The sequence below is a fragment of the bacterium genome, from assembly GCA_016702305.1.
GTDB lineage: Bacteria > Electryoneota > RPQS01 > RPQS01 > RPQS01 > JABWCQ01.
In genome coordinates, this window is sequence record JADJEH010000002.1 from 749,730 (window position 1) to 807,400 (window position 57,671).

Here is a 57,671-nt window from a genome sequence, read left to right on the forward strand (position 1 = left end):
GGCGCGGAGATCTACGAAGCGACGTTGACATTGCTTGCGCTCGACCGGCGCGGGATTACCTATCAGTGTTTGGCTCCGGACGTGCTGCAGATGCACGTCGTCAACCACAAGACCGGCGAGGCCACCGGCGAGACGCGCAACGTATTGACCGAAGCGGCTCGCATCGCCCGGGGAAAGATCGAACCGCTGGCTGAATCGTGGTTGGAGCGACTCGACGCGGTGATATTTCCGGGTGGATTTGGTGCGGCCAAGAACTACTGTGACTTCGCCGTCAAAGGTGAAGGTTGTTCAATCCATCCGCTGGTCGAGTCGTTTATGCGCAAAGCCGCGCAGGCGAAGCTGCCAATAGGCGTGATTTGCATCGCGCCGGTTGTTCTGGCGCGGGCGCTGAAGGGCACCGATGTTCATCCACAATTGACCGTCGGCGCTCCATCAGGAGCATCGCAAGCTGTGGATAACTTCGGAAGTCAACACATTCCGTGCGAGGTGACGAATTGCGTGGTGGATCATGAACGACGCATCGTGTCCACTCCGGCGTTTATGTATCAAGCTCGCATCAGTGAAGTTGCTCAAGGTATTGACAAGCTGGTGGAGCAAATTGCCGCAATGGTGACGATTGAGCGCACCGTTGCCGTGGGTTAATCGCAACATGCCTCGCGTTGAGATTCATGTTGAGAGATAGCGACCCGCCGCTCCAAATGCAAAGCAAGTGATTCCAGTTCTCTGCCAAGACCCGTCCGAAATGGACGGGTCTTTTGTTTTAGACGTCAAACCTCTCTAAGAACGTGTGCAGGTAGGCTTGGCATTTGCTATATTGGATTGCGTGAACATGATCCTGATGCGCGAATGACGACGATCCGAAACACTACGCTGATTCTAACTCCTGACTCCGAAACGCGGCAAGCTGTGTCGGAGGGCTTGCTCACGTCCGGTTGGACCACACTCGCGGCGGCGAATCTCGCTGCTGCAATTCGCAATCCGGCGACGGGCGAGGCACAGGTATGGTTAGTATCGTTGGACATCGTGCTGACCGACGAATTCGCGCAGTGGCACCACACGACGTATCCGCACATTCCGGTGATCGGTCTGACTGGAAACGATACCGAGCGCCCGAAGTTTGACGCGCTGAACTCTGTGTTTGCGGTCGTAAATCCGCACACGCAGCCGCTGTGGCAGTTAGATCTGTTGCTCAATCGCGCCGCCGAATCGAGGCGAACATCGCTGTCCGCGGACGACAAATTAGCTTCGTCATATCGCAGCCTGTTCGCGTCGACAACCTCACTTCACTCGTCTGAAACACTTGGCGCTCTGCTTGAGTCGTGTTGCCGGGAAGTGGCGCGTGGAACCGGATTCAATCGGGCGGTGTTGGTGCTGGCCGATGACAAGAATCGCATTCAATCGGCGCGCGCGTACTTCAACCACCCGAGCTTGGTGCTGGAACTTGCTGACTACTTCGGTCAGCCGTTGATGCCTGTGATACCGGATCAGACCGTCACGAGATGGGGCCGCGGTTTTGGCGTCGGCTCCGCTCACGAAGCGGCGCCCACCCGCCACATCATCCTTCCTTTGGAAGGCAAAGACGGCGCCGTTCTGGGTTTCCTGACGCTCGATCAGCCCGCTGCGGAAGTTGAGAACTTAGCCGGTTTGAGCGAACCGATTGCTCTGCTCCTCAATTTCGTCGCCGTAATCCTCGAATTGCAACAACTGCGCAGCGATCGCCAGCACCACGCATTCCACGACGATCGCAGCGGTTCAGAGCGGCAGGTCGAACAGCGATTGGCACAGGACCGCTTCACGCGACTAGTCGGCCTGACTGATGATATCGTCTACCTGACCGACGCCAAAGGTCGAATAGTCTATTTGAATGAGACGTTCAGCACGATCCTCGGATTTGCGCGAGAAAACTACGTGGGTCTGCCGCTGCCGCAGGTACTCAGCGATCTGGCGGCGGAGAGTGCGGCCACCACGGCGCTCGTGCAGTCAATCGAATCGCGTGACGATGATCGAATTCGCCACGAGCTTGAGCTCTTTACCAAGAGTGGTTATCGTCGTCCATTCATGCTGTCGCATCAGTGGATTCGTCAGGCGCATGAGATTGTCGCGGGACAGGGGATTCTGCGGGACATCAGCGAACGACGCGAGCTGTTGGCTGAGCTCACTCGCGCCGAACGGTTAGGCATCGCCGGAAGATATGCCAGCGGTGTTGCGCATGAGATTAACAACCCGCTGCAAGCGATTGCCTCGCACCTGTCCGGACTCGGCGCGTCCCTCGCGGCCGACAAACACGCCCAAGCCAGCATTGGCGTCGTGGCGGATTCCGTGGACCGTATTCGGCAATTGACGCGCAGCCTCATGGATATGCAGCGGCCTGATCAGATGGCGCTGGTGAAATCGAATGTGCATGACGTGGTTGAGCGCGCGCTCGCCTTACACGCACCGCAGTTTCGCAACGCGGGAGTGGACATCCAGCGAGAATTCGCGACGAACCTACCGCACGTTCCGATGCGCCCGGCGGAGATCGAGCAGGTTTGCATCAACCTGATCACGAATGCCCTGCAAGCGATGCCGGATGGCGGCAGGCTTACGATTTCGTCGCGTTTGGAAGGCGGGACGGTGTCCGTTGAGTTCCGCGATAGCGGTAAGGGCATTGCGCCGGAGATTCTGCCGCGGCTGTTTGCGCCGTTTGCGACCTACCGCGAGCAGGGCGGCGGCCTGGGTTTGGGACTATATCTGTCCCGGGAGATCATGCTGCAGCACGGCGGTGATTTGCGCGCGTCCACACCGCCGGGGGGCGGCGCCCAATTCGCACTGCTATTGCCCGCAGGCACACAATAATAAAAAGCGGCGCCTCCTCGGAAGCGCCGCTTTAGTTTTGCTGCAAACTGCCTTACAATGGAACGTGTAATAGAGTCGAGCTCGTCACGATGTGCAACGACGCCAATTCAATCCCGACCTCGCGTGATATCCGCTTGAGCCGGTCGCCGGTCGCCAAGTCAAAGGCGGAGGGATTCGTTTGTCCCGAAGGATGATTGTGTAAGAGTGAGTAGACGCGGGCGCCCAGAAGAAAAGCGGGACGCAACGCGGCATATGGTAAGACGTCAAGCGATGACACCGTGCCAGACACTAACAACTCCGAATGCAAAAGCTGTTGTTCATCGGTCCAATACAGTCCATACAACTGCTCGAACGGCGACGTCCGCACTTTACTCGCCACGTGGTCAATCGTCAGCGCCTGCGGCATCGCGTGCGCGGTAGACAGGCGTTGCAATGCCAACGCCGCCGCGAGCTTATGTGCTGGAGCTCGACTGATAGACAGATGATGGCGAATCGCGTCGGCACTGCTTAGGGTCGCAATCCCTTCCCATCGCGCGCGCCGCAGATATTCCGCGCACCGCAGGCGGTCCAATTCGCTCACTTCTATCGGTGCAAACAAATCCTCCAAGGCCTTGGTCAAATCCGCGTCGTCCATGGTTCAGCTAATCGGCGAACCCGACGGCGCATCAGAGGGAGTTGGCAGAATGGCGAGGTCTTTCCCCCATTTGACCGCGAGCAACATGCCTTCAGACACTTCGCCGCGCAGCTTTGCCGGTTTCAGATTCGCGACGACAACGATTTGCTTGCCGACCATTTCTTCCGGCGTGTAGAACTCGGCGATTCCCGCAACAATCTGACGAGCCTGATCACCAATGCGCACTTGCAGTTTCAGCAGCTTGTCTGATCCGGCAATCCGTTCCGCTGCGACGACTTCCGCCGTGCGCAGGTCAATCTTGCGAAAGTCGTCTATGGTAATGAGCGAATCGTCAGGCGCCGGAGCTGCGGTCGCCGCCGCAGCCGGTACCGACGGTGCTTCGCCATGTACATACTCAGCCAGTGCCACTCGCACCTCCTTTTCATCCAAGCGGGGAAACAGCGCGTCGCCTTTGCGCATGCGCGCACCGACCCGAACCTGCCCCCACCGGGCATGTTCTTCCAACTTCAACATGCGCACCGGTTCGCCGATGCGCGAGAGCAGATCCACGGCCTTTCCGGGCATCACGGGATAGAGGAGCACGGCGGCAATGCGCAGCGCCTCGATGCAATTCGTGAGGACTGTCGCCGCCTGATCTCGATCTGTCTTGACCAGCGACCACGGTGCTGAGTTCTCGAAATAGCGATTCGTCGCGCGCACAAGCTGCAGCGTTTCTTCGATCAACGTGTGCCACTTCATGTCCGCCGCCCAAGCTGGTGCGTTGGCGCAGAGGGACTGCGCCATGTCCTTCAGCTCGGCGTCGGGTGTGGTCGCGGCCGGAATCGCGCCGTCAAAATGATCGCCGATCAGTTTGGCAACTCGTGAAAAGAGATTCCCGAAGTCATTCGCCAAGTCGCTATTCACGCGTTTCAGCATCGCTTCGACTGAAAAAGAGGCGTCGAGTCCTACTACCATTTCACGCAAGAGGAAGTAGCGCACCGCGTCAACCCCGAACACTTTGATCAGCGGCTCGACGGCAATCGGCTTGCCGGACGATTTCGAGATTTTCGCGTCGCGGAAATTCCAGTAGCCATGTACGGTCAGATGCTTGAACACGGGCAAACCGGCGGCATGCAGCATGATCGGCCAGTAGATGCCGTGCGGCTTAACAATGTCCTTTCCAATCAAATGCTCGCAGGCTTCCCACCGCGCATGCCACGATTCCTCCCGGCCGTAATCAATGCCACTCAGATAATTGAGCAGAGCGTCAAACCAAACATACGTAACATAGTTCCGGTCGAACGGCAGTTCGATTCCCCAGCTCAATCGTTCTTTCGGTCGCGAAATGCATAGGTCTTCGAGCGGTTCACGCAAGTATCCCAGAACTTCGTTCCGATAGCGTTCAGGCCGCACGACGTCAGGATGCTGCTCGATATAGTCGCGCCACCAGTCCTGGTACTTGCTCATGCGAAAGAAGTAGTTCGACTCTTTCACTTTATCCGGAATCGTACCATGATCCGGACACTTGCCGTCCACGAGCTCTTTTTCCGTGCGGAAGCGCTCGCAGCCCGTGCAATAGAGCCCTTCATACTCGCCGAAATAGGTGTCACCTTGATCGTGGAGCTTCTGCAAAATACTCTCGACCACGGCGCGGTGATCCGGGTCGGTCGTGCGGATGAACCGATCGGGCATCACATAAAGCTGCGGCCACAAGATGCGGAATCGGCCGCTGATTTCATCCACAAAGGCCTGCGGCGTCAGATTCTTCGCCGCGGCAGCTTTGGCGATCTTATCACCGTGCTCGTCCGTCCCGGTCAGAAAATATGCGTCTTCACCGAGCAGACGCCGAAACCGCGCCGCCGTGTCCGCCAGAATCGTGGTATAAGCTGTGCCGATGTGCGGGTCTGAGTTGACGTAGTAGATCGGCGTCGTAACGTAGTAGTGCTTCATAGTGTCGTTTATTCGTCGTCGCCCGCGTCACTGCCGCCGCCGCTTTCACTGCTTGCCGCTCCGCCTTCACCGGCGTGCCTGCGACGGCCTCCGCGCCGCCGTTTCTTACGTGCCGGTTGCCCTTCTGTGCCGGGTGCTGGCGCGGCCTGCTGCGTAGGCTCACTCTGTGGACGCGGTTGACGAGGGGGTTGCTGCGGCTGGGGCGGACGAGCTTGCGGCTGCTGTGGCGGACGCGCCTGCTGTTGTTGTGCTTGCGGCGGGCGGGGTGGACGCTCCTGCGCCGGCGGGCCTGACTGTGCCGCCGCCTCGCCAGTTGGCGCGCCATCGGCGGGCCGTTTTTTCTTCTTCTTGCGTTTGCGCTTGGACGGTGAATCCATAGTGACCGAAACATCGGTGGAGACGTCAAGCGACTGTTCATCGTCGTCCTCAAAGTCCACCCGGAAACCGCCCTCTGCTCGCAGTGTAATTCGATTGCCCCGCAGTCCGTCGGAAGTCGGCGCAGGGGTCGCCGTCGCTGACTGGGCTTGCGGCAGTTCGGGCGAGCCGCCTTTTTTCCCGCACGTGCAGATACATTCGTTCTTCGGCATCTGCGGCCGCCAATTGGTCAGTTCGACAAACTGCTCCTTGGTATAGCGGTCGAGGGTTCCGTTGCCGTAACGCACCTGAATCTGCTCGCGCACGACGTCAAGCTTGTCCACTTCACCCATGCCCTTATCTTCGTCCTTGATCGGATGTCCGACTTTAGGACACTCGCGCTGGAAATCCCGGTAGATATCCAACTCATAGCGCAAGCAGCATTTCAGTCGTCCGCACACGCCGGACAGCTTGGACGGATTCAGCGGCAGAAACTGATCGCGCGGCATCTGCGTGGTAATCGGCTTGAACTCGGTCAAAAACGTCGCGCAGCACAGCGCGCGCCCGCACACGCCGTAGCCGGAGATTTTCTTCGTCTCATCACGTGCTCCGATCTGCCGCAAGTCTATTCGCGTCCGAAACCGTGTTGCCAAATCGCGCACGAGATCGCGGAAGTCCACACGGCCCTCCGCGGTGAAAAAGAACGTCATCTTGCGGCCGTCCCACTGCAACTCAACGTCCACGAGTTTCATATCGAGATTGTGCCGCAGTATCTCAACTCGCGCGACCCGCTTGGCTTCGGCTTCACGCTCGCGGTTCGCTCGCAGCTTGTCAACGTCAGCTGTCTTGGCCTTGCGCACGACGACAAGTCCGGGTTTCTCGCCAGGCGGGTCCCCGGTCCGAAGTCCGACGAAAGCGACCTTGCCTAAATCCTGTCCGCGGTCTGTTGAGACCACGGCCAAGTCGCCGCGTTGAAACGGATATTGCAAAGGATTCGCAGCATACTCAGTGCGGCGACCTTTAAATTCTAATTCGAGTAGTTCGTTCATATAGGGGAATTAGGCGCGCGCCCGCTGTCCGAGCGCGCGGTGCAATTCGATCGCCAGCGCAGTCAGCACCAGCGCGGGAGTGTAGCCGGCCGAACGTGATCCGGCGGCGCGATCCACGGCGGCCATGGCTTGAACAAAATTTGCCTGTGGATAGGCGGCCGTCAACTTGGCGATCCGTTCGCGCTGCGACGGGAAGTTCAATTCAGCGGATACAACATTGGTCGCCTTCGCCGCCGCGTCCGACAAGAACAAGGCCATCAGTTCAAAGAAAGCCTCGTCAAGAAACGCGGTGTCTTCCAGCAGCTTAGTCACTTTTTCGTTGACCTTGTCCGGCGCGAGCATTGCCGCCGCCGCCAGAAACTCCACCGCCGCCTGTTCCAGCACGGCCGCTTCCATTTCCGCGAACGCCAGCGCCCGCCGCACGCTTCCGCCGGCCAAAGCGGCGGCCAGCTCGGCGGCACGAGCCTCAACTCCGGAGTCCATCAGCGCACTCCGCAGTTCTACGGTTGAGTAGGCGGACAATTTCACCGACTGGCAGCGCGAACGCACAGTCGGCAGAACCGTTTCGAGTTGTGATGCCGTCAAGATAATCGTCGCACTGGTCGGCGGTTCTTCGATAACCTTGAGCAGCGCGTTCTGCGCCTCCCGCAGCATCTTGTCTGCATTCAGCAGCACGAACACCGATTGCCGCGCCTGATACGGTTTGCGGTAAGCCATGTGCAGCAACTCGCGCGCATCGGCCACGCGAATCTTGGATCCCGTGGCGAGCTTTCTTCGTGCGGCTTTGCTGTCGGCTGCCGTCAACTCCGCAAGATCCGCCGGAGCATACGGATCACGTGCCAACCTTTCACGCAGTAGATTGAGCTCTTTGGGATACGTTTCACTGGCCGGAGTGTCCGAATCCTTCGGCGCGCCTGACGGCGCCACGATATGCAGGTCGGGATGGTGCAGCGTGCGCAAAGCTATGCACTGCGCGCACTGGTCGCAATACCGGTCGCCCGGCTGATCACACAGTAACAACCGCGCGAATTCGAGGGCTACAGCACTCTTGCCGATCCCCTCCGGCCCGCTGATAAGATACGCGTGAGCTGACCGTCGTTGGCGCACGGACGCGGCCAGCCGCTGTCGGGCATCGGCGTGCCCCAGCCAGATCACGGTCTTCAGTTCTTTGCGGGCGCGAGCCATCCGAGCGGATCCTGCTTTTCTTTTCCGGACCAAACTTCAAAATGCATCGTATATTCGGAACGGACACTGTCAAACTCAGAGCGCCCCAACAGGTCACCGGGCCGGACCGCTTGGCCCTCGACGACCCTAACATCACTCAAACGCGCATAGACCGTGTGATGATCTCCGGAATGCTGCACGATGCATACGGTGCCGTAGCCCCGGAGCCAGCTAATCGTCGCCACCACTCCGTCCGCGACGGCGTGCACTGGCTGCGCTGACTTGTTCACGAGATCAATCCCCGGGTTCTCTGTTTCGGTATTGAACACCATGTTGCGCCGTGTCCCAAACGACCTGGACACGGAACCTTGCGCAGGCCAAGGCAGCAACCCCTTCAGCATCAAGAACGACCCTGAGGCGGGTGCGCTCGGAATGGAACGGGTATCCGCTGCAAAGCTCTCTGGATTTCGACGGGTCAACGCCGGCGCAACGGCGGGCTCAGGAGCCGCTGAAATTGCCGCGATGACTAATGTCTCGATGGTCACCAAGTCGGTACTGGAGCGGGCCAGGGCCGCTTCGGCTGACAACCGCAACCGGTGCAAGGCCCGGTAGCGCTGTTCGGCGCGGGCCAAGTCTAAGTCTCCTGCGGTACCCCAATGCTCCAGCCAGCGCCGCTCACGGGTTTCGGCCAACGCCGTCCGGGCCAGCAAGGCGGTCAGGGGTTGCCGTTCTGCCTCAAGAATCCCATATTGACTGTCAAGCGTATTGAGCAAAGCAGCCAAGCTGTCGGGCGCGGCGAGGAGACTGTCAGCGGAATCCGCAGACACCTGTGGCGAAAACACCGTCAGCGCACTCATTGCCGCGATGTAAGCAATTAAATTACAAAGTCTTATCAATTTAGCCACGATATGAATAGGCTAAATGATATGATAACAGTTCATTCTGCAAGTCGCAACAACCTAACACTGTTCGTCTAACATATTCCGGAGGAGGCCCCATGATTTGGTTACTTGTCCTTTGCTTCCCCGCGCTGGCTATAGCACAGTTCGGTTTGCCACCAGACCGGCCACTTCACGAGTTGTGCGGTCATAGCACGCAAGGCGCCGGCCGCCAGCAGTTCGCCGCGCTGGACGCTGAGAGTCTGCACACGTACGATCAACTGCACCTGGAGTTGGACCTGCGCGTTGAGCACGCCGATGTGCCGCTGGTGGGTTATGCGACCATCACGCTGGTCGCGCGCGAATCGTTGCCCACGATCCCGTTTAACGCCGAGGGCCTCGCCGTGACGGATGTGTGGGTGAACAACCTTGCCGTCTCGTTTGTGCACATTTTCGGATACGCTCCATGTGCAGCGCACCGTCGCGCTCGCGGAGACGGTGGCTGTTCGTATCGCCTTTTCCGCCGAGCCTAACCCTGACTGGAACGACGTTGGCTACCAGACGGGCTGGGAGCAGGCCTATACCTTCAGCGAGCCATATGGAGCGCGGCGCTGGTACCCGTGCTGGGACCAGCCGAGTGATAAATTCAGTACTCTGCAAACGCGTGTGAATATGCCGGAGCATTGGTCGCTGGCCGCCAACGGAGCGCTCGTCAGCACCGATTATCCCGAGGCAGGTCGCAAGCGCCAGACCTACGAACATGATCGCCCGATCTCACCCTATCTTGTCTCCATCGCGGCGGGACTGTTTGCCAAGACAGAATTCACGCAGGACAATGTGTTCTACCGCTACTACGTTTGGCCGTGGGATTCGCTGCCGGCTGCCTACGACTGGGAACGCACGCCGCAAATGACGGCTGCCTTCGTCGAGCGATTTGGTCCATACCCGTTTGCGCAATACGGCATGGCGGCGACTGATATCTTCGGCGGCTGGGGCGCCATGGAGCATCAGACCTTCACAACCTACGGTTTCAATCTGGTAGACAGCCTGCGCACGTTCGAAGGTATCGTCGCCCACGAACTCGCTCACATGTGGTTTGGCGATCATCTGAGTCCGGTGGACTTTCGCAATATGTGGCTGAATGAAGGGTTTGCGACATACGGCAATCTTTTGTGGGTTGAGCATCTCGGCGGCGAGAACGAGCTGCAGCGCTCGCTTGACGAATTGCGCGGTATTATCGTGGACGAGGCACGCAATCATCCGCCGCTCTATCCGGTCTACGATCCGCCGCCGGACCGGCTCTTCGGCGTGAACCAGTACTATAAGGGTGCGTGGGTTCTGCACATGCTGCGGGGCTATTTCGGACTGCCATCAGATTCCACGTTCTTCCCGATGATGCAGGCCTATGTGGACTCGTTTGCGGGCGGCACGGTCAGCACGGAGGACTTTTACAGGATCGTCAGCATGCACTATCCCGAAGATGATCTGCGGTGGTTCTTCGATCAATGGGTTTATGGTGTTGGCCACCCGGTGATTGAAGTGGCGTTTACCGAGACCGGACCGCACCAAATCACGGCCACTGCACGGCAAGTTCAGCCATGGCCAGAGCGCTTCCGAACCTCTTTGAGCGTTGTGATCACTACGGATTCTGGTCCCTTTCACACCAGCATGCCGATCGCACCTCAAGACGTGAGTGAATTCGTCTTCGACTTGCCGGATTTGCATTCCGTTGAGCTCGCCGATTTTCAAGCGGAGCTTGTGGAAGCCTCTGCACTTCCGGTCATGAACGATCCGGCCACGCCGCTTTCTTTCTCAATCGGCGCGGCCTATCCGAATCCCTTCAACCCGAGCGTAACCATCCCGTTGGAATTGTCCCAACACAACACGGTTACGTTGAGTCTGTTTGATCTAACAGGTCGGCAGATCGCCCAAGTCTTTTCGGGGGAACTCGATCCGGGAACCCACGACATCCAATTTGAAGCTCCCGCATCGTTAGCCGCGGGCATGTATCTTCTGCGCGCGCGCAGCGGTGCATCGTCGAGAACTCAGAAACTGCTTCTTCTCAAATAGTGAAACTGCAAGTCGTTACCGTTGGCAAATTGCGTGAAGCCTACTTCAAGGCCGCCTGCGATGAATACGCTGGCCGCATCCGTCACTTTTTACCCTTCGATGAGTTCGAAGTACCCAGCGCAACCAGTGAAGGTGGTAACGGTACGGGCAAGGGTGCCTTGATCAGCGAGGCCGATGCCCTGCTGAAGCAGGTGCCCGCAGGTTCCAAGCTCGTTGCGCTGGACATCAAAGGTAAGCAACTGTCGTCCGAAGCCCTCTCGCAATTCTTACAGGACGAAATGCTTGCCAGCACCCATCGCTTGAGCTTCATAATCGGCGGAGCGTGGGGGTTGGCTCCAAGTTTGTTAGATAATGCGGCGCTTCGCCTGAGTTTTTCGCCGATGACCTTTCCGCATGAGTTGGCGCGTGTTCTTTTGTACGAGCAGCTCTATCGGGCTCTAAGCCTCTGGAAAGGGCTTCCTTATCACAAGTAAAATAGTTAGTTACGGTGCATCTTGCAGGTTGGCTGGGGATTTCGTAGCTTCTTGGATTACCCACGCACAAACTTCTCTATGCTGACCCCAGACCAGATTCGCGACGCGCTCAAGACGATCAAATTTCCCGGCCTGACCCGGGACATCGTGTCCTTTGGTATTGTCAAGGACATACAAGTCCAGGACGGCACGGTGCAGGTGCACATTACCGTGGCCGCGCGCGACGAAGACACTCCGGGTAAGATTGAGGAAGCTGTAGCCAGCGCGGTCCGCGACCTGCCCGGTGTTTCTGAGGTTCAGGTGCACATGAAGTGGACGCAGCCCGCCTCGGCGCCGCAGCAGCCTCATTCGCGGCCTGCGCCGACTGGTCCTATTCTGCCGGACGTGCGCGTCAAGATCGCTGTGGCATCGGGCAAAGGCGGGGTAGGGAAGAGCACCGTTGCGGCAGGTTTGGCGCTGATGCTTCAGGATCTCGGCTTCACGGTGGGACTGGCCGATTTCGATATCTATGGTCCCTCTGTCCCGACGCTGTTTGGCATCCACGACCGCCCGCGCGTGATTGATAACATGATTCTGCCGCTTGAACGCAACGGCATGAAACTCATGTCCATGGGATTTCTCGTTGAACCCGAGACGCCGATGATCTGGCGCGGCCCCATGGTGCATCAGGCCGCCGAGCAGTTTCTGCGCGACGTGGCTTGGGGCGCATTGGATATTCTCATCGTAGACCTGCCGCCCGGAACGGGTGACGCGCAGATGACTCTCAGTCAACGCATACAATTGGACGGCGCAGTCATCGTCTCGACTCCGCAGGACTTGGCGTTGATTGACGCACGCAAGGGTGTAGCGATGTTTCAGAAGCTCAATGTGCCGATCCTCGGCATCGTAGAGAATATGGCCAGCTTCACGTGCCCGCATTGCGGCGGTGAATCGCACATCTTTGGAGTTGGCGGCGCGGAACGCGAAGCGGAACGGCTGGGGTGCGCTCTGCTCGGTCGTTTGCCGCTCGTGCCGCAATTGGTCATCGCGGCTGACGCGGGCGACCCGATGCTGGCAATCGAAACGAACCCCGTGCTGAACTCTGTTTTTCGCGCGATGGCCCAAGCGGTCGCGCAACGCGTCGGCCTGTAATTCATAACACGATTGAGCGGGACAGCCGCCTGCTTTCGCGGCGGCAGGGTCTGCACTGAACCTCCCGCTAAATTCGCTTCCGACCTTTGATCTGCTGTTTCTCCCTTTCATATTTGTTGGACAATTTGTATGTATCTACCGTTAGCACAATCGCTCCGCGCACGTATTCCCGCGCTGTCCCCTGCCGTCCACACGACTCTGCAAGTCGTTTTCGGCAGCCTGTTCATTGCACTTTTCGCCCAGATATCGATTCCGATTCCCTATAGCCCAGTCCCGGTGACCGGGCAGACGTTTGCCGTCTTGGCCGTGGCCATGGCCTTGGGCTCGCGCAATGGTGCGCTGGCCGTCCTGACGTACATTCTCGAAGGCGCAGCGGGCCTGCCGTTCTTCGCCGGCGGAGTGGGCGGCGCACTCTACTTACTGGGCCCCACCGGCGGCTACCTGTTCGGCTTCGTGCTCTGCGCCCTCGTCTGCGGCAAGTTGGCGGAATTGGGTTATGATCGTTCGTATGGCCGCATGCTAATCGCCATGACCCTCGGTCACTTGATCATCTTCATTCCGGGCATCCTGTGGCTCAGCCGCTTCGTTCCGGCCGGACAGGCCCTCGCGCTGGGCTTCGTGCCGTTTATTCCGGGTACGGTCTTGAAGACGCTCGCGGCTGCGGCGTTGTTCCCGCCCATTCGCAAAAAGATATAGCTAAGATGCCCACCGAAGAACAAGTTTACAATGCATTGGCCGCGGTCTACGACCCGGAGCTGCACCTGCCGATCACCGATCTCGGACTGGTCTACGGCGTCGAGATCGAGGGTGGCCGCGTGGACACCAAGGTGACCTTGACTTCAATGGGCTGTCCCTTGGCTGGAACAATTCTCGACATGTGCCGCGAAGCAATTCTGCGCCTCGACGGCGTGAACGAAGTGAATGTCGAGATCGTCTGGGATCCGCCGTGGAGCGTGGATATGATGAGCGACGAGGCGCGCATGCGGCTCGGCATGTTCTGATCCGCGACTCTACTCGCCACGTTTCTTACCTTTAATCTGGCACTGCGAGGCCGATAAGGTTTCCCGAATAGGAATCCATCGGCCGCCCGATGGATTTCTCTTTTTCAACATAGTCTCAATTATGCAAACTAAAATCAAGGCCAAGCTGGTGGATGCGGCCGGATTTTCGCGCACGATCACGCGTATCGCGCATGAAATCATCGAGCGGAATCGCGGCACGGAACAGCTCGGTTTAGTCGGCATGCAGACGCGCGGCGTCTATATTGCCCGACGTGTCGCCGCCAAAATCCGCGAGATCGAGAACCGCGATGTTCCGGTCGGTGTGCTTGACGCGACGCTCTATCGCGACGACTACCGCACCGCGCTGCGCCAACCGCATGTTCAGCAAACGGAAATCGGATTCGACCTGTACGATATCAACGTCGTGCTGGTAGACGACGTGCTCTACACGGGCCGCACCGTCCGGGCGGCGCTTGAAGCGATTATGGACCATGGCCGGCCCAAACGGGTGCAGCTCGCCGTCATGGTGGATCGCGGCCATCGTGAGCTGCCGATTAAGCCTGACTTTATCGGCAAGAACGTGCCGACCAGTATCAATGAAGAAGTCCAGGTGCACATGACGGAAGTGGATCAGGAAGACGCGATCTACCTGGTGGAGGTGGAAAAGTGAGTTTGCTATCGCAAAAACACATGCTCGGCCTGGCCGACTACAGCGCGGCTGAGATTCAGACGATCCTCGACACGTCGCTGCAAATGCGCGACATTCTCAATCGTCCGGTCAAGAAAGTTCCCACCTTACGCGGTGTGACCGTGGTGAATCTCTTCTTGGAAAACTCAACACGCACGCGCACGAGTTTTGAATTGGCCGAGAAGCGGCTCTCGGCGGACACGTTGAATTTCTCGGCTTCCGGCAGCGCGTTGTCCAAAGGCGAGACGATGCTGGACACGGCGCTGAATATTGAGGCCATGAAAGTTGATGTGGTGGTCATGCGCCACAAGTCGCCCGGCAGTCCGCACTTCCTCGCGCGCCATCTTGAGTCCATCATCATTAATGCGGGCGACGGCCGCCACGAGCATCCGACGCAGGGTCTGCTTGACATGCTGACACTGCGCGACAAATACGGATCGCTCAAGGGGCTGCGCGTCGCGCTGGTCGGCGATATTTTGCATTCGCGTGTGGCCATGTCCAACATCATCGGCCTGAAAAAAATGGGCGCCGAGGTGATCGTCTGCGGTCCGTCCACGCTGATCCCGCGCGGAATCGAGAGCATGGGCGTCGAGATTACGCATAGCCTTGACGACGCGATTCGGCGCGCGGACGCATTGAATATCCTGCGCATTCAGTTGGAACGCCAGACAGCCGGACTCTTCCCGTCGCTGCGCGAGTATCACAAATACTTCGGTGTAACGCGTGCGCGGTTGGAACAGGCCAGTGCTCCGCTGACGATTCTCCATCCGGGACCGATGAATCGCGGCGTCGAAATCACGTCCGATGTGGCCGACAGCGAGCATTCCGTCATTCTTCAGCAGGTGACCAACGGCGTGGCCGTGCGCATGGCCGTGTTGTATCTATTGGCCGGCGGTCGCGCCGAACCTTCAGCTTAGTCGCGAGAATAACCATGACCAGCAAATACTCACGTTTTGATAAGCCCGCGCGGGCCGAGAACATCTTCTTGCAGGGCGCGCGAGTCGTTGATCCGCGCCACGGTACGGATCAAGTAATGAACCTGCATATTCGCGACGGCGTGCTGCAGCCGACCACGAACGATGCGCCAACCGGGGCCGAGATCATTGACCTGCGCGGTCATTGGATCACGCCGGGCTGGTTCGATCTGCATGTGCATCTCCGTGAACCGGGCAAAGAAGTCGCAGAGACGATCGCCACCGGGTGTATGGCCGCCATGAACGGCGGTTTTACCGGAATCGCCTGCATGCCGAATACGAATCCGCCGCTTGACAACGCTGCATCAGTGAATTGGGTCCGCGACCAAGCCCGTCCCTTTCCCGTGGACGTGCACATCATTGCCGCCGTCACGCGCGGCCGGGCGGGCAAGGAGCTCGTGGACATGACCGAAATCGTCGAAGCTGGCGTGCGGGCCTTCAGCGACGACGGATCGCCCGTCAAGAGCAGCGCCGTGCTCGCCAACGCCGTGCAGTACGCCAACATGCTTGGCGCACGCATCTTCGAGCATGCCGAAGACACCTATCTTGCCGAAGGCGGCTCAATGAACGAGAGCGAGTGGTCCACGCGCCTGGGAATCAGCGGCATGCCGACGATCGCCGAAGCGATTGACGTGGCGCGCTGCGTGTTGATTTCCGAGTTCACGGGTGGCGCAATTCACATCTGCCATGTATCGGCGCGTGAATCGGTCGAGCTGATTCGCGAGGCTAAGCGCAAGGGCATCAAGATCACCGGTGAAGTCTGTCCGCACCACTTGTTGCTGACCGATGAAGCGTGCAAGACATTTGATACGAACTTCAAGATGAACCCGCCGTTGCGCGGCGAAGCCGATCGGCAGGCCTGCTGGGACGCGTTCCTAGACGGCACCTTAGAAGTCTATTGCACCGACCACGCCCCGCACTCATGGGAAGACAAGACGCAGGAGTTTGACGTCGCACCGTTCGGGATTGTTGGCCTTGAAACGTCGCTCAGCCTGGCCCTCACGCATTTCCTGTCGAAGGGCATGAGCCTGCCAACGCTTTTGGACCGCGCCGTTTACTCGCCGCGCGAAATTCTTTCGCAGCCGCAGCCCCGCGTCGCGGTCGGTGAGCCGGCCAACTTGACGATCATTGACCCCGCGCACCGCTGGACCGTCAAACCTGACGAGTTTAAGTCATTGTCCCACAATACTCCCTATGGCGGGTGGGAACTGACCGGGCGTGCGCGCGGCGTCGTCCATCGCGGCATGGCCCTGATTCAGACGTTCTAACCGAACCGGAACAATCACCCGGAACGATGCGTTTCAGGATAGTACGAGGGTGATACTTTTGTTCAAATTTGCAGGAGATGGAATGAACCTGGCTTTGGTATTATTTTTGGTGTTAGGCGCGGTGCTGTCCAGCGGCTGCGGGGCCAAAGTCGCCGAGGGAACGATTGTCACCGTCCTGTATTCATCGGAAACGCGGGGCAAGATTGAGGGCTGTGGCTGCAAGAAGAACGGCGGCGGCATTACTAAGCGAGCCGCCAAAGTCCGCGAAGCCCGCACGGCGGATGCATCAGTCGTCTATTGCGACGCCGGGAATTTCCTGACCGGGACGCCCGAAGTGGACAACACTCATGGCGAATTGTCGGTAGCGGCGCATAATCACATGGGCACAAACGTCGTCAACATCAGCGAACGTGAATTGGCTCTGGGCATGGACGCGTTCACCGCAGCGCGCAAGACGGCAGATTTCAAGTTTGTTTCCTCCAATGTCCGCTCGAGCGGCAGCCTGGTAGCGGATGAGTACACGATTGAGAACGTCAAGGGCGCCCGCGTTGCTTATGTCGGCTTGTGTGGATCAAAGGAGACCATGCGAATTGACTCGACCAAGCTCCCTGCAGGCGTGACCGTGGATGACCCGCTGACGACGGCTCGTCGTGTCCTGCCGGACTTGCATGACAAAGCCGACCTGATTCTTGTGCTGTCCACCTGCGGGGATCAAACGGACAGTATTATCGCCAAGGAGTTTCCTTTCGTGAACGCGGTTATTGGTGGACGCAGCTTCCGCGCCAACGAAGACGCACCGTGGTTGATTGGTGAAACGCGCGTCGTCCGCGCCCAGCGCGACGGCCGCACGCTTGGCCGGTTGGATTTCGTTTTCGGGAAGGATGCTGTGGTGACCAAAGTGGAAGCCAAACGCATCAATATGGAGACAACGGATCCGTCCGACGATGGTATGCTGGCTCTAATTCGCGAGAAGATTCCCGCGTTCGTGGACAATCCGCAGGACGGAGTGCGTATCAAGCCTACCACTGCGGGCGTGACGGGCTGATCGGAATAGCAACGATAAATAGAAGCGGCGGCTCCACTGGAGCCGCCGCTTTTTCTTTGCCGTCAAAGGTCATCGCTTAAGGCAATTTTCCCGCTGCGCGCATGATCACTTCCCACTCGTCTTGCGGCAGTTCACGCGCGTGCTCAATCAGCAGATCAGGAATGCCTTCGACAAAGGAGTATGCACGGCGCGTCGCACGGTCGGTCGAGACCAAAGCGTCACCATGCTCAATCAAAGTTGACTTTGACAGCGGACACACGAGGATCGCGAGGAGTTCGGAGTCAATGCTCGTCATCGGCTCAGGCCACCGTGATGCTCTGGTCCAGATAAACATCCTGAATTGCGTTGAGAAGTTCAACGCCATCCTTAAACGGTTTCTGGAATGCCTTGCGGCCGCTAATCAAACCCATGCCTCCGGCCCGCTTGTTAATCACGGCAGTCTTTACCGCGTCGGCGAGGTCGTTATTCCCGGCGGCGCCGCCTGAGTTGATCAAGCCGCAGCGGCCCATGTAGCAATTCACAACCTGCCAGCGCGTCCAATCAATCGGATGCTCCTTGACCAACTCGCCGTACACACGCTTATGCGTCTTGCCGAAGTTGACGGCGTTGTAGCCGCCGTTATTTTCCGGCATCTTCTGCTTGATGATGTCCGCTTCAATCGTTACGCCGAGGTGATTGGCCTGCCCGGTTAAGTCCGCGGAAAGGTGATAGTCTACTTCCTTTTTGAACGCCGGGTTGCGCGTGTAGCACCACAGGACGGTGAACAGTCCGAGCTTGTGTGCCGCTTCAAACATCTTGCGTACTTCCTGAATCTGGCGGCCACTCTCGTCCGACCCGAAGTAGATCGTCGCTCCGACACCCGCCGCGCCCAGGTCATACGCTTGCTGTACCGTGGCGAATTCGATCTGGTCGAATTTGTTCGGGTAGCTCAGGAATTCGTTGTGATTGAGCTTGACGATGAAAGGAATTTTGTGCGCGTACTTGCGGCTCATGATCCCCAAGACGCCGAGGGTCGAAGCCACGCCGTTGCAGCCGCCTTCAACCGCGAGCCTGATGATGCCTTCGGGATCGAAGAACAGCGGATTCGGCGCAAACGACGCGGCGGCGCTGTGCTCAATACCTTGATCCACCGGGAACAGTGACACATAACCGGTTCCCGCCAGGCGGCCCGTATTATACATACGTTGCAGGCTGTTGATGACCGCCATCGGGCGATCAGATTGCGTCCAAACGCGATCCAGAAAATCCGGGCCCGGTAGATGCAAACTATCCTTCTTGACACCGTCCACGGAATACGTTAAGAGTGATTGGGCTTCGCTGCCCAGCAACTCCTCAATGCGAGTCGCCATAGAGTACCTTTCCCATTATCTTATGAAGTGAATAACTATGGAGCCCCGGCCTGCGACACGGCAGTCGAGCAGGTCAGGACAATGCTGTAAATGCGATAAACTGACAGGTCGTGCAGGTCGTCCCATTCGGCGGCGCCGGCGGGGAGTGGCAGGCTCGCTTCGAGAGTGAACTGCGTATCCTGCCCACCGTCAGGATTGCCATCATTTTCCGGATCGTCACAACTATAGATGTCGTAGAGTCCGGGATAGGTAGCCATCCACGACAGTCGAGTGCCGCCCGTGATAATCGCGACGGTTAGATGATCCGGCGGCGCGCAGCGTGCCGGAGTCAAACGACAGGGCGGGGGATACAGCGCGACCGGGTGCAGCCAGTCAGCGTCGGTGAAGTTGGTCATGGCAATCTTCCCGCCCGCCGTGTCCTCAATCGCGGCCACACCATAGCCCTGCAAGCTGTTGCTGTCAGGCGTGCACCATGCGACTGGCACGAAGCCCGGCCCTGGTTGCGGCCCATCATAGCCGGGATCCAGATCCTCGTAACACTGAACGAAGTCATTCGGTGAGCCTTGGTGGACGACCAACAGATGGTTGGAGAGGTGAGCATAGTCCGCACCGGCGCACGACAAGGACTGATTCGGGCTTTGCTGCGGCAGCACGTGTGGTCCTTGAATGACCGAAGGTTGGAGCGGATTGCTCAAATTGAGCTCGAAGGCCCGCGAGTGCCCGGTGTTGGATGAATCGCGCACAAACACCCACATGTGATTATGCGTCGGGTCGAAGGCCGCGCCCGACCACCGCAAAATCGTAAGTCCAGGCAAAGCCGTCCACGATTGGATCACGCCACCACCACTCGACAGCCTGTACAGGCGGCCTGTACCCGTGAAAAAGTCGGTCGTCGTGCCGCACCAGAACTCGCCTCCGTTACGTGGATCGTAGGCCAGCATGCGGCAGGCCGAGTTCTCCTGAGACTGCCAGGTAATCGGCGGCAGCGAGTCGCATGTTTGCGCGTCGTACCGCAGAATATACTGCGTGTTGCTCGTTCCAGGATAATAACTCTGATAGAATACGTTGCCCGCGCCGTCGCCTTCGCCGTCCAGATAACGGTTGCCCAGACCTCCGGGGCCGCGCAGATCAGCGTCGCAGGTTTCGTGATTGCAATCGGCGATACACACGAAATCAAGATCAAAGCTCAGCGGCTGGCCGTCCCAACTCTCCACGACGACAAAATACTCTCCGTTCGTCAGGTCGCTGGCAAACAGGGAATCCCGTCCAAAGGCCACGCATTGCCGCGGGTCGCATGTTTCCAGCAGAAAGAGTGCAACATGATCCAACGTGTCCGTCGTCGCGCGAATGGCCACGTTGCCTTGATTCGGAATCTGCATGCGGAAGATCAGTTCTGCGCCGGGAAAGCTCAAGTCACTGCAACAATACCGGCGGGCTGACCCTGATCCCGGCGCAATCACCAGATTCTCCAGCCGCACGCCCGCTTCGGCGCACGGCACATCCGCGGACATCTCACAGTCCAGCATTTGCGGCTGAGCCTGGCATGTCTGCGCGCTTTGTCCGCCACAGCTTGCGCAAAGACCGGTAAGTCGCACGTCCGCCCAGCCGACATCATCCGTTCGCACAGCAGACAACGCTCCGGCCGCCCCGGTCCATTGCTCACATGGCAACGGTGGATTGGGGTCCACACTTGCCGCAGAAAAGAGAAAGCTCGGTAAAGTCGCACCGCCGGTTACAGAATCAACGACGATGCCCAGCCAGAACGGCTCGCTCAAACAACAGCTCACTGACGAAATATCCGCATGCACATCCAATACTGTCTGGAACGCCGTCCCTCGGCGCACGCTCAAGGGAATCGAGCAGACCGGTTCAGCGGGCGGACAACACACGTCGCCAAACCCGGCGCATGCGAATAAGGCCCTTAGATAAGCCGAATCGCTGGCCGCGCCGAGCGCTTCAAAATATAGTTTGAAATCAAGTCCCTGCGGCTGCAGCGGCAGGAGCAATTCGCCCGGATCGAACCACTGATAGACGATATTGGTGTTCGGATCGAAGTAGGCTTGCAAACCGTAGAAGTTGGTAAGATCGCACACTCCCGCGCACGGCGGCACAATCACGCTATCACCCAAATCGCAAGCATAGTGAATGTCTATCGGAGGGCCGGAATAGTCGCCCCACACCGAAGTCCAATCTTCCAGAGAATCGGCCATTACGAACACTTCGCAGAGTTGAATTTCAGCGTCAACATCATCGCCCAGAAGCGTCACCCAGCTTCCTTGGCGCGTTCCTTGACTAACGATACCAACAAAGGTACCAATTGAATCAGTCAAGGCGCCTTCGAAAACAATGTCAGCGAGGAGTATCTGATCCAGCGAATCCGTGGAATCGGGCGGAAAGACAACCGAGGCGGTGCGGAAATCGCGCAGAAAACCGAGCCTCGTACATGGGTTAATTCCATCGGCTGGGCAGCGAAATTCTATCGTTAAATCCAGCGTGTCCCCCGTGCTGCCATCCGGGCGCTGGAAGCGAACTCGAATACTATCAATGCGAATCGGTTCATCAGGGGCGCACGTACCGCAGGTGCCTCTTAACCAGCAGTGTATCGCCCAGCCCGATGAAAGTCCGTGATACCGTGAATTGCCGCCTTCCAAATCAAAACCATAGTTGTGATTGCAAGGCGTCTCGTCGAGCGTGTTCCATTCGGTTCGTTCGCCTATATTCTGAGCATCAATCACGATAGGAATAACCGAAGGCAGCGGTACTCGTGCGGAAGGAGTCTCTAGCGTAATGTTGCGAGGAGACTCGATCGTGGCCGCAAATGCCAGCGTGACTGAAAACAACAAGACGAGCAGCTTCTTCACATCGTGCCTCCCGCCTTTGTACGATCCGCATGAAACATCGGGTCGAGTAATCTCGTCACCGGTTTACCGGCCAGCAGATGCCGTTCAAATATCTCGTCGCAGTCCTCCGCGTTCACAAACGAATACCACACTGCATCGGGATAAACGACCACCGATGCACCCCTGGCGCAATTCGCTAAGCAACCCGAGCTATTGATCCGGATCTTGGAGTTCAGGCCTGCCGCTTTGACCTTGTCACGTAAAAGCTGTAGTATATCGGCGCCACCTTTTGAGGCGCAACAGCCCTTCGGGTCGTCCTCGGGACGCCGGTTCTCGCAGACAAAGACATGATAGATGTAGCGGGACATAGTGAAGAGGCTTTTGATCCTGAAAGATACAATAACTTGGCGGAATTTCAAACGTTTAGCCCCCGCGGCGGCGATTCCAAAGGGAACGGTCCGGGTCGGCAATGCGTTATGATATAGACATTTATGGACATGCTTGTCACGATGAACCTGCCTTTAATTCAATTGGAGCAACTATCATGCGCACACGAATCCTCCTCGGCCTTCTATTGACCTGCACCCTTGCCTCCGCATCCCTTGCCAAGAACCGGGACAATTTCGGAATCGGCCCCTACATCGGCGAGCCCACCGGTCTCAACGCCCAGTTCTTCTGGGACAAGTCCTCCGCGCTCGACATCGGTGCGGCTTGGTCTTGGGACGAGTGGTTCCTTCTGTCCGCCGATTTTCAAATGTATGATTACATTATGGATATGCCGCGCGAGTGGAAATGGTACTACGGCGGCGGCGCCTATATGACCTTCGCCAACGACGAACACGATGACAACACGATCGGCGTGCGCGTGCCCCTTGGTCTGAAATACCATTTCCCCTATTCCATTGTAGATGTTTCGGCGGAATTCGCGCCCGGTGTCGAGCTGGCTCCCAAGACAAGGCTGTCCCTTCAGGGCGGCGTCGGCGTCACTTTCTGGCTCTGGTAAATTTGCCTTAGCGGGGAATATTCTCTAAATTCTGGTTTGCATGAAACACGAGGCAAACGCATGACACCGCTGGAAAAATTGCTGGCTGCCCGCCGCCGCTGGGAGGCCGACTTCTCGGGCAAAGGTGGACCGGGTAACGGCCGGAAGTTCGTGACGACTTCGAGCATGGAGATACCTCCTCTGTCATGGACGGAGGATCCGTCACAGGCTGAGCAGTACATGTCCAAGCTCGGTTTTCCGGGTCAGTATCCCTATACTCGCGGCGTCCATGCCAGCATGTACCGTGGTAAGTGGTGGACCATGCGCCAATTTAGCGGATTTGCCACTCCAGAAGAGACCAACCAGCGTTACCGCTACATTCTCGAACAGGGCGGCGACGGCCTATCGGTGGCTTTTGATCTGCCGACCTTAATGGGTCGGGACCCGGACTCGGAGTGGTCGCTCGGTGAGGTTGGAAAGTGCGGTGTTTCGGTGGCTTCGCTGGAAGATGCGGAGATTCTGTTTAAGGACATCCCGTTAGGCCAGATCACGACATCCATGACGATCAACGCCCCGGCCGCGATCATCTGGGCCTTTTATATCGCGGCCGCCGAGAAGCAGGGCTGGAAACGGTCGGAGCTGGGCGGAACGCTGCAGAACGATATTCTGAAAGAGTATATCGCTCAGAAGGAATTCATCTACCCGCCAAAGCCATCGTTGAAACTGGTGGTGGATACCATTGAATTCGCGACGCGCGAAATGCCGAAATTCAACCCGGTCTCGATTTCCGGCTACCACATCCGCGAGGCTGGTTCGACGGCCATCCAGGAATTGGCGTTTACGTTGGCGGACGGATTTACGTATGTTGAAGCCGCGTTGGAGCGCGGGCTCGCGGTGGACGAGTTCGCCCCGCGGCTGTCGCACTTTTTCAACTCCCATCTGGACTTCTTCGAAGAGATTGGGAAATTTCGCGCCGCCCGCCGAATTTGGGCCCAGCGGATGAAGGAAAAGTACGGTGCACAGAACGAACGTTCGCTCCTTTGCCGTTTCCATACTCAAACTGCGGGTTGCAGTTTGCAAGCGCAACAACCGGAAGTTAACCTGATTCGTACCGCCACCGAGGCCCTGGCGGCCGTGTTGGGCGGCACTCAGAGCCTGCACACGAACTCCATGGACGAGACGCTCGCGCTTCCGAGCGAAAAGGCCGTGACCTTAGCCATGCGGACGCAGCAGGTTCTCAAGCACGAGGTCCTCGCCGGTGCGCCGATAGACCCGTTAGGCGGCAGCTACTTCGTGGAGTGGATGACCGACAAAATGGAAGACGGTGCCAACCAGTATTTTGATCGCATTGACGCCATGGGCGGTGTCGTTGCGGCCATCGAAGGTGGCTTTTTCCAGCGGGAATTGGCCCGGGCCGCGCAAGTCTATCAATCAGAATTCGACAAAGGCGAACGCGTCCTCGTCGGGGTCAACCGCTATGTGCATGCCGACGAGCAGATTGATATTCCGATCCTTGATATTTCGGAGGAACAGTGTCGCACGCAGCAGGTAAACAAGCTGAATGCCCTCCGCCGCCGGCGGGATGGCCGGGCGGTGCAAGAGTGCCTCGACAATATCAAACTCGCGGCCGACAAGGACCTGAACCTGATGCCGCACCTGATCGCGGGTGCGCATGCCTATTGCACCCTGGGCGAAATGGTGGACACGCTGAAAGAAGTTTATTCCGAGTACGAAGAGCCCGTAGCATTCTGATCCACGGGCAAAACGCGGTTCTTATGGGGCAGGCTGGCACAGCCTGCCCTATCTTTTTGCGCTGGAACTGAGTTTGCAGGTTCCCTTGAAAAAGGTACCTCATTCGTGCTTCGAATTGTCTTATCAACCGCTATAGCGTGCTGTCTTGTCATCACAAGCTGCATACCGCCAGGCAAGTCGGCCCTGCGAATCGCGATCGCGCATTCGCCGGGCTCGTCCGTGCTGTATCTGGCGCAGGAGCTTGGCATGTTTGAGAAGTACGGTGTGGACGTCGAACTGGCAGAACTGAATACATGCTGCGAATCGTGGGAGTGTTTTGACGAAGGGAATTGCGATGCAGCGGTCGTGTCATTCGAGGAGTTTATGTCCCGGCACAGTCCGACCGATGGTTCCGGGGTATTGATGCTCTTAGCGGTTCCCGACACCTCCAATAGCGCTGCCCGAGACAGTTGCCCAAAAGCCGCGAACTGCTCCGGCGAGGAGATTCTGATCGGGAATCGTTCAAAACTGATGCTGCGTCGCGACGAATGGCAGCGGGTTCTATTGGCGTATGAACACGCCCGGCTCTTAGCTGTCTCCGACATGTCGAGCTGTGTTGAGATTGTCGCTGAGCGGGAACATAGCGCCCCGCAAGACGTCATCAGTAACATCGCAGCGTGGTCTCTCTTCAGCATCATGGCACAGGATTCCCTCCTGAGCCGGGACGGTCCCTATTCGCACATGAATGCCCATTGGCAGGGCCGGCTCTTCTTGACTTCAGCAGTCTCCACTCGTCTGGCCGCGGACTTAATGCCGAATGCCGGATCTCCAGGAGACCATGCTCGGTGATTAGGCGTGTCTTTCACCAAATCGAACGCTCATTGGCGCTCAAGCTCGGTTTCCCAATTGTCGTCGCCGGATTCATCCTAGCGCTTACGGGTGCCCTTGGCGTGCGTCAGCTCTTTCAAAGACAGTTGAATGACCAGTTGTTGTCGCGTGCGGACGTGATCATTGCCTCGCTGCGTGCCGGTACGCGCGCCGTGGACGATGCCGGACTCGTGAATTTCGTGAACCTCCTAAGTTCACAGCGCGAAGTCAGCCGCATTGTTGTTGTGGATCACGACACTGAGACCATCATCGCATGCAACCGCAACGCCTTGATTCGCAAGACACTGGCGCAAGCTGGACAAAGCGACGAGACGCTTGAGCATCTCGCGGCCATGGTCCGAGCCGGGATTGCCTACGATATGCGCTTCTATAGCGATGGGCGATTCGGCATGGTCAAACGAGTAGGCCTCGCTTCCGAATTGCGCGAGCGGCCGGACTATGTGCTCGTCGTGCTCAATACGATGTCAGCGCGGCAGGCGGTCTTCGAAGACACTGCGCGCATGCTGCTCTTCCTGCTGGGCACGCTGATCGTGCTGGTCGTCACGGCCTATTCGTTGGTGAACCTGCACATCCTGAAACCTGTTTCGGCGATTCGCTCGGCAATGAATCAGCGCGCCGCCGGACAGCAGAACGTCATCTCAACCGTACAGTCTTCGGATGAGATCGGCGAGCTGTCCGTCTCGCTCAACCACATGCTCAGGGCGCTTGAGGAAAGCGAAGGCCGCAACCGCACGATTATCGAGGCCGCTCCGATCGCAATTTGTGTTGTGGATGAATGGTCTGGCGGGCTTCTTTACACGAATCGGAATTTTCAGGACTACTTTGGCCTGACGGACGCCGATCCGAATTGCGGGGTAATTTGGGACCTGCTGATTGAAGCCGGAGACCGCTACCTGCTCGAGCGAGCGGTGCGAACTGCAAACGCAATCGAGGCCTGGGAGGTTGGCGTTCGGCGGCGCGGCAGGGTCAATCAATGGTCGAGTTTGACCACCCGCGAAATTCTCTGGCAGGCCCATCCTGCCGTCCTATGCGGCTTCGTGGATATCACCGAACAGCGGGATCACAAAGAGCAAATCGAGAAGTCGCATCAAGAACTTGAGCATATCAACAGCCAGCTCGAACAAGCGATAGTCCGCGCTAACCAGCTTGCCAAAGAGGCTGAGGCCGCCAGCGTTGCCAAGAGCAACTTCCTGGCGAATATGTCGCACGAGATTCGTACTCCGATGAATGGAATCGTCGGTTTTACACGGCTGCTCTCCGAGCACCCGCTGTCCGCTGAACAACGCGAGTACGCCCGCGCCGCACAGGACTGCGCAGACTCCCTGCTGACGTTGATCAATGACATTCTCGATTTGTCCAAGATCGAGGCGAAGCAGATGAAGCTCGAACAGGTGGACGTGAGCATCCGTGATCTGGTGGAAAGCGTTGTCATGCTTTTCTCATTGCAAGCGTCGGCGAAGGGTCTCGAAATCGGATACTACGTTGAGCCTGACGTTCCTGAACTTATCAAGGGCGATCCTACGCGCTTGCGGCAAGTGCTTTCAAATTTAATCGGCAATGCGCTCAAGTTCACGCAAGAGGGTTACATCTTCGTGCACGTAAGCGCGACCGTAATAAACGAGCAGGTCAATCTTTCGTGCGAGGTGTGCGACACGGGCATCGGTATCGAAGCGGACCGGTTGGAGTTGATTTTCGAGAATTTCACACAAGCTGACGCCTCGATATCGCGGCAGTTCGGCGGCACAGGTCTCGGACTGTCGATCAGCAGCAGTTTGGCCAAGATCATGGGCGGCGACATTACTGTCACAAGCCGCGTGGGCGAGGGCAGCATATTCACCTTGGCGACGGTTCACGAAATGCGCGTCGAAGCGTTGCCCGTGCCCCCGCAACCGTCCGACACAAAGTGGGTTATCCTCGAACCTCGTCCGTGGTTTGCGCGCTACGACCGGCTTCTGGTAGGTGCGGAGGTTCCGGTCGTAAGTGACTGGCAGCGGGCCTTCGATGCGCTCGTTGAGACAGGGCAGCATGGCGGGCTGTTGATCGGCAGCGGCGTAGCGGACGAGGACCTGCGGCAGTTGACGGATGCGGTTTCCCGGCACCCGGTCGCGCGGCGGGCGCGCGTCGTTATTCTCGCGTCTCATGGTCGCCGCGCGCAACTCGCCACTGAAGGGAATTCGCTTCTATCATCGGCCATCGAAGTGCCTAACCGCCTCTCTATATTGCGCGACGCCATGCGATTCCCGTTGACGCCTACGGCACCTGACTCAATGCCTTCCGACGCAGGGGTAGCGACGTCTGCAGCCATTGCCGACGCACTGCATCTGCGCGTGCTGGTGGCCGAAGATAATCCCGTGAATCAGAAACTTGCTCAGCGGATCCTCGAACGAATGGGTTGCGAGGTCGTGATCGCCAACAACGGCGCCGAGGCGGTGCGGCGGCATACGGAGGCCATTTTTGACGTGATTCTCATGGATATCCAAATGCCCATTCTTGACGGACTAACCGCTTCCAAGGCGATCCGCGCTCAGGCCGTCCGTCCCGGAATCCCGATCATTGCTCTGACGGCCAATGCACTGCCCGGCGACCGTGAGTCCTGCTATTCTGCTGGGATGACGGGATACCTTACCAAACCTTTCAGACCAGAAGAGATTCGCGCCGCGCTTCAGTCCGCGCTGCCAGCGCCTACGACCGCATAGCGGAGCATTTGCAGGAACGCCGGGCAACCCTTGCTATTTCGGGTGCAATTGCTTACGATTGAGAAGGAAGCCAAACTTACGAATGCACGTGAAAAACCTAAATATATTCAGTTGGATAGCGCTCGCCGTTCTCGCCACTGTGGCGTCTGATGCGACGGCCGGACTCTATTCGATTAAGCCTCGCCCGCAGCAGATGGGTACTGTTGCCGTATCGCCACTGCTGGTGGACGGCGCCCTGTACCTGGTCATGCCCGACAATCCGACTCCGTCCGAGGCCAATGTGCGGGATGAGTTCGTCGCGCAGCTTACCATGGTCATGGGTTTGCCACCGGTGGTCGTGGCAGCATCGAATTGGAGCGGGGAAGAGGTCTCCTTGTGGATTGGCACCGCGGACCGCTTTCAACGTCTCACAGATTCGCTGTCCGCGTCACAATTGCCGGGGCTGGGTGTGCTCACTCATCAGGAAGAGTACCAGCTTCTTGTGGGCAGCAACGTCATCTACTTGGCAGGCTTTGACCAGCTTGGACTGCAATGGGGCTTGCTGAGCCTGTTGGAGTTGATCGCCGAGGTGAACGGCGTCTTCACGTTCGAGCGCGTCTACATACGCGATTGGCCGGATTTTCCTAAGCGTATTTGCACAATCAACTCGTCCGTCCGAATTCAAGATCAATACGACTACGCGGACTCGCTGGCCGATATGGCCTACGCGTACAAGATGGACGAAATCGAGTGGAATGACCCCGACGGCGGCAATCCTGTCCGCAGCAATTTCGCGATGACGGCGTCGTTAGCACTACGAGCGAAGTTCATTCGCCGGGCGCAGTTCCTGACCATGGGCGTGGATCGCACGGCGCTACGTGTGCAGGACTTGAGCTGGCAGGAGGGCGTGCCCATATTGAATGAGGCGATGACCGTTGGCAGCAGCGGTTTCACGACGAACGCCTATAACTCCAGCGTCCCGAACGGTGGATTCGAGACCTGGGCGGCCAACGTTCCGACGGGGTGGGCCATGCATCCGCCAGAAAGCTATTCCACGATTTCACGTGACAACGTCAACCGCCATTCCGGTGTCGCCTCCGTGAAGTGGGCAAATCTGGACGCCGGTTATGATTGGGATCGCACGATTCACAACCGCATGTTCTTTGGTGACCACCGGCTGTTCAAGTTGAAGTTCTGGGTCAAAACGCAGAACTTTACCGGCAGGCTGCGCTTCCTCGTGCTTGGCGACGAGCCGGTGAACAACCATTTTGAGAATCAACGTATTTCGCTGACCGGCACCGCGAGTTGGACTCTGATCGAACGTGAGTTTTCGACATTCAATCTCGATACAGCGTCCCTCTGGCTCGGGCCGGATGTGGGCTGCTCCGGGAATCTTTGGATAGACGACGTATCCATCGAGCCGCGTGGACTGGTCAACATGGTGCGCCGTGCCGACACGCCGTTGCAGGTGTACAAGCAGCCCGGCAACGTGCTGATGAATGAAGGTCTGGACTACACCGTGACGGATCAGGTTAGCCCTCCGTATCCGGGCTACATCCGGACGCCGCTGCTGCAGCGTGTGAGTGGTGGTCAGCTTCCAGTGGGAAGCGCGGTGACGGTGAACTACTATACGGCCATCATCTATCAGACGGGCCGCGAGACCGTCTGCTTCAGCCTGCTCGAGCCGATTGAGTATTACCAATCACAGATTCGCAATCTCGATTCAGCGCTTGCGCCTGACGGCTTTAAGATTCACATCAACGAAGTCAGTCTGGCGAACTATGATCCGTTATGCAACAGCCGCGGCATGAGTCCCGGGCAGTTGTGCGGCTGGCACTGCGATCAGCTCTACGACGTGATTCAATCTCGGCGGCCCGGGGCACCGGTGCGCATTTACGGCGACGCCTTCGACATCTGGGTGGACGACAATCGCTGTCATCCTATTACAACTTCACCCTGGACAGTCGGCTCACTCCAGCAGCTCGCGCCGCAAATGGAGATGATGGCGATGAGCGACTATAGTCGCAACCTTGATTCGACCTTCGCATTCTTCAACGCCAATGGTCACAATGCCGTGATGGCCTATTACGGCAGCGCAAATTTCGCTGATGCGATTGAGGGCGCGATTGCCGCACGTCACTCGCCAAATTGTCAGGGCTTCCAATTCTACGACTGGGACATCACGGTCTTCGACAAACTGCTCGACTTCTCAGCACTCGGCTGGAACTTTGGCCCCTTCTTTGTCCATGACCCGTTGAATTTCACGGCCCGGCCCGATAGCATGCGTCTGCAAGTCGAGTGTTGGGCAGATTCGTTCCGCATTAGCCAGGCGACCTCGATCACCGCGCGTTCCCTGTCGTACCGCTATCTCCCGGGGGGCGCGTGGACGACGATCACGCCCGCAGCGATTGGTTTGAACCGCTACCGCTCCGCGTTGGCGATCCCGGCGAACGCCACCAGCATTGAGTACTACTTCAGCGCCACCGACCACCGCGGTCAGGTCGGTAAGCTGCCGCCCGATGCCCCGGCTCGCGTCTTCAGCGTCGCCCTGCCTCCGGCAGCGGGCAATGATGGTGTTTCGCCCGGTCAATATGACGGCGCCATTGTGCCTCGCGTGGACGGACAGGTGATTGAATGGGACCGCCTAAAAGGTGCGCAGGGCTACGAGGTTCACTGGAGCCCGACGGGTGATCTGGCCCGGCGCCGCCAGACAATAGTTGGAACTGTGCCCGGCGACCAGTGCCAATTCGTCTTCGACCCTCGGTTGTACCAGACCATGGATCCATGTTATTTGCTTGTATATCCAATATTTAATCCGGGAAAACCCGCTCGCAAATAGACATTAAGCCGCACCCTCTCCGCCACTCCTTCCCTCCCGAGGTCGCAAGACCATCGACTTGTCGTCTCGGCTTGCATCATCGCTTCCAAGACGCTATCTTTAAGATTCAAAGAAAACTCGATTTAGACACGAAACTCGGGCAAACGAGCCGCATGACGACCGGCCGACTCGGCACATTTCTCGGCAGCTTGCGGGGCCAAATCCTCTTGTTCCTGTGCGGCATCGCGCTGGTCGCACCGTGGGGCAATTTTCCGCTCAACGACGATTGGAGCTATGCCCGTGTCGTGGACGGTCTGGTCAATCGCGGCGTCATAGACGTTGCGCAGGGTTGGGCCTCGATGACTCTCATGAGCGTTGTGGCCTGGGGCACAGTTTTCACGAGAGCCTTCGGCTTTTCTCACGTCGTGCTGCGCCTTTCGACCGTCATGGCCGCGCTCATTTCCATCTGGCTCATGTCGCGGCTATTGACGCAGCGTGGCGGAACGCGCGACGAGGTGAATACGGCGACGGCGCTCATGCTCGCCAATCCGGTGTTCTTCTGCCTGAGTCTGACGTTCATGACCGATGTGCCCTTTCTCATGTTCGCGCTGCTTGCGACGCTGCTCTGTGTGAACGCGCTGGTGTCGGATCGGGCGGCGGATTATGTGCTGTTCCTTGTCGCGCTGCTGGTTGCCATGATGGCGCGGCAGTTTGCCGTCTTGATCGCGGCAGCATTCGGCGCGGCTTACATCTTCACGCGCAGCTTCACGGTGCGAAATCTGCTCCGGGCCGGTCTGCCCTTTCTACTCTGCGTGGCGCTCTATGCCCTGCATCAACAGGTGCTTTTTCCGGTCTTTGGATTCCCCAATCTGCGCAGCGTCTATGTGGATCAAGCCGCCGGTCGCTTTTCCGACCCGATACATCTGATTGTCCTGTACTTTGCCCGCAGTGCCGTCGGCCTTCTGCTAACGTTGGGGCTGTACCTCTCTCCGTTTTTGATCCTGCGGGTGCGATCGTTTCGTGACGTCGTAGGTTTTACGCGAACGGGTCAGGCAATAACCTTGGCATGGATGGGACTCGTTGTCGCAGTGCTTGTCCAAGGACAGCGCCTGATGCCGCTTGTGCGCAACGTCGTCTATGATTTCGGAGTAGGACCGCCGCGCCTGATGGACGTTCTGCCGGGTGGAACACAAGTGTACGCGGATGCTCCGGCGCTGATGTGGGTGGTCGTCACCCTGTTTTCCTGCGTGGCAAGCTGTGTTTTGCTGCATCAGATCATCGGCGCGGTCGTCACGGTCTATCGCAACTGGCGGCAGCGTGCGGACGCCGCGCCGATTCAGTTATTCGCCCTGTTCTACTGCGCCGCCTATCTGGTCGTGATTGTCGTCGTGAGCTTCTTCGACCGTTTCTTAATCGCGCTGATGCCGATCCTTCTGCTGCTGCTGATCTCGACCGGCGCTCCGTCGGTTCAATCAAGTCGTTGGCAAATCGGCGGCGCAGTCGCCCTTGCGGTCGTGCTCTTCGTGTTCTCGGTGGCGGGCACACACGATTACCACGCCTGGAACCGGGCGCGCTGGACGGCGCTCGACCGCCTGAGCGAGAGTATGCAGATTTCACCGATGCAAATTGACGGTGGCATCGAATTCAATGGTACGCATACCTATGCCACTGACTATCAGCGCAGCCCGGACAAGAGTTGGTGGTGGGTTATAGACGACCGCTACGCTGTGACCTTCGGACCGGTTGACGGCTACGACGTCATCGGCGAAGAGCCGTTTCGGACGTGGCTGCCTTGGTGCAATAGCAGTTCAATCAAAATGGTTGCAAAGAGAAATTAAGCAAGATGAGTAAAAAGCAATACAAACGCGTCGTCAAGACCTGGGACGACTTCTGGGCCGAGTTCTGGCGCATCCGTCTCGTCGGCAGTGACGAAGCCTCTGATTTGAAGAGTCAGCAGGTTGTCGAATTCTGCTGGAAAGTTCTGGGCATCAAGCGCGGCCAGCGCGTGCTCGATCTCGGCTGCGGCGGCGGCTATCAGGCGCGGTATCTCGCCGAACGCGGCGCCAAAGTGCATGGTATTGACATCACGCCTGTTTTGATTCGTCATGCGGCGAAGCACATGAAGAAGCATGACCAGCCCGGAACGTTTGAAGTCGGCGATATGCGGACATTCTCCGTAACGGAACCATTTGATCACGTCGTTGTGCTTGGTATGAGTTTCGGTTTCGGCACGGACGCCGAAAACGCCGAAACGCTGCGTCGCATCTACGCCGCCCTCAAGCCCGGCGGCAAGCTGCTGTTGACCGGCCAGCACCCCTATGCGCTGTCCAACCACCTCGGACCCGAATGGCTCGAATGCGATGAAGGTTTGCTCCTTCACCGTGCGGAGTTTGATCCCGAGACCAGCCGTCTCGGCGGATCATGGGAACTCGCGACTCCGGAAGGCGAGATTATCATGGAAGGCGAGAATCCCGAGAAGGACGGCGTGCGGTGCTACACGGTGCCTGAATTGAACACCCTCCTGACGACAACGGGTTTCAAAGAGATCGAATCCTACGGTGCATGGTATTTGCCGCCGCAGCCGATGCATTGGTTCTCTATGGAACTGATCATGTCGGCCCGCAAACCGAAATAACGGTCGCCGACTCACTGTTACCATGGCGCACGCCACCACACGTTCTCTGATCACCCGGCTCGGACCGCTCACGCTCGAGCGGCCCGTGTTGCTTGCGCCGTTGGCCGGGTGGACCGACACAGCGATGCGCCGCATTTCGCGGCGCTACGGTGCGGGCATGGTGTTCTCGGAAATGCTCTCTGGCGAAGGCGTGCGCCGCAAGAATGAAAAAACCCGCAAGATGGCGGGTTTTCACGCTGAGGAGCGTCCGTATTTCATTCAGTATTTCGCGACCTCGCCCGAACAAGCGGCCGATGCCGCGTCGCGCTTGCGTGATTTGAATCCTGACGGCTTGGATCTGAACTTCGGCTGTCCCGTTAAGAAGATCATCTTGAATCAAGGCGGCGCCGCCCTGTTGAAAGATGTCGGATTGTTGGCGCGCATCGTGGAAGCTGCTGTCAAAGCTGTGGACATTCCCGTGTCCGTGAAAGTGCGTTCAGGCTGGGATCGTCGCTCGCTAAACGCCGTCGAAGTGGCGCGCGCCGTGGAACAGGCCGGCGCCGCCTGGGTAACCGTTCATGCGCGCACGCGCAATGATTTTTTCGAAGGCCGTGCGCACTGGGAATGGATCGGCGAAGTGAAGCAAAGCGTGAAGATACCCGTGGTCGGCAACGGTGATGTGCGCACGGCTCAGGACGTCGTCACATTGCTGGAGCAAACGGGCTGCGACGCCGTAATGATTGGCCGCAGCGCCATGGGCTATCCCTTCATCTTTCGCGAAATTGATCATCTGCTGCTCCATGGAGAGAACTGCCCGGCGCCGACTCCGGGCGAGCGTTTGGCCGCCGCCGAGCAGCATCTACTGTGGCTTGTCGAGTTCTTCGGAGACGAACGGCGCGGAGTGCTCGAGTTTCGCAAACATTTGCTCGCGTACGTGAAAGGCTTGCACGGTTGCGCGCGCTTCAAAACCAATGCGATGCAGCTGCATGACCTGAATACCGTACTGTCTGAAATGCGCGCCTATCTCGGATCATTGCCTGATGTTCCCGTCGCGCGTCCGGCTTCGGCGCTCGACGATGCTCCCGTGTGGAGTTAATCAACCAGGCCGAGTTGATCGCGCACGATGACGACAAGTTCCGCCCGCATCTGATCACGGAGCGCGGCGAATATCTCGACTGGATCGTCGCCGGGCCGCATATGAAACGGATCTGGATAGGGTTGATGCCACGTACTGCGCGCTCCGGGCAGTACGGGACAGTTCTCACGCGCGCTGTCGCAGACCGTGATCACGAGATCAATGTCCTGATCAATAAATTCGCGCACGCTCTTGGAACGGTGCTTCGAAATATCAATGCCAATTTCCGCCAGTGTCTGGATGCTGTTGGGGTGAACGTAGCTCGGATGGGTTCCGGCGGAAAAAACGTCAATGAGATGACCGAGGTCGTGGCGGAGTAGGCCTTCCGCCATTTGGCTGCGCATCGAATTGCCGGTGCACAGAATGAGGACTTTGGGTTTGGACATGCTGGTTACCGCTGGATGAGTCGTGGTTCAATTGCGGGCGTTACGGGCGCGGTGGACTTCAATAGTTCGGCAATAACAAAGTCGCTGAACACCACGCCGGTCGGTTGAAGATTTCGCGGCGCGAAGCCCAGATACTTGTCGGCCTGTGAGATGAGAACATAGTCAATCGAGATACCGCGATAAACGCGTTCCGCCTCAAGACGTGTGCCAGCCACCAATGGAACGATGTCGCGAGCTGTTCCCTGGTCGTTGACGTAGGATATCTCGATTCCCGACATTTGCAGCGTTTCCTGTTTGCCGCTCATCTGGGCGGCGGCCTGGCGCTCGGCGAAAATCTGCAGTTCGGCGCCTGTCGCGTCAAATGCCGTGACTGAGTTGACAAACGGCAGAAGTTCGACGATGTCCAACTTGCGAACGGGCCCCGCGGGTATGTCTTTGCGGATGCCGCCGCTGTTGACAATCGCAAAGTCGGCGCTGTAAGCCGTGCGTAACAGATCGCACAACAGATTGCCGATCGCACTCGTGCCATTGTAACTGCGGGTCCAGTCTGTCGCCGCAACGGCGATGGTGTCGCCATATTTACGGGCAATCTGCTCCTCAAATTGGCGGCAATAGTTGGCCACGGCAGAATCAGGTTGAAAGCGTTCCGTTAGTAGTTCGACCAGCTCACCGTGATGTCCGCGCACGCGGTCGCCTTGGATCTCGAGCCGCAGTACGCCGAGGTTCTTCAGATACGACCCTGCCTGTGCAATAATGACGTCGTTTTCAATGATCGGTTCGGTGAGTCGCGTGTGGCTGTGTCCACCCACAATCACGTCGCAGCCGGAAATCGAGTGGGCAAGCTCTTTGTCTTTTTCCAGACCGTTATGCGTCAGCAGAATGATCAGATCGGTCTGCGGGTCAAGCTCATCAATCAACAGCTGCGCGGCGTCCGCGATATCCTGCACCGTAAACGGCTGCACCGCCTGTTGCGCAACGACTCCGGCCAGATCGGTGAGAATCAGCCCGATGACTCCGATGCGGAGTTTGCCGCGTTCCAGAATTCGATAGGCCGGACGCAGCGCTTCCCCGGTTGCGGTCCAGCGCACGTTGCCGCACACCCACGGGACTCCGCTCGCGTCGAGGAATTCCCGTAGATGCTCGGCGCCAAGATCAAATTCGTGATTACCCACGCTGATCACGTCGCAACCGCACCGTTCGATCATCTCGAGCAGTGCTCCGCCTTCAGTGCCATTCTCGACGATGTCGCAAATCGGGTTTCCCGTCATCAAGTCGCCTGCATCGATGTAGATCGTCCGCGAATCCGCCGCCCGCACACTGTCAAGTGCACCGGACAGCGGCGCGAACCCGCCGACCCAAGCACTATCCGGGCGCCAAGCCGCCCGCTCCGGGGCGAATTTTCCGTGAATGTCGTTTGTGTGCAGCACGGTCAGCGAATAGCGCGGCGCGGCGCACCCCGCGATAAGCGCCAGAAGCAGGATTACCCGCATTCTCACTCTCCCTATTGTTTCAACGAATTTACGCAGCGTTTGTTTGAGTATCAAGAGCTGACCAGCACGCGCCAAAATCAACTGCCCTGCCGCACATGCGCATTCTCCTGACCTGCCACGTGCGTTTTGCCAGTGCTCTGGCGTGGTATGCTTATCATCTGGCCCGCGGCCTGCGCTCGGCGGGTCACGACGTGTACCTTTCATCACAGCGCGGCTCGCCGTTAGCAGAGTGGGCCCGTACCGCTGGTATTCCCGGGACCGATCAGTTCGATTACCACAGCGCAAATCCGCTGCACTTGGCGCAAGCTGTGCGTCAGCTACGCCGGGTTGTGCGCGAATACGAACCCGATGTGCTGAATGCGCATTGTCCGCCGGGTCACGCGCTTCTGGCATGGGTGAACAGCGGCCGTCGGCCCTTGATTCGCACGGCTGCCGAGCCACGGTCACCACGAAACAACGCGGTGAACCGTTTCATCCACGAGCGCCGCACAGACGGTCTCATCTACTCAACGGCAACGTCTGCGGTCCGCTATGCGCAGGTATTTTCTTTGACCAGAGTCGCGCAACAGGTCATATATCCCGGTCTCGACCTATCGCTCTTCCCGGAAACTGCATTCGCCAATTGGCGCCAACGTCTGTCCGTTCCCGATGACGCATTGTTTGCTGCGGTCGTGGCCCGCATGAGTCCGGAGAAGGGACAGGAGAAACTGATTGAGGCACTGGCCCTGCTCGAACCGGGTGTTCGCTCGCGCATCGTCGTTCTGCTGACCGGCGATGACAACCGCCAACGTACATGGCGTGATTTAGAGCTGCTGGCGCAACAGAAAGGCGTCGCTTCAAGTTTGCGTTTCGCGTCCCGGCTCGATGACGTGCGCCCATTGCTTTCGGAAATTGACCTCGGCGTCATTACGTCACTTCGCAGTGAAGCCGTTTGCCGCATTGCGCTTGAGTATATGGCCTATGGCAAACCCGTCATCACCAGTGACGTCAACATTCTGCCGGAAGTTGTGCGGCATGACGACACGGGTTGGGTCTTTCCCAGTCAGGAACCTGCGCGTCTCGCCTGGCTATTGGAACGCGCCACCACGGAGCGCGCTGCGTTGCGTGACATGGGCGAGCGGGGGCGGGCCCGGCTGGAAAGCGAATTCACGCTTGCCGGCATGACAGAACGTACCATCGCGTATTATCAACAGGTGCTTGCCCGCCATGGCCGGTAAACTACCGATTTCGCTCGTCGTGATCACGTTCAATGAAGAGGCTAATCTGGCGCGTTGTCTGTCCGCAGCCGACTTTTGTGCCGAAATTGTCGTCGTTGATTCAGGCTCGACGGACGGCACAGTGAACGCCGCAAAGCAATTCGGCGCGAAGGTCTTCGAGCGCCCGTGGCCAGGCTACGGTCCGCAAAAGAACTTCGGCTGCGAACAAGCGATGCAGCCTTGGATCCTCTGTATTGACGCTGATGAAGTTGTCACTCCGGAGCTTCGTAAGAGTATTGAGACCGCGTTTGCTGCCGACAATTTGGATGAAGATGGCTTCGACATCAATCGCCACGGTGTGTATGCAGGCAAGTTGATTAATCACTCCGGCTGGTATCCGCAGTGGCGCACCTTTCTGTATCGCAAAGGCGCGGCGGATTGGGGTGGGATGGAACCGCATGTGACAGTACAGTTTCACGGCGCGCGTAAACGCCGCCTTTCGGGCGACCTATTGCACTTCACCTACCGCACCATTGACGAACACTTGCGCAAGAACATATCGTCTGCGCGTGCGGCGGGGCAGGCGATGCATGAACGCGGGCGGCGGGCGAGTGCGCTTGACGTTTTCCTGAGACCCGTATGGGCCTGGACGCGTTGCTTCATTCTACAGCTTGGTTTTCTGGATGGCTTTTATGGACTGGTGATCGCCAACGGTCAGGCCACCTATACATTTCTGAAGTACGCCTACTTGCGCGAGCAGCACGGGAAGCCGACGCGCGCGAATAGTCAATCCTCGTGAATTCTTCGTCGGCAGCACAAACGCGTTGCGCGGCGCTGCTGTTTCGCCGTGTCGGTGACAGTCTACTGGCCACCGCAGCACTGCGCGCCGTCAAACTGTGGAATCCGGCCGCGCAGATAACTGTATTCACCGAGTCGCACGTGCAGCGAGTCTTCGCGGGGTTGGAGTACGTGGATAACATCGTGGATTGCGGCTCGTCACCGACCGCTTTTGCCCTGGCCGGTCTGATGCGCCGCCATGGACCCTTTGAATACTCGATGGACTTCCTGTCGGATCCACGCTCGGCCTTGGCCTGCATGCTAAGCCCAGCCCGACATCGCGCGGGCTTTCAGAAATTTCCACGCGATCTTATCTACACGCATCGTGTAGCGCGCCAAGATCGCGACGGGCCGATTTACAGCGGCCTGCACAAACTTGGGCTGGCGCGCGCGCTGGGCGCACCTTGGTGTGACTCTCTCCCGGAGTTTCATGTCACTCCCGAAAATGAGTTGGTCGCCGCGACACTTCTGGCAGAGCGCGGTTTCACGGCACAGAGCTTCGCTGCATTCTTTGTAACAAGCCGCAGAGAATACAAGCGCTGGCCGCTTGAGGATTTCGCGCAAGTGGCCCACGCCGTACGGGACGGCTTCGCGATGAAGGTCGCGGTCATCGGCAACGCCGCCGAACGGGCCGAGATCGAGCGCTTCACTCGCATTGCTAATCTTGACCCTGCCGCTCATTTTGAGTTCAGCGATTTAGGCGAAATGGCAGCGCTGTTGAAGTTGGCGCGTCTCTACGTTGGCAACGACGGTGGTCCAAAACATCTCGCGGTGGCCGTCGGTACTCCGACTCTAACGATTTTTCAGAATGATCCATGGGAATACTGGACGCCGCCCCATTCACCGCAGCATCTGGCAATCGCTGACGCAACCGGCCGGCCGTCCGCTGAGGCGGCAATCGCCGGTTTGAAGCGCATGGTCTCGAGGTTTGGCAATGCCTGATGTGCGCTCGATCTTGATCTTTCGCAATGGTTCGATCGGCAACACGCTGGCCGCCGTACCGGCGCTGAAGTGTATTCGCACGAGTTACCCGCAAACGCGCATCACCGTTGTTGTGGACGCAGTCGGTCGTGAGTTATTATTGCACTGTCCCTACATGGATGAGCTGATCGTCTACGATAAGCGGGGACAGCATTCCGGAGTAAGCGGATTTGTGCGCACGGCAGTCGCTCTGCGGCGAACTGCTCCCGACCGCGCAATTCTGTTTAAGCGGTTCTATCGCAACGGCCTGCTTGCGTTCTTGAGTGGCGCCACGGATCGCATCGGCTACGCAACGGCGGGTCGTGCGCCGTTCTTGACTTCGACGATACCTTATGACGAATCGGTGCACGTCGCGGAACTCAATCTGCGTCTGGCGCGTCATGCCGGCGCGCATACCGTCAATGACGCGGTGCCGGAGCTTCATTTCTCGACCGAAGAACTGGCCGCATTCGCCGACTGGCGCGCGAATTTCGGTATTCGCGACCCGTACGTGGCCGTGCACTTCGGCGGCGTCACGGGCGGCGCGTCCTTTGTTGCTCAAGAGTGGCGCGCACCGCTGGTTCGCGGACTCTGTGCTTCCCGTCAGGTCCTTCTCGTGGGCCGTGGCGCGCGCGAAGTTGCCGAGGCCGAGCAGCTTCACGAGCAATTGCCCGAATCAAAACTCGCGCTCAATCTTCCTTTGCGGTTGTCCATGCTGCTCATTTCGCACGCGGTGGCCTTCATCGGTACCAATAGTGGACCGATGCACTTGGCTGCTGCGGCGCGTGTCCCGGGTATCGCCCTCTTCAGAAACGACGAGCGCTTTGACGTGGAACGCGTGAAATGGCGGCCCCAGTTTGATCAGCTCGCCGTCGTCCCTGTTGGAAGTGAAGACACTGCAGAGTCATTCTTGTCTAAGGCCGAAAATAGTTGGCCGAGTCTGTCGTGATGACGGTGGGTATTTCCGTACCGGCGTATCGCAATTCGCAGCGGCTGCGCCGCTGTTTGACGTCCATTGCCCGCTGTGATGCCAGTTGGCTTGTGCACACAGTCGTCGTAGACGACAGTGGCGATGGATCCGTAGCCGCTGCGCTGCAAACGGAATTTCCGCAAGTTCATTGGATTGTTCATCACGGCAATCGCGGCTTCGCCGAAGCTGCGAATCATGCAGTGTCCAGTAACGAATGCGAATATGTCTTGCTGCTGAACGACGACTGCGAGATTGTGCGGGATCCGCGGCCAGCTTTGCAAGGCTTGTTTGCGTCAAACGATGTTTTCGCGGTCGCCCTGCGCTCGGCCGACGAGCACGGCCGCACGCGGGAAGGAGCGAAGCGCTTGGTTTGGAAGGCCGGGCTCGCCAAAGTACTGCACAATCCACGGGACCAGCGCCCGCTCGTGGAAGGACTTTGTGAGTCGGATTACGCGGTCGGAGGTCACGCCGTTTTCGACCGCGCGAAGTTCATCGCGCTGAGTGGCTTTGACGCACTTTTCCATCCCTTTTACTGGGAGGACGTAGACTTGTCCCAGCGCGCGCATGCTCGCGGGTGGCGCGTGCTCTATGCTCAGAATACCGAAATTTTGCATCGCGAAGACGGAGCGATCCGCGCCACGCATGAGTCCGCGCATATTCGCGCTGTGACGCTGCGCAATCGCCTGCTTTTTTCCGCGCGACATGGCTCAGGTGTTTCTCGGTGGCTGCTGCCCTGGACGGTGCGTTGGCTCACCCTCACAGCGTGGCTCCGGCGCGACACGCTGCGCTTGCAGGTATTGCGGAAATTCACCGTAACAAACAAGTCCGTCTGAATTGTCTCTTCGAGGACCCATGGAACATACCACAGCCTCAGGTAAAACTCCGTTTCAACCGTACGTCAATGCCGAATCCAAGATGGCCGAGTCCACTGTTCGCGCCCTTGTCCTCGGGTGTGTACTGGGCATCGTGTTCACGGCTGCGAACGCCTATTTGGGACTCTACGTAGGTATGACAGTCAGCGCTTCGATTCCCGCGGCGGTGATGTCCATGTTCATTTTGCGCAAACTGTTTCGCGGCGGCACAATTCTCGAGAACAACATCGTCCAAACGGTGGCGTCGTCCGGTGAATCCCTCGCCGCCGGGATCATTTTTACGATACCAGCCTTTTTCATCTGGCATGAGTCCGGCAAAGGCGTGGAGATACCAAGTCTTGCTACAATCGCGTTTATCTCGCTGATCGGCGGCATGCTCGGCATCTTAATGATGATCCCGCTGCGCCGCATGCTCATTCGCGACGAGCACGGCACATTGCCCTACCCGGAAGGCACGGCATGTGCGGAAGTGCTGATCGCCGGCGAGCGCGGCGGGGCACATGCCAGCAAGGTCTTCTGGGGACTGTTAACGGGGGCGGTCTATAAACTCATGACGGGCGCGGGCATCTTACGCGAAACCATGACCGTCGCGCTCCGCACTCCGACCAAAGCGTATGTGGCCATTGACGCCATCCCTGCACTCGTTGGCGTGGGCTACATCATCGGCATACGCGTCTCGGCGATCATGTTGGGCGGTGGCCTCATGAGTTCACTTGTACTGGTACCCGCGATAGCGTTTTTCGGCGGCAGCGCATCAACACCGCTGTTCCCCGAGACGAGCACCGTTATCTCTGGCATGAGCAGCGATGCGATTCGCTCGCAGTATGTGCGTTATATCGGCGCGGGCGCAGTGACGATGGGCGGGATATTGAGCCTGCTCAAAGCGCTGCCTGCACTCTTCCGCTCGTTGTCACGCCTGCGTGGAAAGAGCGCCGCGCGTGAGCTTGACATCCGCACCGACCAGGACCTGCCGCCGAAGTTCGTCTGGATCGGGACCATCGTCGTCGCCTTGCTTTCATGGTTCCTCACGCCTGACGTTCCGCTCATCGTGCCGATCATCGCGGTTTTCGGATTCATCTTTGTCATGGTGGCATCGCGCATCGTTGGTTTGGTCGGATCGTCGTCCAATCCGGTTAGCGGCATGACGATCGCCACCCTGCTTGGCACGACGCTTCTGTTCACCGCGTTGGGAATCGGTGGCGTTAAGGGAATGACCGCCGCGCTGTTGATCGGATCCGTTGTCTGCGTGGCGATTTGCAGCGCCGGAGATATTTCGCAGGATTTAAAGACCGGCTTCCTTGTTGGAGCGACACCGCGCAAACAACAGATAGCCGAGTTCTTCGGGTTATTCGCGGGCGTGATTGTTGTTGGCTGGGTCGTACATCTGCTGGGATCAACCTATGGCTTCGTTCTGTCGCCGGAGCACCCCAAGCCGCTGCAAGCGCCGCAGGCAAATCTGATGGCGATTCTGATTGAAGGCGTCATGGATGGTAAGCTCCAGTGGAGCTTAATCTACCTCGGAATGTTCATTGCCGGTATCGTTGAGCTGTTCGGCGTTTCGTCGCTTGCGTTTGCCGTTGGCTTGTACCTCCCCGTTGGCTTGTCGGTCGGCGTCATGAGTGGCGCACTCATCAAATATGTCGTGGACTATCGCCACGCGAAATCTGACGCCGAAGACAACGGCGTGTTGTACAGTTCGGGGCTGATCGCCGGTGAAGCGCTGATCGGCATAGCGCTGGCGCTGTTCGCCACCGTCGGACTGTCGCTGGAAGCGTTCCACGGCATCCTCGGTCGCGCCGAACTGCCCATCACGATCACGGCCTATGCAGTCATGCTCTTTAGCCTATGGCGTGCCTCACGCTGATTCTGGTGTGCGAATGCCAAGCGGCCCGTCCAATTTGGACGGGCCGCTTTAGTTAGAGCATGTCCGCAAGCCTCATCAAGTCTGGCCGCGAGAGAAACTCGCGCGTATCACCCTGCCACGCCGCTTTGCCCTGCCGCAACACGATTACTCGCCCCGGCAAGCTCGCGATCAATTCAATGTCATGCGTGATGACCACACAAATTCGACCACGCTCGTGTTCACCCGCGACGAACTCGGCAACGCGTTTCAAATTTAACTCGTCCAGACCGAGCGTGGGTTCATCGAGCACGAGGGTCATTGCTGAGCCCGCCGATTGCAGCGCGATGGCGAGTAATCGCCGTTGCCCGAACGATAGACTTTCAGGTGACGCCGCGGCCACATCTTCAAGCCTTAAACCAAGCCGGGCGACCGCGTCCTTCGCCCGCGCCCGTGCCGCACCCTCGTCGAACGTCGCAAGCTCTTCGGCGACAGTGTCCTCGAGGAACATCTGTTCCGGGAATTGCAGCACAAGTGCGGCATGCTGCAATTCCATTGCCACCAAACCTGCGGAAAGTTCAAGCTGATTGGCAAGAACCAACGCCAGAGTTGTCTTCCCTGATCCCGAAGCGCCGACCAGATAGTTAATTTCACCCCGGTCGAAGTCAGCGGACAATCCGCGCAGAACCTCGTCCGTCGGCGCATAGGCAAACGAAGCTTCGCGAATGGTCAAGAAATCGGGCGCGCTCATCTTACCGTTTGTCCAGTTCCGCAAGACGGCCATCCCGCAGGCGCATGCGTCGCCCCTGTTCCGGAAACTCGGACTGCCGACTGATCATCCACAGCACTGCGACATTCTTATCAAGTCGCTCGACGAAACTCCGAAAATCGCGGCGGGAGCGTCCGTCTAGGAACACGTCGGGTTCATCAAGCAGCAGCAATTCCGGAGCGCGGCAGAAGAGTGCGGCCAAGGCCAACCGCTGCATTTGACCACCGGACAAAGCCTGCGGCGCGCGCGCGGCGAAAGTGTCAAGCTCGAAGCGCTCCAATAGCTCGGCCGCGCGTTCCGACAGCTTCTCTGTAGGTTCACCGCAGAGGCGCAGTGCGAATTCAATTTCTTCGAGCACTGTCGTGCAGATCAACTGCTCGCGCGGGTTCTGAAACAGAAACGCCGGGCTGCTCGCGCCGGCGTAACGCACCGTACCGGCGCGCGGTTTGAGCAAGCCTGCCGCAACACGCAGCAGGGTGGACTTACCCGATGCATTGTCGCCGCAAATCACTAAGCGCTCCCCGCGCTCGAGAAGCAGCGACGCACCGCTGAGCACGTCCCGACCACCACTGTAACCGACGTAAACGCTGTCCAGTTCAAGCAGCATGACGAGGCAGAACGGTATCGAGCACTCGGTCAACGACTCCGGCCCGAAGCATAACAAATTTTCGGGCCGCATCTTCCATTGGTTGGTGCAGCAGATCTGCCGCGATGCGGACCAACTCATCCGCCGCTGTAATTTCAAACAGCAAGTGCTCCGTGGCGGCTTCCTGCGCTTCGCGCGAAACGTCCGTGTTGGGACCGCAGATTACGGCGAGACCGTGCGCCATCGGTTCGATTACGCTATGCACGCCGCGATCAAATCCGCCGCCGACGAACGCCAGCGTGCCGTATCGGTACACATCGGCGAGAATTCCGCTGCGGTTCACGATCAGGACATCCGGCGCCGTGGTCGTGCGATCAACCTCCGCGCAGGTCAGACCGAACTGCTGTGCGGTCGCTTCAATGCGGCCGACCGCTGATTCCGATGGATCGTGCGGTACGACAAGGCAGCCCAGGCCGGGATGGTCGTGTCGAATCTGCGCGAAGGCCTCTAACAGTAGAATCTCGTCACGTTCGTGCGTGCTGCCGCCGATGATCCACCGTTTCTGCTCGAGGATACTTTGCCGACCATCCAACGGATTACGCTGTTCCCGTGCCCGCGCCAACACCCGGTCAAAGCGCGAATCGCCAACACTGGCCACGAAGACATGCTTACCGGCAATCGCGCGCGCGCGTTCCGCATGCTCCTCAGAGACGGTTAGTATGCCGGAGAGTCGCTCGTGAATTGCCCGATGAAATGCGCGCGCCCCCGGCCACCGCTTGAACGAGCCGCCGCGAAAATTTCCGTTGATCAACCAGACCGGGATTTTCATGTCAGCGCATTGCCATACCAGGTTGGGCCATACATCGTGCTTGCTGATCAAGACGGTTTCCGGTCGCAACGCGCGCAAATACGCGCGCACCTGATGCATCGAATCAAACGGTGAGAAATCCGCAAACGCAAAAGAATCCGGTCCCAGCGCCGTCTTGGCGGAAGGGGAGAAGTAGCTCACGCACGGAACAAAACCTCGCTCACGGCAGCACGCGGCGAGCGGCTTGATCCCTTCCAATTCGCCTGCCGATGCGCAGTGAAACAACACAACTCGCGCGGTGTTATTTCGTTCGCGGAAGGCCCGCGCCTGCCCGGCCACGCGCCGCCGTCCGCGCAGACCCTCGCGCAGTTTGGGCGAGAATAGTGCCGCGATATGCGCTGCGACGGACAGGGCAGGGTAAGCGAATAGGTTATAAAGAAGTTTGGCGATCATGGCCAATGGCCAACAGTTGCGATAGAGTAGACATAACTTGATCCGGCGTGGTCTGACGCATGCAGTCATGGTGCCGCTTGGGGCACACATTGCCGCCGAAGGCGCTGCAGGGCCGACACGCGAGCGGCTGTTGCACAACCAGCGCGTCCGCGCGAAACGGAAAGAACCCAAACTGTTCGACTGTTGGCCCGAACAGCGCGACGACCGGAGTGCCGACTCCCGTCGCCAGATGCATGAGCCCCGAGTCGTGACAGACCACCGCCCGCGCTCGCGCCAACAGGCCGCCGACATCGGAAAGTGCCGTGCCGACCACGACCGGGTGATTTCCCGCGATACTCCGGCAAGCATCTGCCTCGTCAGCGGAACCGCAAACCGTGATCTTCCAGCCAGACGATTCTAACCGGCTTACCAATTCCTGCCAATTCTCGACGGGCCAGCGCTTCGTGAAGTGTTTCGCTCCGGGACACAACACAATCATCTGCTCATCGCGTGGCCCGTGAGTGTGTAGAAGCTCCAGCCCTAGCTCATCATCCACCACGCCCAAGGAGTCCAGCGCCCGAATGTATCGGATCGGCACCGGCACTGTCGCTCCGTAGAAATTCCATTTGAAGCGGATCAGGAACCACCGCTTGATCCTGAACCGATTGGATTTGGTCCACATCAAGGGCATGCAGGCCAGACGCAAGAAGGCGCTTCTTGGACTATTCTGTAAATCCACAATGAGCTCGTACTGGCGCGAAAGCAAACGGCGCAGCCTTAGCAGGCCGCGCCATCCCTCATTGCGATCGAGAGTGATGAGGTTGTTGATCTCGGGGAGCAACCTCGCCGCGTCGGCAAAGCCAGACGCGACCAGAAAGTCAATCTGAGAATCCGGAAACCGCCGCCGCAGCGCCCGCAAGGCAGGGGCACACAGCAACACATCGCCAAGCGAAGAGAGCCGGATGACCAAAATAGCGCCCGCAGCGGACAATTTCAGTTCAGCGTCTTGAAGCGGTCCTTCAATCCGCCGTCGGCCGCGACCTGATAGGTCGGTCCGCTGCCGCTGATGCGGATATGTCCAAGCAACTCGGCGCGACCTTTGTCCGTCAACTTGGCCGCGTCACCGTCCACCGCGATGGCATACGCCAGCCCAAACGCCGTCGCGCAGTCCTTTGCCATCGCAATTGCGGCGCCGCTGGCCATTTGTCCTGTGCGCGGATCGAGCACCAATCGCCCGCTGCCGCCGCGGGCCGGCACGTAGGCCATACCCCCCTGTGCCATATCCAATTTCGCCCAACTGCTGTCTGCAGTCTGCGGATTACCCAGTTTGATCTCGCGGCTCTGCTGGTTCACGGGCATGCCCACGATGCGAACAGCATACGGTGTGCGAATCTCGAAAGCGGCGAAGCCCTTGGCGTTCAACACTTCAGCAGCGCGATCAATCGCCCACGCATCCACGAAACCGCGCGCGTCAAACCGCATGTTCGGCTTCGAGAGCAGGATGGACTTACCCGCGACAAACATGCCGCCGGTCTTGATCAGAGCCAGGGCACTGTCCACATCGGCCTGCGGCGGAGTGCCGTTGCCGGCCTTGGTCCACGCATCCAGCAGCGGGCCGTAGCGCAGGTCAAACGCTTGCCCGGTTAACTCGTTCAGTTGCAGGCCGCGCATGATTAGCGCGTAGACCGTTGTATCCACCGGGACCGATTCACGGCCGGCTCCGGCGGCGATCTTCTCCAATTGGTTGGTAGCTCCGGGAGTGGCGACATTGCGTTCATACGTCTCAAGCGTTTTGAAAGCGGCATCGAATCCGGCCTTGACCTCTTCCGGCTTGGCGTCGGCAATGAAGAACGTGACGGTCACCGGAACTCCGAAGACGGTCCGAGTCTCCGCCGGGAACTTATCCTTGGCGCTTTGACAGCCCAGCACGATGGTCAGGGCGGCGATGGCGAGTACTGCGTAGCGACACATATTCGTTCTCTATGTTTGGTTGCTTGCTTAGCGGTTGCGGCGGGCTTTGATCTCGCGGTCAAGCTCGCGCTTGGCGCGCTGCTCTTCTTTGGCATCGCGCTTGTCATATTCACGCTTGCCCTGCACGACGGCCAATTCAATCTTCAGATATTGCCCTTTGAAATACAGCGACAGCGGCACCAGCGTGAAGCCCTTTTCCAACACCTGTCGCTGGATCTTACGGATCTCGGTACGGTTGAGCAAGAGCTTGCGGGTCCGCCGCTCATTAACCTCGGTATAACCGCGGTTGCGGTAGGCGCTGATGCCGAGAGCATACAGCATGACCTCGCCGTTGACCACCTGGGCATAGGCTTCGCGCATGTTCACGTGCCCCTCGCGGACCGATTTGACCTCGATCCCGAGCAGGGCGATGCCCGCCTCGTAGGTCTGGATGACGTGGTAGTCATGCCGGGCCTTGCGGTTCTGGGCGACGATTTTCACTGAGCCGTTTGCCTCCATGACCCGCTAAAGTAACAAAAAATCTATGGAAAGGCAAGGGTTCGGGCAAAGAGCGGCTTGACAAAACGGCGTGAAATGCTTATAATTTCGGTTCCTCCGCAGGAGTGGTGGAATTGGTAGACTCGCTAGTTTCAGGTACTAGTGTCCTTCGGGACGTGCGGGTTCGAGTCCCGCCTCCTGCACCCCAGCGTGGACGCTGGACCCAGTGCGCTGACGCAGTGTCTCGGGTTTGGTGCACATGCCTCTTTGTTCAACGGGGCCACCGCCGAGGTGGTCCCGTTTCTGTTTTCTTATCCCCCCGACTCCTCTGGGGGGGGGAATTGCTTTCGGAGGCGGGCCTGCCCCGGCATCAAGGCATCCTGAAGCCCGCGGCGGGCTGAAGGACCCCTCCAAATGCCCCCGTCGTTCACCGGGCAGGCACAGGGGACGGGCCTCGCTGAATTATCCGCGCCCATAGCTCAACTGGATAGAGCATCAGCCTTCTAAGCTGAGGGTTCCGCGTTCGAGTCGCGGTGGGCGCACATTTCCTCCGATTCCCCCCAGTCCTCTGGGGGGATGTAGGGGCGGAAGGCATTCCGCCCGCGTTAGGCCACACAAGCACGTCGGCGCCCTGTCATCCTGAACGAAGTGAAGGACCCCTCTGAGTTCTCCCCTCTCCCTTGACAATTAGAGACACGGAGCGTAGCTTGAAACCACACGACGGCGCAACCTACCGGACGGGAGCTATGGAACGGTTGAACGGCATCAAATCCAGATCGCGAATCTTACTCGGACTTCAGGCCATCCTGAAGCGGGTGGGGTTCGCGATTTTGTTTTTGGGCGTTGCCCTTCTGTCTTTTGCAGATACTACTTGGGTTAGTGGACAGATTGAAGGGATCTGGAATGAATCTGGCAGTCCCTATATTGTGATTGACTCATCCTGGGTTCAAGATGAATCGGAGCTTCAAGTACAAGGAGGTACCAGCATTATTATTGAATCTCCGGACGGTAAATTACAGTTGAGTGGCATTTGCAGATTCCAGGGAACTAGGGAAGATAGCATTTCAATATGCATAAATGAACCTTCAGATGCGCTGTTCAGTTTCCGCCAAAATACAGAATCAGTTAGAATGAGTTTCACATCGATAGAAGGACTCGGGTATTTCTACCTCGAGGCTGATTCGATTAGTTTTGATCACTGCAATATTAACTCGTTACATGATATCAACGGTGGCTGGTACGATGCGCTGGTTGCAAGCTCTGTCACGATTGACAGTTCCATTATGGGTTTTGTCTGGTGTTTTGAAGCAGATGCAACTATAAAGAACAGTACCTATTCTGGCGCAATATATCTAAGTTTCGGTCCGGCCTCCCTTGATTCTCTAGTCTTCATAGGTGACGAATCAGTGGGAAACGGAATAGTAAGTTTGAGCTCTTGGGATTCGGATGATGACTATGAGATTTCGAATTCAATAGTTGATGTTCTTTATGCCGATTTGAGGAATTGTGCGGCATGCACGATAGCTCTTGATAATGTCGCAGTTCAACAACTCGCCGATATACAAGCTCCAACCGCAACTGTTACGAATTCAGCTATGAGGTGGATTCGCATCGACCTTAATTCAAATAGCACAATAACACATAACCTGTTTGGTATGATTCAAGTCGGAACAAGTGTTTCAATTGAGATTTCAAACAATACATTCATTCAATTGCATGGTTGCTGGAATGGTCTTCCCGGTTATTTTATTTCGGCTTCTGCAAACGGGACCGAAATAGTGAACAATATTTTGTTACTGACCATCCGGAGGTTACAGTTTTGAATGCAGGCTTCAGTCCGTCAAGCCTTCCTCTTACAATCTAACCTACGGCATGAACGATCCTTGGGGAAGCGCCGAGCTTGGCCCTGGGAACATAGATTCTCTTCCACTATTTGATCCTTCAGACTCTCTGTTTAGATTGACATTTGATTCACCAGCGCGAAATGGCGGTGACCCCGCAAGGCTGGACCCAGATGGTAGCCAATCTGATATTGGCGCCAGATGGTGGGATCATTCATACGATCATCCTCCGATTATTCTCTTACCGGATACCGTTCGCCCAAGATGGGGGGATGCCTTCAATCTGAACATTCCCATAAGCGACGAATCCGCCACAACAGTTGAGATCCTGAATGAATTGCCAGATTGGACGGCAGCGGGTTTCGTTCCTTTCGGCTCTGAGCCGTTCGAAATGCAAATAAGAGTAACGGATAATCATGGACAAATCGACCAGGCGTGTATCTTGTTTGACATCTTGCCATACTCGACTCTTTCGGATACGATTAGAGGAAGACTCACAATCGAGTATTCCCCTTACCAGGTTCTGCATGACGTCTTTGTTCCCTCGCAAGATACTCTTACAATTGACCCTGGCGTTATCATTGAATTTGAAACAAGGGATTGTGTTCCCAATCTTATTGTAGAAGGCGTGCTGCTGGCCAACGGGAATTCAGGAGATTCAGTTCGATTTGAAAATCTGGATGACCTTGCTCCACCGTGGGGAAGTGTCCGGTTTCTTGATGAAGAGGCAGTCGCGCAACTGACGTTTTGCCGATTTAGTAATACGACTCACGGAATCAGCGGATTCCACAATGGCCGGGTTGAAGTATCACACTCGACACTTCTCGGTACGGGTGGTCTTGGAGCCAGCGTTCTAACATTTTGGCAATCCAACGATAGTATTATAGTCCAACAGTGTGACATGGTGTCGAATGCGGTATGCTCCTTTGACCAATGTAATTTCTTTGTGGATGCATGCACATTCATTGGAAGCGAGGAGAGTTCGCCAAAGGTTCGAGCTTGGAGGTCGAGTGGAATGGTTCAGAGATCACGGTTTGTTAATTGCAATGATATTGCAGTGTCTTTTGATTCCGGCATATACCGTTTGGAGAGATGCGTGTTCGACGAGAGTATCGCTCCGCTGCTCTCAGTTTCTAACAACGCGGATCCGATGTCTACCTCAGTTACAATCAGACACAATACAATTGTGAATGATCTTGGTCATTTTGCAACGATAATAAGAAGTGCGGGTTTAGATTTTCACGTGGCAATAGAAAACAATGTAATCGTATCCGGCGATTCATACGCATTTCGTCTTGGATCACAGGTTGATTCGACATACATTTCAATCAACAACAATTGCCTCTCGGGTATCGACAGCGTTCTTGGTTTCTCACCTGCGTGGCCAACTATCGGCATCAATAGCCGGGTGAATATTAATGGGGATAGCACGGATCTTTACGGTGACCTCGTCACAGACCCGCTTCTAAGTGAAGAATCACTTGTTTTATTACCCGGATCACCATGCGTCGATGCCGGTATTGATATTGGACAGGAGTATTTTGGACTGGCACCTGATATGGGATTTCTTGAATTCGATGGAACGAGTGTCGGAAATGGCAGAGAAATGGCTTCCAAGCTGTCTGCCAGTATCTTCCCAAACCCTGCCAACAGTGATGTTCGATTCACTGTAAGTGGGCTGCTGGGACCAACTAATGAACTTCGCATGTTCAACTCTCTTGGTCAAGTTGTTTTCAGCGAAAGAATCATGACGCAATACCCATTTTCAAGTGGCACAATAAGGCTTGCAGAAATGGGCATAGCGACGGGAAAGTACTTCGTTGTTTTTTCTGATGGCCGCGAAAAAGGTGTTGTTCCGCTCACTTATCTTAAGTAGGAGAAGAGATGGCAAACGTACGTCAAGTAACACACTGCATTCCCGCGGCGGCACCCGCTGCGGGTGCCCCTAACTCCGGGCGTCAAGACAAACTGATCTGAACCCGTGCTTCGCCATTCGCCGATACCGCACAAAGAGCGAAAAGCCCCGAATCAAATTGGTCCGGGCTTTTTCTTGTGTGTTGTTCATCACGTGGGCGGCAGAAGCCCCCCTTGGTCCCCCCAAATCCGCAGACGGACTTGGGGGGAAATGCAGACGGGCGGCACGCCTGCCGCCCCTACACCTGAAGCGCCACGCGCCAGCGGCAACGGGTCCAGCGTCCACGCCAGCGGCAACGGGTCCAGCGTCTACGCTGGTGGCTTTCCTCTCTTATCCAATTTGGTTATATTAACTTGCTTGGGCCGCACCGGGCAAGACGGGCGCCTGACCCGGCCACTGTCCAGCCACTTGTCATCCTGAAGGCCGCTGCGGCCTGAAGGGTCTCTCCGAAACCGCCCCTTGACATGATGATTTTCCATCCGTAGCTTGAAAACACACGACGGCGCAACCTACCGGACGGGAGTTATGGAACGGTTGAACGGCATCAAATTTAGATCGCGAATCATACTCGGACTTCAGACATTCCTGAAGCGGGTGGGGTTCGCGATTTTGGTGTTGGGAGGAGGAGCTGCTCATGCCGAGTGGCAACGGGTCCATGAATTTGAAGACGAGCTAACTTGGGTTGTTCGATTCCAGGATGCGGAAAGGGGCTGGGCAGGACCAGCACTACTTCCTCCATACTTGTACAGAACTACAAATGGCGGTTTTGACTGGACTCCCATAGAAGAGTTCCCCGGGAATGGTTATGTCGCTGAAATAGAGTTCTGGGGCAGCAAGCGAATAGCTGTTGCAACATTGAATTCTGTAACCACATCCAGCGATTCTGGAGTGACTTGGAGTGCAATCGCACTTCCCGGCGGGGGATACGCAACCGAAATCGCCTATGCGGATTCGAACTTGATTTTTGCAATCGGAACGGACGATCAGCTTTTACCTCCAACCAGAAAGCAGATCCACCGTAGCTTGGACGGAGGACAGACGTGGACTAGGGTGTTTTACGAAATCGACCATGAAGGCTGGTCTATCAATGATGTGGCTTATTCAGCGTCGGGTACGGTCATCGTAGGCTCAGCGCCGTGGGAGGTACTGCGAAGCACAAATCAGGGAATCAATTGGCAGAGCATTGGAGACGAGGACCCAAACCTATTCCCGATACTCGAGGTTAATGCGTTAGTCTCGCCCAGCAGCGGTGTCTTCATCGCTGCTGGAGCCGTTGATACGTTGCCAGGCTTGCTGGGCTTTCCGATCATCGCCCGCAGTTCAGATGACGGCCAAACGTGGAATATCGTTTGGCAAAATCCTACTGCCTACGACTCAATGATCTATGATTTGTCCTTTGCGGATTCGCTAAACGGCTGGGCAGTGGGGAGGAACGGAACGTTTCTTCGAACGACAGATGGAGGTGAGACATGGACTTGGTCGGTCTTTGATTCAATTAGATTCGGATTTGTTCAAGCTTCATATTTGTCGACCTCGATGGGATTTGTTTTCGACCCGGGTGGCGGAGGTGGAAGTCTCTGGAGGTGGGATACAACAACGGCGGTTGTAGAGGACGACCATGACCGAAGTGAGATCACTGGAACGCAAATAAGTGTCTTTCCAAATCCTTTTAACGCGGAGGCTACATTCCGGATTGAATTAGCGAGACCTTCGCAAGTCCAAGTCAAAATCTATGATCTTTGCGGACGCATTGTCGCCGGGATGAGCGAGCAATATAGGTCTGAAGGCATCCACTCTTTGAAATTAGGCTTGGTGCCGCTGGCCACGGGAATGTACATTTACAGAGTTACGGCCGATAAATATCCTGTTGGCCAAGGGAAGATACTCCATCTCAAATAACCGCCTTTAGGAGTAATCACGATGTTGAATAACTCCGGGCGTCAAGACAAACTGATCTGAACCCGTGCTTCGCCATTCGCCGATACCGCACAAAGAGCGAAAAGCCCCGAATCAAATTGGTCCGGGGCTTTTTCTTGTGTGTTGTTCATCACGTGGGCGGCAGAAGCCCCCCTTGGTCCCCCCAAATCCGCGGACGGACTTGGGGGGAAATGCAGACGGGCGGCACGCCTGCCGCCCCTACACCTGAAGCGCCACGCGCCAGCGGCAACGGGTCCAGCGTCCACGCTGGCGGCAATGGGTCCAGCGTCTACGCTGGTGGCTTTCCTCTCTTATCCAATTTGGTTATATTAACTTGCTCGGGCCGCACCGGGCAAGATGGTCACCTGACACGGGTCAGGACCAAAACGAAAAAACAGGCAACTAAGTGCCTGTTTTTTAAGAGCCGCTGAACGGACTCGAACCGTTGACCTGCTGATTACGAATCAGCTGCTCTACCAACTGAGCTACAGCGGCTTGCAACCTTCGGGGAAACCCAACTATACAGAATTCAGAGGCTTTTGTCAAGCGGCCCGGCCAGATTCTGGGCCCGGACTTTTTCGGGCAACCGACCCTCCGCGTCGCCCCGGCCCTGATCGGCTGCCTCCTGCGCTACCGATCGGCCCTTGTCCGCATCGTCGAGGTCGAGGCCTACACCGACGACGAAGCCTCCCACGGTTTCCGCCGCACCGCCCGCTCGGCCATCATGCACGACAGCTTCGGCCACGTCTATGTTTACCGCAGCTACGGCGTGCACGTTTGCCTCAATTTCACGACCGACCGCAAACATTGTGGTGCCGTGTTGATTCGCGCAGCCGAACCACTCGCAGGCCTCGGCCCCATGCGCAAACGCCGCGGCGATGTAGCGACTCACAAACTCCTTAGCGGCCCCGGCAACCTCACGCGCGCACTGGGCCTCACGCTGGAACTGAATGAAGAAATGATCGGTGCCAAACTTGTGGTCATCGCCGACGCACCCTGCGCCATCGTCTGCACCACCCGCATCGGTATCAGCAAAGCCAAAGACCACCCTTGGCGTTTCTTTGATCCGAACAGCGGAAGCGTCAGCGGCACGAAAGCGCTGAACGCGACTGCGCAGCCTTACTCTTTGACCGGCAACTCAAATATATCCGAGTAATCCGGCTTCCTGGGCATATTCTCCGGCGGTACCGGCGGAATCTCCGGAGCGCAAGCGCCTCGAGTTTATCCAGCGGAATGTAGTAGCTCTTTAGACCTTCGGTGCAGTTGCGGCACATTTCTTCAACACGGCCGTATTTGATCAACTGCGTGCGAAACGCGTTGTATTGGTCACTGTGCCAGATGTCGCGAAAGTCCTGTGTCAGCGCATTGCCCATCAGGAACTGCTCGTCCTTGTCAAAACAACACGGCACTACATTACCGTTCCAGTCAATCATTGTCGAGAACCACAGCCGCTTGCACGATTGATAGCGCCGTTTGGTGTCCCACTTCTCGCCGACACGTTTGTAGCGACGCAACTCTTCGGCATCCGGCAAGTAATCTGCCGCCTGCTCATCGGTGTAAATCTGCGTCGTCTTGATTTCCACCGAATCCGCGCCCCATTCTTTGGCCTTGGCGCGCAGATAGGGAATCTCGTGTTGGTTGTGCTTCATCGGCAACCACTGCATCACGAGCCGCGGATAATTTAGACCGCGCTCATCCCGCAACCGCCGCGTCGCTTTCAAATTCTCGATGACCACTTCGAGATTTCCGCCGATGCGGTAAATCTTGTAGCTGTCCGGCGTCAACCCATCAATCGAGAAAATCAATTCCGACAGCCCGGCATCGAGCAAGCGCGGAATCAGATTGCGGCGGTGCAGCAGATTTCCATTGGTCGAAACCATCGTGTAAATTCCGCGCGCACTGGCCATGCCGATCATGTTCGGCAGATCATCATTGATCGTCGGCTCGCCCTGATTCCACAACGCGATGACTTTGACATACCGGCGACATTGTTCAGTATGCGGCGGTAGTTCTCTAAATTCATCGTCCCCAAGTCACGTGTCAATTCGCGCGCGCCGATAGGGCAGAGGGGACACTGCAGATTGCGGCGGCTGATCGGCTCAATCATGATACTGATCGGCCAGCCCCACACCAGCGGTCGCTTGACGACGTGCGACAGCGCATAGCCCGCCGTCAGTATCGTAAGATTCGCAAGATAGGTTGGACTAAGAGATAATCCGCGCGGCAGCACGTGACCTCGGGGTTGTGTGATCTTCGTTCGCCAATGTAACGGCTTTTCCGCAGACTTGCAACGGTGTCGTCCAAGTCTCGATGTTTTCTATTTTCTCTGAGCAGGTACCCGCCCATGATTCGCCGCCTTGTACTGCTGCTTGCCATCGCAGGCGCCGCATGGTTCGTATTGACTCCTGAGGAGTCTGCTTTCCCGCGTAAGGGCTCCGGGCCCGTTTCCGTCTGGAGTGGTTCATGCAGCAGCGTATGTGGCCGCATGCGACGCTCGATCACGACCGCATTATGGCGGGCGCGCGCGCCGCAGCCATGCGCAATCGCGCACTTGACGAAGATCCATTCTGGGTGCAACACGGTCCGACGAACATCGGCGGCCGTATCACGGACATCGTGGGCCATCCGACGGACGACAACATCTATTATGTGGCTTCGGCATCCGGCGGTGGCTTCAAGACAACGGACGCCGGGCAGACCTTTTGTCTCTGTCAGCGATGCGCTGCCGACGCCGTCGTGCGGTGCCTTGGCGATTGATCCCGGCAATCCGAATCGCATCTACCTTGGCTCGGGTGACGCGAATTCCGCCGATACAGCTATCCCGGCTCGGGGCTTTACGTTTCCGCGGATGCAGGTTCGTCGGGCAATTAAGCGGCCTGGCGAACACGCGCTACGTCGCGCGTGTCGTGTGCATCCGGAGAATCCGCAGCACGTTTGGGTCGCCGCCATGGGCGAGCTGCCTGCGACTGGAGGCGAACGGGATCTATTTCAGCGGATGACGCCGGCGCGACATGGTCAGCGCTTAGCCCCGTCAACGATTCCGACGGGCGCTTCAGATGTTGTTGTCCATCCGGAAAACCCGGATATTGTCTACGCGGCGATGCGGGGCAGCGGGTGCGCGACCCGAGTAGCGGCGCGAGCTGGCGGACGCGGCAGCGGCATTTATAAGTCAGCAAATCGTGGCGAGACATGGACGCGGCTATCTGTCGGTATGGCGCCGGTTGCCGATGACGTCGGGCGCAACGGACTCGCAATTGCAGTTCAACTCCGAATGTCCTTTATGCCTGCTACGCCGATCACCCGGGCTTTTCCTTGGCGTTTACCGTCCGAGGATGCCGGTGAGAGCTGGGTACGGACCAACGACGAGAGTTTGACGGACGCCTATTCGAATTTTGGCTGGTATTTTGGCAATATCCGCGCGGCCCGACGACGAAGACATGGTCTTTGTGCCGGGAGTCCAGCAGCTCATCGCCCACAAACGGCGGCACGTTGGGAGGAAATTGCGAGCAACAACGCCCATGTTGATCATCACGCGATTTGGTTTGATCCGCAGCAGCCGTTCCGCTTTCTAGTTGGGCAATGACGGCGGCTTGTACCGACGCCGATAACGGGAATGATTTTGTAGATCTTAATAATTTCCGGCGATCCACCCTACGGCAACTTATGACGCGCAGCAACCGAGCGGCTATACGGAGGAACGCAGGATAACGGCACCTTTGCGCTCATTGACGGGCGACCGAACGAATTCGACCGCATTTACGGCGGCGACGGGTTCACAAGCTCGTTGATCCGAATAACAATAGTTACGTTTATGCCGAATATCAATATGGTGGGCTGGGACGCAGCACGAACGGCGGCGACGAGTTTCAATGGCCGCCT

Annotated in this window: 51 protein-coding genes and 3 tRNA genes (1 of these 54 only partly in view); 34 read left to right on the forward strand and 20 right to left on the reverse strand. The window is 57.6% G+C overall.

Annotated features, from left to right (window positions below; genetic code table 11):
• On the forward strand, nt 1–642 hold the 3' portion of the coding sequence (gene elbB, locus IPH10_07700; GenBank protein ID MBK6910800.1) for an isoprenoid biosynthesis glyoxalase ElbB. 45 nt of this gene lie to the left of the window's left edge; the window shows 642 of its 687 coding nt (coding positions 46–687); its start codon lies beyond the left edge, outside the window; its stop codon occupies nt 640–642.
• Between the two features lie 204 nt (nt 643–846).
• Nucleotides 847–2,835 carry a PAS domain S-box protein gene (locus IPH10_07705; protein MBK6910801.1) on the forward strand — a complete coding sequence of 663 codons (1,989 nt, stop codon included), beginning with the start codon at nt 847–849 and terminating at the stop codon, nt 2,833–2,835.
• A 52-nt stretch (nt 2,836–2,887) separates the two neighbouring features.
• Here the strand turns inward: IPH10_07705 and IPH10_07710 are convergent, their stop codons facing one another.
• The 5 genes from IPH10_07710 to IPH10_07730 are packed head-to-tail and all read right to left on the reverse strand — an operon-like array spanning nt 2,888 to nt 8,822.
• Complete coding sequence (locus IPH10_07710) at nt 2,888–3,469, reverse strand: hypothetical protein (GenBank protein MBK6910802.1); 582 nt, start codon at nt 3,467–3,469, stop codon at nt 2,888–2,890.
• A 3-nt stretch (nt 3,470–3,472) separates the two neighbouring features.
• Complete coding sequence (gene metG, locus IPH10_07715) at nt 3,473–5,398, reverse strand: methionine--tRNA ligase (protein MBK6910803.1); 1,926 nt, start codon at nt 5,396–5,398, stop codon at nt 3,473–3,475.
• An 8-nt stretch (nt 5,399–5,406) separates the two neighbouring features.
• Nucleotides 5,407–6,801 carry a hypothetical protein gene (locus IPH10_07720; protein MBK6910804.1) on the reverse strand — a complete coding sequence of 465 codons (1,395 nt, stop codon included), beginning with the start codon at nt 6,799–6,801 and terminating at the stop codon, nt 5,407–5,409.
• Nucleotides 6,802–6,810: 9 nt separating this feature from the next.
• A complete protein-coding gene (locus IPH10_07725) occupies nt 6,811–7,986 on the reverse strand; it encodes a DNA polymerase III subunit (protein MBK6910805.1) in 1,176 nt (391 codons plus the stop codon).
• Nucleotides 7,962–8,822 carry a M23 family metallopeptidase gene (locus tag IPH10_07730; protein ID MBK6910806.1) on the reverse strand — a complete coding sequence of 287 codons (861 nt, stop codon included), beginning with the start codon at nt 8,820–8,822 and terminating at the stop codon, nt 7,962–7,964. The genes IPH10_07725 and IPH10_07730 overlap by 25 nt, the downstream gene beginning before the upstream one ends.
• Before the next feature lie 140 nt (nt 8,823–8,962).
• On the opposite strand from IPH10_07730, the gene IPH10_07735 reads away from it, so the two are divergent.
• The 10 genes from IPH10_07735 to IPH10_07780 all read left to right on the forward strand — a co-directional run bounded on the left by IPH10_07735 (nt 8,963) and on the right by IPH10_07780 (nt 17,493).
• Entirely contained in the window at nt 8,963–9,376 is a 414-nt protein-coding gene (locus IPH10_07735; GenBank protein MBK6910807.1) for a hypothetical protein, read from the forward strand.
• A complete protein-coding gene (locus IPH10_07740) occupies nt 9,312–10,913 on the forward strand; it encodes a T9SS type A sorting domain-containing protein (GenBank protein MBK6910808.1) in 1,602 nt (533 codons plus the stop codon). The genes IPH10_07735 and IPH10_07740 overlap by 65 nt, the downstream gene beginning before the upstream one ends.
• Nucleotides 10,913–11,386, forward strand: a complete 474-nt coding sequence (locus tag IPH10_07745; GenBank protein MBK6910809.1) for a 23S rRNA (pseudouridine(1915)-N(3))-methyltransferase RlmH — start codon at nt 10,913–10,915, stop codon at nt 11,384–11,386. The genes IPH10_07740 and IPH10_07745 overlap by 1 nt, the downstream gene beginning before the upstream one ends.
• 78 nt (nt 11,387–11,464) lie before the next feature.
• Entirely contained in the window at nt 11,465–12,517 is a 1,053-nt protein-coding gene (locus IPH10_07750) for an Mrp/NBP35 family ATP-binding protein (GenBank protein MBK6910810.1), read from the forward strand.
• Between the two features lie 129 nt (nt 12,518–12,646).
• Entirely contained in the window at nt 12,647–13,213 is a 567-nt protein-coding gene (locus tag IPH10_07755) for a biotin transporter BioY (protein MBK6910811.1), read from the forward strand.
• Nucleotides 13,214–13,218: 5 nt separating this feature from the next.
• Nucleotides 13,219–13,518, forward strand: coding sequence for a DUF59 domain-containing protein (locus IPH10_07760; GenBank protein MBK6910812.1), 300 nt, complete (start codon nt 13,219–13,221; stop codon nt 13,516–13,518).
• A 121-nt stretch (nt 13,519–13,639) separates the two neighbouring features.
• Nucleotides 13,640–14,188, forward strand: coding sequence for a bifunctional pyr operon transcriptional regulator/uracil phosphoribosyltransferase PyrR (gene pyrR / locus IPH10_07765; protein ID MBK6910813.1), 549 nt, complete (start codon nt 13,640–13,642; stop codon nt 14,186–14,188).
• Nucleotides 14,189–14,208: 20 nt separating this feature from the next.
• Nucleotides 14,209–15,123 carry an aspartate carbamoyltransferase catalytic subunit gene (locus IPH10_07770; protein ID MBK6910814.1) on the forward strand — a complete coding sequence of 305 codons (915 nt, stop codon included), beginning with the start codon at nt 14,209–14,211 and terminating at the stop codon, nt 15,121–15,123.
• A 14-nt stretch (nt 15,124–15,137) separates the two neighbouring features.
• A complete protein-coding gene (locus tag IPH10_07775; protein ID MBK6910815.1) occupies nt 15,138–16,448 on the forward strand; it encodes a dihydroorotase in 1,311 nt (436 codons plus the stop codon).
• Nucleotides 16,449–16,530: 82 nt separating this feature from the next.
• Complete coding sequence (locus IPH10_07780; GenBank protein ID MBK6910816.1) at nt 16,531–17,493, forward strand: bifunctional metallophosphatase/5'-nucleotidase; 963 nt, start codon at nt 16,531–16,533, stop codon at nt 17,491–17,493.
• Between the two features lie 76 nt (nt 17,494–17,569).
• On the opposite strand, the gene IPH10_07785 is transcribed toward IPH10_07780, so the two are convergent.
• Genes IPH10_07785 through IPH10_07800 form a run of 4 tightly spaced genes read right to left on the reverse strand, consistent with a single transcriptional unit; the run spans nt 17,570 to nt 22,050 of the window.
• A complete protein-coding gene (locus IPH10_07785; GenBank protein ID MBK6910817.1) occupies nt 17,570–17,788 on the reverse strand; it encodes a hypothetical protein in 219 nt (72 codons plus the stop codon).
• A gap of 4 nt (nt 17,789–17,792) precedes the next feature.
• Nucleotides 17,793–18,842, reverse strand: coding sequence for a class I fructose-bisphosphate aldolase (locus IPH10_07790; GenBank protein ID MBK6910818.1), 1,050 nt, complete (start codon nt 18,840–18,842; stop codon nt 17,793–17,795).
• Nucleotides 18,843–18,877: 35 nt separating this feature from the next.
• Entirely contained in the window at nt 18,878–21,703 is a 2,826-nt protein-coding gene (locus IPH10_07795) for a hypothetical protein (GenBank protein MBK6910819.1), read from the reverse strand.
• Nucleotides 21,700–22,050 carry a (2Fe-2S) ferredoxin domain-containing protein gene (locus tag IPH10_07800; protein MBK6910820.1) on the reverse strand — a complete coding sequence of 117 codons (351 nt, stop codon included), beginning with the start codon at nt 22,048–22,050 and terminating at the stop codon, nt 21,700–21,702. The genes IPH10_07795 and IPH10_07800 overlap by 4 nt, the downstream gene beginning before the upstream one ends.
• Nucleotides 22,051–22,226: 176 nt before the next feature.
• Between IPH10_07800 and IPH10_07805 the strand changes: the two genes are divergently transcribed.
• The 8 genes from IPH10_07805 to dusB all read left to right on the forward strand — a co-directional run bounded on the left by IPH10_07805 (nt 22,227) and on the right by dusB (nt 34,486).
• Nucleotides 22,227–22,685, forward strand: a complete 459-nt coding sequence (locus IPH10_07805) for a hypothetical protein (protein ID MBK6910821.1) — start codon at nt 22,227–22,229, stop codon at nt 22,683–22,685.
• A gap of 60 nt (nt 22,686–22,745) precedes the next feature.
• The gene (locus IPH10_07810; GenBank protein MBK6910822.1) at nt 22,746–24,416 is read left to right on the forward strand and encodes a methylmalonyl-CoA mutase; all 1,671 of its coding nucleotides are present in this window, start codon (nt 22,746–22,748) and stop codon (nt 24,414–24,416) included.
• Between the two features lie 105 nt (nt 24,417–24,521).
• On the forward strand, nt 24,522–25,244 hold the full coding sequence (locus IPH10_07815) for a hypothetical protein (GenBank protein MBK6910823.1): 723 nt from the start codon (nt 24,522–24,524) through the stop codon (nt 25,242–25,244).
• Nucleotides 25,241–27,979 (forward strand): response regulator, encoded by a 2,739-nt coding sequence (locus IPH10_07820; protein ID MBK6910824.1) that lies wholly within the window; start codon nt 25,241–25,243, stop codon nt 27,977–27,979. Before IPH10_07815 ends, IPH10_07820 begins: the two co-directional genes overlap by 4 nt.
• Before the next feature lie 88 nt (nt 27,980–28,067).
• Nucleotides 28,068–30,797 carry a hypothetical protein gene (locus IPH10_07825; GenBank protein MBK6910825.1) on the forward strand — a complete coding sequence of 910 codons (2,730 nt, stop codon included), beginning with the start codon at nt 28,068–28,070 and terminating at the stop codon, nt 30,795–30,797.
• Between the two features lie 152 nt (nt 30,798–30,949).
• Entirely contained in the window at nt 30,950–32,614 is a 1,665-nt protein-coding gene (locus tag IPH10_07830) for a glycosyltransferase family 39 protein (protein ID MBK6910826.1), read from the forward strand.
• 5 nt (nt 32,615–32,619) lie between these two features.
• Nucleotides 32,620–33,411, forward strand: coding sequence for a methyltransferase domain-containing protein (locus tag IPH10_07835; GenBank protein MBK6910827.1), 792 nt, complete (start codon nt 32,620–32,622; stop codon nt 33,409–33,411).
• 22 nt (nt 33,412–33,433) lie between these two features.
• Complete coding sequence (gene dusB / locus IPH10_07840) at nt 33,434–34,486, forward strand: tRNA dihydrouridine synthase DusB (protein ID MBK6910828.1); 1,053 nt, start codon at nt 33,434–33,436, stop codon at nt 34,484–34,486.
• On the opposite strand, the gene IPH10_07845 is transcribed toward dusB, so the two are convergent.
• Together IPH10_07845 and IPH10_07850 are read right to left on the reverse strand one after the other, a co-directional pair.
• Entirely contained in the window at nt 34,483–34,911 is a 429-nt protein-coding gene (locus tag IPH10_07845; GenBank protein ID MBK6910829.1) for an arsenate reductase ArsC, read from the reverse strand. The genes dusB and IPH10_07845 overlap by 4 nt on opposite strands.
• Nucleotides 34,912–34,916: 5 nt before the next feature.
• Nucleotides 34,917–36,401 (reverse strand): bifunctional metallophosphatase/5'-nucleotidase, encoded by a 1,485-nt coding sequence (locus tag IPH10_07850; GenBank protein MBK6910830.1) that lies wholly within the window; start codon nt 36,399–36,401, stop codon nt 34,917–34,919.
• Nucleotides 36,402–36,496: 95 nt separating this feature from the next.
• On the opposite strand from IPH10_07850, the gene IPH10_07855 reads away from it, so the two are divergent.
• Genes IPH10_07855 through IPH10_07880 form a run of 6 tightly spaced genes read left to right on the forward strand, consistent with a single transcriptional unit; the run spans nt 36,497 to nt 43,100 of the window.
• On the forward strand, nt 36,497–37,618 hold the full coding sequence (locus tag IPH10_07855; GenBank protein MBK6910831.1) for a glycosyltransferase family 4 protein: 1,122 nt from the start codon (nt 36,497–36,499) through the stop codon (nt 37,616–37,618).
• Nucleotides 37,608–38,396: a glycosyltransferase family 2 protein gene (locus IPH10_07860; GenBank protein MBK6910832.1), complete on the forward strand. Its 789-nt coding sequence runs from the start codon at nt 37,608–37,610 to the stop codon at nt 38,394–38,396. Before IPH10_07855 ends, IPH10_07860 begins: the two co-directional genes overlap by 11 nt.
• Nucleotides 38,393–39,376 carry a glycosyltransferase family 9 protein gene (locus tag IPH10_07865; protein MBK6910833.1) on the forward strand — a complete coding sequence of 328 codons (984 nt, stop codon included), beginning with the start codon at nt 38,393–38,395 and terminating at the stop codon, nt 39,374–39,376. The genes IPH10_07860 and IPH10_07865 overlap by 4 nt, the downstream gene beginning before the upstream one ends.
• On the forward strand, nt 39,369–40,343 hold the full coding sequence (locus tag IPH10_07870) for a glycosyltransferase family 9 protein (protein ID MBK6910834.1): 975 nt from the start codon (nt 39,369–39,371) through the stop codon (nt 40,341–40,343). The genes IPH10_07865 and IPH10_07870 overlap by 8 nt, the downstream gene beginning before the upstream one ends.
• Nucleotides 40,325–41,197, forward strand: a complete 873-nt coding sequence (locus IPH10_07875; GenBank protein MBK6910835.1) for a glycosyltransferase — start codon at nt 40,325–40,327, stop codon at nt 41,195–41,197. The genes IPH10_07870 and IPH10_07875 overlap by 19 nt, the downstream gene beginning before the upstream one ends.
• A gap of 19 nt (nt 41,198–41,216) precedes the next feature.
• On the forward strand, nt 41,217–43,100 hold the full coding sequence (locus IPH10_07880; protein MBK6910836.1) for an oligopeptide transporter, OPT family: 1,884 nt from the start codon (nt 41,217–41,219) through the stop codon (nt 43,098–43,100).
• 52 nt (nt 43,101–43,152) lie between these two features.
• On the opposite strand, the gene IPH10_07885 is transcribed toward IPH10_07880, so the two are convergent.
• The 6 genes from IPH10_07885 to smpB are packed head-to-tail and all read right to left on the reverse strand — an operon-like array spanning nt 43,153 to nt 48,140.
• Nucleotides 43,153–43,827, reverse strand: a complete 675-nt coding sequence (locus IPH10_07885) for an ABC transporter ATP-binding protein (GenBank protein MBK6910837.1) — start codon at nt 43,825–43,827, stop codon at nt 43,153–43,155.
• A gap of 1 nt (nt 43,828) precedes the next feature.
• A complete protein-coding gene (locus tag IPH10_07890) occupies nt 43,829–44,452 on the reverse strand; it encodes an ABC transporter ATP-binding protein (GenBank protein MBK6910838.1) in 624 nt (207 codons plus the stop codon).
• Entirely contained in the window at nt 44,442–45,692 is a 1,251-nt protein-coding gene (locus IPH10_07895) for a hypothetical protein (protein MBK6910839.1), read from the reverse strand. The genes IPH10_07890 and IPH10_07895 overlap by 11 nt, the downstream gene beginning before the upstream one ends.
• Nucleotides 45,670–46,662, reverse strand: coding sequence for a glycosyltransferase family 9 protein (locus tag IPH10_07900; GenBank protein MBK6910840.1), 993 nt, complete (start codon nt 46,660–46,662; stop codon nt 45,670–45,672). Before IPH10_07900 ends, IPH10_07895 begins: the two co-directional genes overlap by 23 nt.
• Nucleotides 46,663–46,664: 2 nt before the next feature.
• Complete coding sequence (locus tag IPH10_07905; protein MBK6910841.1) at nt 46,665–47,642, reverse strand: FAD:protein FMN transferase; 978 nt, start codon at nt 47,640–47,642, stop codon at nt 46,665–46,667.
• Between the two features lie 27 nt (nt 47,643–47,669).
• A complete protein-coding gene (gene smpB, locus IPH10_07910; protein MBK6910842.1) occupies nt 47,670–48,140 on the reverse strand; it encodes an SsrA-binding protein SmpB in 471 nt (156 codons plus the stop codon).
• Nucleotides 48,141–48,238: 98 nt separating this feature from the next.
• Between smpB and IPH10_07915 the strand changes: the two genes are divergently transcribed.
• The 5 genes from IPH10_07915 (at nt 48,239) to IPH10_07935 (ending at nt 53,774) form a co-directional block, all read left to right on the forward strand.
• Nucleotides 48,239–48,322 (forward strand) — tRNA-Leu (locus IPH10_07915).
• Nucleotides 48,323–48,587: 265 nt separating this feature from the next.
• Nucleotides 48,588–48,661: transfer RNA gene (locus IPH10_07920), tRNA-Arg, on the forward strand.
• Nucleotides 48,662–48,826: 165 nt separating this feature from the next.
• Entirely contained in the window at nt 48,827–49,942 is a 1,116-nt protein-coding gene (locus IPH10_07925) for a hypothetical protein (protein ID MBK6910843.1), read from the forward strand.
• Nucleotides 49,943–49,991: 49 nt separating this feature from the next.
• The gene (locus IPH10_07930) at nt 49,992–51,836 is read left to right on the forward strand and encodes a T9SS type A sorting domain-containing protein (GenBank protein MBK6910844.1); all 1,845 of its coding nucleotides are present in this window, start codon (nt 49,992–49,994) and stop codon (nt 51,834–51,836) included.
• 564 nt (nt 51,837–52,400) lie between these two features.
• A complete protein-coding gene (locus IPH10_07935; GenBank protein ID MBK6910845.1) occupies nt 52,401–53,774 on the forward strand; it encodes a T9SS type A sorting domain-containing protein in 1,374 nt (457 codons plus the stop codon).
• A 440-nt stretch (nt 53,775–54,214) separates the two neighbouring features.
• Here the strand turns inward: IPH10_07935 and IPH10_07940 are convergent.
• Nucleotides 54,215–54,287, reverse strand: a tRNA-Thr gene (locus IPH10_07940).
• Between the two features lie 25 nt (nt 54,288–54,312).
• Between IPH10_07940 and IPH10_07945 the strand changes: the two genes are divergently transcribed.
• On the forward strand, nt 54,313–54,948 hold the full coding sequence (locus IPH10_07945; protein ID MBK6910846.1) for a DNA-3-methyladenine glycosylase: 636 nt from the start codon (nt 54,313–54,315) through the stop codon (nt 54,946–54,948).
• On the opposite strand, the gene IPH10_07950 is transcribed toward IPH10_07945, so the two are convergent.
• Together IPH10_07950 and IPH10_07955 are read right to left on the reverse strand one after the other, a co-directional pair.
• Nucleotides 54,875–55,753, reverse strand: a complete 879-nt coding sequence (locus IPH10_07950; GenBank protein ID MBK6910847.1) for an SPASM domain-containing protein — start codon at nt 55,751–55,753, stop codon at nt 54,875–54,877. The two genes, IPH10_07945 and IPH10_07950, sit on opposite strands and share 74 nt — an antisense overlap.
• Complete coding sequence (locus IPH10_07955) at nt 55,705–56,022, reverse strand: hypothetical protein (protein ID MBK6910848.1); 318 nt, start codon at nt 56,020–56,022, stop codon at nt 55,705–55,707. Before IPH10_07955 ends, IPH10_07950 begins: the two co-directional genes overlap by 49 nt.
• 233 nt (nt 56,023–56,255) lie before the next feature.
• Here IPH10_07955 and IPH10_07960 point away from each other — a divergent pair, with 233 nt between their 5' ends.
• Both IPH10_07960 and IPH10_07965 read left to right on the forward strand, forming a co-directional pair.
• On the forward strand, nt 56,256–56,549 hold the full coding sequence (locus IPH10_07960; protein MBK6910849.1) for a hypothetical protein: 294 nt from the start codon (nt 56,256–56,258) through the stop codon (nt 56,547–56,549).
• On the forward strand, nt 56,461–57,375 hold the full coding sequence (locus tag IPH10_07965; GenBank protein ID MBK6910850.1) for a hypothetical protein: 915 nt from the start codon (nt 56,461–56,463) through the stop codon (nt 57,373–57,375). Before IPH10_07960 ends, IPH10_07965 begins: the two co-directional genes overlap by 89 nt.
• Nucleotides 57,376–57,671 lie beyond the last annotated feature (296 nt).

Bases quoted from the DNA above. Each gene is read 5' to 3' on its own strand.
- IPH10_07850 (MBK6910830.1), bottom strand. From the start codon at position 36,401: ATGCGGGTAATCCTGCTTCTGGCGCTTATCGCGGGGTGCGCCGCGCCG.
- IPH10_07935 (MBK6910845.1), top strand. From the start codon at position 52,401: ATGGAACGGTTGAACGGCATCAAATTTAGATCGCGAATCATACTCGGA.
- IPH10_07895 (MBK6910839.1), bottom strand. From the start codon at position 45,692: ATGATCGCCAAACTTCTTTATAACCTATTCGCTTACCCTGCCCTGTCC.
- IPH10_07870 (MBK6910834.1), top strand. From the start codon at position 39,369: ATGCCTGATGTGCGCTCGATCTTGATCTTTCGCAATGGTTCGATCGGC.
- IPH10_07725 (MBK6910805.1), bottom strand. From the start codon at position 7,986: ATGGCTCGCGCCCGCAAAGAACTGAAGACCGTGATCTGGCTGGGGCAC.
- IPH10_07845 (MBK6910829.1), bottom strand. From the start codon at position 34,911: ATGTCCAAACCCAAAGTCCTCATTCTGTGCACCGGCAATTCGATGCGC.
- IPH10_07810 (MBK6910822.1), top strand. From the start codon at position 22,746: ATGACACCGCTGGAAAAATTGCTGGCTGCCCGCCGCCGCTGGGAGGCC.
- IPH10_07830 (MBK6910826.1), top strand. From the start codon at position 30,950: ATGACGACCGGCCGACTCGGCACATTTCTCGGCAGCTTGCGGGGCCAA.
- IPH10_07735 (MBK6910807.1), top strand. From the start codon at position 8,963: ATGATTTGGTTACTTGTCCTTTGCTTCCCCGCGCTGGCTATAGCACAG.
- IPH10_07710 (MBK6910802.1), bottom strand. From the start codon at position 3,469: ATGGACGACGCGGATTTGACCAAGGCCTTGGAGGATTTGTTTGCACCG.
- IPH10_07800 (MBK6910820.1), bottom strand. From the start codon at position 22,050: ATGTCCCGCTACATCTATCATGTCTTTGTCTGCGAGAACCGGCGTCCC.
- IPH10_07930 (MBK6910844.1), top strand. From the start codon at position 49,992: ATGAACGATCCTTGGGGAAGCGCCGAGCTTGGCCCTGGGAACATAGAT.
- IPH10_07760 (MBK6910812.1), top strand. From the start codon at position 13,219: ATGCCCACCGAAGAACAAGTTTACAATGCATTGGCCGCGGTCTACGAC.
- IPH10_07705 (MBK6910801.1), top strand. From the start codon at position 847: ATGACGACGATCCGAAACACTACGCTGATTCTAACTCCTGACTCCGAA.
- IPH10_07905 (MBK6910841.1), bottom strand. From the start codon at position 47,642: ATGTGTCGCTACGCAGTACTCGCCATCGCCGCCCTGACCATCGTGCTG.
- IPH10_07780 (MBK6910816.1), top strand. From the start codon at position 16,531: ATGAACCTGGCTTTGGTATTATTTTTGGTGTTAGGCGCGGTGCTGTCC.
- IPH10_07730 (MBK6910806.1), bottom strand. From the start codon at position 8,822: ATGAGTGCGCTGACGGTGTTTTCGCCACAGGTGTCTGCGGATTCCGCT.
- pyrR (MBK6910813.1), top strand. From the start codon at position 13,640: ATGCAAACTAAAATCAAGGCCAAGCTGGTGGATGCGGCCGGATTTTCG.
- dusB (MBK6910828.1), top strand. From the start codon at position 33,434: ATGGCGCACGCCACCACACGTTCTCTGATCACCCGGCTCGGACCGCTC.
- IPH10_07960 (MBK6910849.1), top strand. From the start codon at position 56,256: ATGCAGCAGCGTATGTGGCCGCATGCGACGCTCGATCACGACCGCATT.
- IPH10_07885 (MBK6910837.1), bottom strand. From the start codon at position 43,827: ATGAGCGCGCCCGATTTCTTGACCATTCGCGAAGCTTCGTTTGCCTAT.
- IPH10_07890 (MBK6910838.1), bottom strand. From the start codon at position 44,452: ATGCTGCTTGAACTGGACAGCGTTTACGTCGGTTACAGTGGTGGTCGG.
- metG (MBK6910803.1), bottom strand. From the start codon at position 5,398: ATGAAGCACTACTACGTTACGACGCCGATCTACTACGTCAACTCAGAC.
- IPH10_07755 (MBK6910811.1), top strand. From the start codon at position 12,647: ATGTATCTACCGTTAGCACAATCGCTCCGCGCACGTATTCCCGCGCTG.
- smpB (MBK6910842.1), bottom strand. From the start codon at position 48,140: ATGGAGGCAAACGGCTCAGTGAAAATCGTCGCCCAGAACCGCAAGGCC.
- IPH10_07855 (MBK6910831.1), top strand. From the start codon at position 36,497: ATGCGCATTCTCCTGACCTGCCACGTGCGTTTTGCCAGTGCTCTGGCG.
- IPH10_07790 (MBK6910818.1), bottom strand. From the start codon at position 18,842: ATGGCGACTCGCATTGAGGAGTTGCTGGGCAGCGAAGCCCAATCACTC.
- IPH10_07835 (MBK6910827.1), top strand. From the start codon at position 32,620: ATGAGTAAAAAGCAATACAAACGCGTCGTCAAGACCTGGGACGACTTC.
- IPH10_07770 (MBK6910814.1), top strand. From the start codon at position 14,209: ATGCTCGGCCTGGCCGACTACAGCGCGGCTGAGATTCAGACGATCCTC.
- IPH10_07720 (MBK6910804.1), bottom strand. From the start codon at position 6,801: ATGAACGAACTACTCGAATTAGAATTTAAAGGTCGCCGCACTGAGTAT.
- IPH10_07860 (MBK6910832.1), top strand. From the start codon at position 37,608: ATGGCCGGTAAACTACCGATTTCGCTCGTCGTGATCACGTTCAATGAA.
- IPH10_07750 (MBK6910810.1), top strand. From the start codon at position 11,465: ATGCTGACCCCAGACCAGATTCGCGACGCGCTCAAGACGATCAAATTT.
- IPH10_07775 (MBK6910815.1), top strand. From the start codon at position 15,138: ATGACCAGCAAATACTCACGTTTTGATAAGCCCGCGCGGGCCGAGAAC.
- IPH10_07785 (MBK6910817.1), bottom strand. From the start codon at position 17,788: ATGACGAGCATTGACTCCGAACTCCTCGCGATCCTCGTGTGTCCGCTG.
- IPH10_07805 (MBK6910821.1), top strand. From the start codon at position 22,227: ATGCGCACACGAATCCTCCTCGGCCTTCTATTGACCTGCACCCTTGCC.
- IPH10_07880 (MBK6910836.1), top strand. From the start codon at position 41,217: ATGGAACATACCACAGCCTCAGGTAAAACTCCGTTTCAACCGTACGTC.